Origin of the sequence: Nocardia sp. NPDC056611 (assembly GCF_042792755.1) — a bacterium.
In the GTDB taxonomy this organism is placed as follows: Bacteria; Actinomycetota; Actinomycetes; order Mycobacteriales; family Mycobacteriaceae; genus Nocardia.
In genome coordinates, this window is sequence record NZ_JBHTVV010000003.1 from 55829 (window position 1) to 113499 (window position 57671).

36 protein-coding genes and 1 pseudogene (2 of these 37 running past the window's edge) are annotated in these 57671 nt (G+C 68.9%); 18 read left to right on the forward strand and 19 right to left on the reverse strand.

Annotated elements, in window-relative coordinates; translation table 11 throughout:
• Positions 1-602: the 3' portion of an LLM class F420-dependent oxidoreductase gene (locus tag ACFRAQ_RS16955; protein WP_379100423.1), read on the forward strand. 268 nt of this gene lie to the left of the window's left edge; the window shows 602 of its 870 coding nt (coding positions 269-870); its start codon lies beyond the left edge, outside the window; it ends in the stop codon at positions 600-602.
• A 66-nt stretch (positions 603-668) separates the two neighbouring features.
• Positions 669-1475 (forward strand): nuclear transport factor 2 family protein, encoded by an 807-nt coding sequence (locus ACFRAQ_RS16960; RefSeq protein WP_379100425.1) that lies wholly within the window; start codon positions 669-671, stop codon positions 1473-1475.
• A gap of 21 nt (positions 1476-1496) precedes the next feature.
• Here ACFRAQ_RS16960 and ACFRAQ_RS16965 read toward each other — a convergent pair whose 3' ends face one another.
• Together ACFRAQ_RS16965 and ACFRAQ_RS16970 are read right to left on the reverse strand one after the other, a co-directional pair.
• Complete coding sequence (locus tag ACFRAQ_RS16965) at positions 1497-1724, reverse strand: hypothetical protein (protein ID WP_379102110.1); 228 nt, start codon at positions 1722-1724, stop codon at positions 1497-1499.
• 133 nt (positions 1725-1857) lie between these two features.
• Positions 1858-2904, reverse strand: coding sequence for an AraC family transcriptional regulator (locus tag ACFRAQ_RS16970; RefSeq protein WP_379100427.1), 1047 nt, complete (start codon positions 2902-2904; stop codon positions 1858-1860).
• Between the two features lie 34 nt (positions 2905-2938).
• On the opposite strand from ACFRAQ_RS16970, the gene ACFRAQ_RS16975 reads away from it, so the two are divergent.
• The 6 genes from ACFRAQ_RS16975 (at position 2939) to ACFRAQ_RS17000 (ending at position 9518) form a co-directional block, all read left to right on the forward strand.
• Positions 2939-4429, forward strand: a complete 1491-nt coding sequence (locus ACFRAQ_RS16975; protein WP_379100429.1) for a flavin-containing monooxygenase — start codon at positions 2939-2941, stop codon at positions 4427-4429.
• A 275-nt stretch (positions 4430-4704) separates the two neighbouring features.
• Positions 4705-5070 (forward strand): Rv3235 family protein, encoded by a 366-nt coding sequence (locus ACFRAQ_RS16980; RefSeq protein WP_379102113.1) that lies wholly within the window; start codon positions 4705-4707, stop codon positions 5068-5070.
• A 134-nt stretch (positions 5071-5204) separates the two neighbouring features.
• Positions 5205-5546, forward strand: coding sequence for an Lsr2 family protein (locus tag ACFRAQ_RS16985; protein WP_213561466.1), 342 nt, complete (start codon positions 5205-5207; stop codon positions 5544-5546).
• 238 nt (positions 5547-5784) lie between these two features.
• Positions 5785-5982, forward strand: coding sequence for a hypothetical protein (locus ACFRAQ_RS16990; protein WP_357288663.1), 198 nt, complete (start codon positions 5785-5787; stop codon positions 5980-5982).
• Positions 5983-6377: 395 nt separating this feature from the next.
• Positions 6378-8969: an ATP-dependent Clp protease ATP-binding subunit gene (locus ACFRAQ_RS16995; RefSeq protein WP_379100432.1), complete on the forward strand. Its 2592-nt coding sequence runs from the start codon at positions 6378-6380 to the stop codon at positions 8967-8969.
• Positions 8970-9014: 45 nt separating this feature from the next.
• Positions 9015-9518 carry a PaaI family thioesterase gene (locus tag ACFRAQ_RS17000; protein WP_379100434.1) on the forward strand — a complete coding sequence of 168 codons (504 nt, stop codon included), beginning with the start codon at positions 9015-9017 and terminating at the stop codon, positions 9516-9518.
• Between the two features lie 14 nt (positions 9519-9532).
• Here ACFRAQ_RS17000 and ACFRAQ_RS17005 read toward each other — a convergent pair whose 3' ends face one another.
• From ACFRAQ_RS17005 to glpK (ACFRAQ_RS17015), 3 genes are all read right to left on the reverse strand, one after another.
• Entirely contained in the window at positions 9533-10957 is a 1425-nt protein-coding gene (locus ACFRAQ_RS17005; RefSeq protein ID WP_379100436.1) for a WGR domain-containing protein, read from the reverse strand.
• A gap of 159 nt (positions 10958-11116) precedes the next feature.
• Positions 11117-12793 carry a glycerol-3-phosphate dehydrogenase gene (glpD, locus tag ACFRAQ_RS17010; RefSeq protein WP_379100438.1) on the reverse strand — a complete coding sequence of 559 codons (1677 nt, stop codon included), beginning with the start codon at positions 12791-12793 and terminating at the stop codon, positions 11117-11119.
• A 44-nt stretch (positions 12794-12837) separates the two neighbouring features.
• Entirely contained in the window at positions 12838-14376 is a 1539-nt protein-coding gene (glpK, locus tag ACFRAQ_RS17015; RefSeq protein ID WP_379100440.1) for a glycerol kinase GlpK, read from the reverse strand.
• Between the two features lie 134 nt (positions 14377-14510).
• Here glpK (ACFRAQ_RS17015) and ACFRAQ_RS17020 point away from each other — a divergent pair, with 134 nt between their 5' ends.
• The 3 genes from ACFRAQ_RS17020 to ACFRAQ_RS17030 are packed head-to-tail and all read left to right on the forward strand — an operon-like array spanning position 14511 to position 17659.
• Positions 14511-15275 carry an IclR family transcriptional regulator gene (locus ACFRAQ_RS17020; RefSeq protein ID WP_379100442.1) on the forward strand — a complete coding sequence of 255 codons (765 nt, stop codon included), beginning with the start codon at positions 14511-14513 and terminating at the stop codon, positions 15273-15275.
• A gap of 25 nt (positions 15276-15300) precedes the next feature.
• Positions 15301-16815, forward strand: a complete 1515-nt coding sequence (gene glpK / locus ACFRAQ_RS17025) for a glycerol kinase GlpK (RefSeq protein WP_379100444.1) — start codon at positions 15301-15303, stop codon at positions 16813-16815.
• Positions 16816-16825: 10 nt separating this feature from the next.
• Complete coding sequence (locus tag ACFRAQ_RS17030; RefSeq protein WP_379100446.1) at positions 16826-17659, forward strand: DUF72 domain-containing protein; 834 nt, start codon at positions 16826-16828, stop codon at positions 17657-17659.
• Between the two features lie 54 nt (positions 17660-17713).
• Here the strand turns inward: ACFRAQ_RS17030 and ACFRAQ_RS17035 are convergent, their stop codons facing one another.
• Positions 17714-18712 carry an acyl-ACP desaturase gene (locus ACFRAQ_RS17035; protein ID WP_379100448.1) on the reverse strand — a complete coding sequence of 333 codons (999 nt, stop codon included), beginning with the start codon at positions 18710-18712 and terminating at the stop codon, positions 17714-17716.
• A 292-nt stretch (positions 18713-19004) separates the two neighbouring features.
• Between ACFRAQ_RS17035 and ACFRAQ_RS17040 the strand changes: the two genes are divergently transcribed.
• The gene (locus ACFRAQ_RS17040; protein WP_379100450.1) at positions 19005-20249 is read left to right on the forward strand and encodes a KasA/KasB family beta-ketoacyl-ACP synthase; all 1245 of its coding nucleotides are present in this window, start codon (positions 19005-19007) and stop codon (positions 20247-20249) included.
• Positions 20250-20358: 109 nt separating this feature from the next.
• Positions 20359-22239: a long-chain-fatty-acid--AMP ligase FadD32 gene (gene fadD32, locus ACFRAQ_RS17045; protein WP_379100452.1), complete on the forward strand. Its 1881-nt coding sequence runs from the start codon at positions 20359-20361 to the stop codon at positions 22237-22239.
• 63 nt (positions 22240-22302) lie between these two features.
• Here fadD32 and ACFRAQ_RS17050 read toward each other — a convergent pair whose 3' ends face one another.
• Positions 22303-22872 carry an NADPH-dependent FMN reductase gene (locus ACFRAQ_RS17050; RefSeq protein WP_379100454.1) on the reverse strand — a complete coding sequence of 190 codons (570 nt, stop codon included), beginning with the start codon at positions 22870-22872 and terminating at the stop codon, positions 22303-22305.
• 223 nt (positions 22873-23095) lie between these two features.
• Here ACFRAQ_RS17050 and ACFRAQ_RS17055 point away from each other — a divergent pair, with 223 nt between their 5' ends.
• Positions 23096-24238, forward strand: a complete 1143-nt coding sequence (locus tag ACFRAQ_RS17055) for a lipase family protein (RefSeq protein WP_379100456.1) — start codon at positions 23096-23098, stop codon at positions 24236-24238.
• Positions 24239-24298: 60 nt separating this feature from the next.
• On the opposite strand, the pseudogene ACFRAQ_RS17060 reads toward ACFRAQ_RS17055, so the two are convergent.
• Positions 24299-25360 (reverse strand): annotated as a pseudogene (locus tag ACFRAQ_RS17060) (YeiH family protein); the annotation flags it as partial.
• Positions 25361-25454: 94 nt separating this feature from the next.
• On the reverse strand, positions 25455-25607 hold the full coding sequence (locus tag ACFRAQ_RS17065; protein ID WP_379100458.1) for a hypothetical protein: 153 nt from the start codon (positions 25605-25607) through the stop codon (positions 25455-25457).
• 150 nt (positions 25608-25757) lie between these two features.
• Between ACFRAQ_RS17065 and ACFRAQ_RS17070 the strand changes: the two genes are divergently transcribed.
• Positions 25758-27482 (forward strand): GMC family oxidoreductase N-terminal domain-containing protein, encoded by a 1725-nt coding sequence (locus tag ACFRAQ_RS17070; protein ID WP_379100460.1) that lies wholly within the window; start codon positions 25758-25760, stop codon positions 27480-27482.
• Between the two features lie 71 nt (positions 27483-27553).
• On the opposite strand, the gene ACFRAQ_RS17075 is transcribed toward ACFRAQ_RS17070, so the two are convergent.
• Entirely contained in the window at positions 27554-28531 is a 978-nt protein-coding gene (locus ACFRAQ_RS17075) for an NAD(P)H-dependent flavin oxidoreductase (RefSeq protein WP_379100462.1), read from the reverse strand.
• 83 nt (positions 28532-28614) lie between these two features.
• Complete coding sequence (locus ACFRAQ_RS17080) at positions 28615-29865, reverse strand: oxygenase MpaB family protein (protein ID WP_379100464.1); 1251 nt, start codon at positions 29863-29865, stop codon at positions 28615-28617.
• 105 nt (positions 29866-29970) lie between these two features.
• Between ACFRAQ_RS17080 and ACFRAQ_RS17085 the strand changes: the two genes are divergently transcribed.
• Entirely contained in the window at positions 29971-30618 is a 648-nt protein-coding gene (locus ACFRAQ_RS17085) for a TetR/AcrR family transcriptional regulator (protein WP_379100466.1), read from the forward strand.
• A gap of 15 nt (positions 30619-30633) precedes the next feature.
• On the opposite strand, the gene ACFRAQ_RS17090 is transcribed toward ACFRAQ_RS17085, so the two are convergent.
• The 4 genes from ACFRAQ_RS17090 to ACFRAQ_RS17105 all read right to left on the reverse strand — a co-directional run bounded on the left by ACFRAQ_RS17090 (position 30634) and on the right by ACFRAQ_RS17105 (position 50997).
• The gene (locus tag ACFRAQ_RS17090; protein ID WP_379100468.1) at positions 30634-31308 is read right to left on the reverse strand and encodes a DUF6875 domain-containing protein; all 675 of its coding nucleotides are present in this window, start codon (positions 31306-31308) and stop codon (positions 30634-30636) included.
• Entirely contained in the window at positions 31305-48278 is a 16974-nt protein-coding gene (locus ACFRAQ_RS17095; RefSeq protein ID WP_379100470.1) for an amino acid adenylation domain-containing protein, read from the reverse strand. The genes ACFRAQ_RS17090 and ACFRAQ_RS17095 overlap by 4 nt, the downstream gene beginning before the upstream one ends.
• Positions 48279-48482: 204 nt before the next feature.
• A complete protein-coding gene (locus ACFRAQ_RS17100; RefSeq protein WP_379100472.1) occupies positions 48483-49352 on the reverse strand; it encodes an SDR family NAD(P)-dependent oxidoreductase in 870 nt (289 codons plus the stop codon).
• A gap of 22 nt (positions 49353-49374) precedes the next feature.
• Positions 49375-50997 (reverse strand): GMC oxidoreductase, encoded by a 1623-nt coding sequence (locus ACFRAQ_RS17105; RefSeq protein ID WP_379102115.1) that lies wholly within the window; start codon positions 50995-50997, stop codon positions 49375-49377.
• Positions 50998-51098: 101 nt separating this feature from the next.
• Here ACFRAQ_RS17105 and ACFRAQ_RS17110 point away from each other — a divergent pair, with 101 nt between their 5' ends.
• Positions 51099-52394: a cytochrome P450 gene (locus ACFRAQ_RS17110; protein ID WP_379100474.1), complete on the forward strand. Its 1296-nt coding sequence runs from the start codon at positions 51099-51101 to the stop codon at positions 52392-52394.
• On the opposite strand, the gene ACFRAQ_RS17115 is transcribed toward ACFRAQ_RS17110, so the two are convergent.
• Positions 52387-53250, reverse strand: coding sequence for an oxygenase MpaB family protein (locus ACFRAQ_RS17115; RefSeq protein ID WP_379100476.1), 864 nt, complete (start codon positions 53248-53250; stop codon positions 52387-52389). The genes ACFRAQ_RS17110 and ACFRAQ_RS17115 overlap by 8 nt on opposite strands.
• A gap of 131 nt (positions 53251-53381) precedes the next feature.
• Between ACFRAQ_RS17115 and ACFRAQ_RS17120 the strand changes: the two genes are divergently transcribed.
• Positions 53382-54005, forward strand: coding sequence for a TetR/AcrR family transcriptional regulator (locus ACFRAQ_RS17120; RefSeq protein ID WP_379100478.1), 624 nt, complete (start codon positions 53382-53384; stop codon positions 54003-54005).
• A gap of 7 nt (positions 54006-54012) precedes the next feature.
• Here the strand turns inward: ACFRAQ_RS17120 and ACFRAQ_RS17125 are convergent, their stop codons facing one another.
• From ACFRAQ_RS17125 to ACFRAQ_RS17135, 3 genes are all read right to left on the reverse strand, one after another.
• On the reverse strand, positions 54013-54687 hold the full coding sequence (locus ACFRAQ_RS17125; protein WP_379100481.1) for a hypothetical protein: 675 nt from the start codon (positions 54685-54687) through the stop codon (positions 54013-54015).
• Between the two features lie 95 nt (positions 54688-54782).
• Positions 54783-56582, reverse strand: a complete 1800-nt coding sequence (locus tag ACFRAQ_RS17130; RefSeq protein ID WP_379100483.1) for an alkyl/aryl-sulfatase — start codon at positions 56580-56582, stop codon at positions 54783-54785.
• A 12-nt stretch (positions 56583-56594) separates the two neighbouring features.
• Positions 56595-57671, reverse strand: the 3' portion of a protein-coding gene (locus ACFRAQ_RS17135; protein WP_379100485.1) for a SulP family inorganic anion transporter. 612 nt of this gene lie beyond the right edge of the window; 1077 of the gene's 1689 nt are visible here — the last part of the coding sequence; the start codon falls outside the window, past its right edge; the stop codon is at positions 56595-56597.

A 57671-nucleotide genomic window follows, 5' to 3' on the forward strand; every position in this document is an offset into this window, starting at 1 on the left:
TGCTGGCCAAGATCGTCACCACCCTGGACGTGCTCTCCGGCGGCCGGGCCGAACTCGGCATCGGCGCGTCCTGGTACGAGCGCGAGCAGCGCGCCCTCGGCGTGCCGGTGGTCCCGGTCGGCGAGCGATTCGAACGGCTCGAAGAGACGCTGCGCATCTGCCTGCAGATGTGGGGCCCCGACAACGGGCCGTTCAAGGGCGAGCACTACGAGCTGGCCGAGACCGTCTGCGTGCCAGCACCGCTGTCGCGGCCGCATCCGCCCATCCTCATCGGCGGCGGTGGCGAGAAGAAGACGCTGCTGCTGGTGGCCCGCTACGCCGACGCCTGCAACCTGTTCGCGAGTTCGGTCGAGGACGTCGCGCGCAAGCTGGAGGTGCTGCGCGGGCACTGCGCGGCCGAGGGGCGCGATTATGACGCGATCCGCAAGACCGCGCTCTACGTCGCCCCGATCGCGCTCACCGATCCCGACCAGGTGCTGCGCGACGCCGAACAGCTGGCCGGGCTGGGTATCAGCCAGCTGGATTTCATGCCCGACCGCGAGCCCGTCGCCTACGCCACCGAGTTCGCCGAGCGGCTGCTGCCGCGGCTGGCCGCCCTCTGAGTCCGGATTACCCGCCGGGGGTTCGGTATCATCGCGCGCGCTTGGCTTTACCACTTGGAGGACACCGTGCCCGCGAACCCCACCGCCGCCGAACTGCTGGCGACCGTCGAAGCCTCACCGCAGGCGGTCGGCGCGCACGACAAGGCCGCCTGGGTGGGCCTTTTCGCCGACGACGGCAGCGTCGAGGACCCGGTCGGCTCGCGCCCGCACGTGGGCCGCGCCGCCATCGAGCGCTTCTACGACACCTTCATCGGACCCAACGGCATCGCCTTCGACGTCACCAATGACGTGGTGTGCGGCATGACGGTCTTCCGCGATCTGAGCATCGCCACCACCATGTCGACCGGGGTCACCCTGCACGTGCCCATGCACCTGCGCTACGACCTGGCCGAGGTGGACGGCGCGCTGAAAATCCGTCGCCTGCGCGCACATTGGGAACTGGCGGGCATGATCGGCCAGCTCATGGGATCGGGCACGAAGGGTCTGCTGGCCGGGGCCAAACTGGGCCCGCAGCTGCTGGGGAACCAGGGTCTGGGCGGCGCGGTGGGCTTCATGTCCGGGCTGCGCGGGGTGGGCGCGCCGGGCAAGCAGGCGGCCGAGCGGCTGCTGGACGCGGTCTCACGTGGCGATTCGTCCAGTGCCCGTGCGGTTCTGGCGCCGGTGCCGCGCCTGGAGTGGGGTGTCGACGGCGCGATGTCGCTGGAGGACTTCGCCACCCGGGTCAAGGGCGTGCGCTGGGACAAAGCCCTCGCCGCCGGTCATTCGGTGACGGTGTCGGTGGACACCCGCGAGGGCCGCGGCATCGCCGAATTCGACTTCGCCGAGCGCGGCCTGCGGATCGAGTCCGCGCGAATCTTCGTGTCGGCGGCCTGATTCCGGACCCTCCGGGACGGGTCAGTCCCGGAGGCCGGCGATCTCGGCCAGGGGATTCTCCCCGCTGAACGTGGTGCCCCCGGCCGCGCCGACCACCTTCCCGTGGACGCTGATCAACCACTGTCCGCACACGCAACGGTGGTACTGCACACCGCGGTGGGAGGAGACGGAGGCGGGCGAGGGCCAAGCGCAGGACGGGCATTCGGCGATCATCTGCACATCCTGCGCGTGCGAGCGGCACATGACCATGATCGACACGCGCCAATCCGGCAAATCGATGGCGTTTCTTGCACGACTCGCCGTGCATGATTTGCCAATGGGCGCCCTGATTTGCCAATGGATGCAGCGGAACTCGAGCCGCGCTTTCTGACAAGCCCTGTGGTCAGACCGTTTTGCCCTTGCGCACGGCGGTCGGCGTTGCCCCCCACCAGCGCTGACAGCAGCGGGTGAACACCGACTGCTCGGCCAGCCCCAGCAGCGAGGCCACCTGGCTCATCGGCATGTCGGTGGTGGTCAGGTAGCGCCGGGCCTCCGCGCGCCGCACATCGTCCAGAATCGCCGCGAAGCTGGTGCCCTCCGCGGTGAGCCGGCGCTGCAGCGTGCGCGGGTGGATGGTGAGCAGCCGTGCCACGGTGTCGATTTCGGGAGCGGCGGTGCCCAGCAGCTTCTGGAGCGTGGTGCGCACCCGCGGGGCGAGGGCCGCGGCCGCGTCGCCGGACTGTCCGGCCAGGAAGGCCAGGGCCAGCCGGTGCAGGTTCTCGTCACCGCCCGCGAGCTGCCGGTCGCCGAGGGCGGCCGGGCCCCGCAGCAGCGCGGCCGGGCGTTCGATGCGCACGGGCGCGCCGAAGAACTCCTCGTACGCCCGGATGGGCGCGGCGGGCCGGTAGGGCAGTTCCACCGAGCGCAGTCCGTAGCGGTCCTCGACGAGCCGCTGAATCGTCCTGTGCACGAAGGCCAATCCGAGATCGGTGCCCTGCACGGGGGTGGGCGCGCCGGGCGTGCTGACGCCGTAGCGCAGGGCGATGACGCCGCGGTCGCCGTACGGGTCGGGTTCCATGGTCAGGCTCAGCGAGCGCGCGTGCACGAACAGGTAGCGCGACGTGCACTCCAGTACCGCGGCCAGGCTGGTGGCGTTGCGGATGGCCAGGGCCAGCGGGCCCAGCATGTCGAGATCCTGCCGCCGCGCCATGCGCAGGCCCAGATCGGGACAGTCGAGCTGATGGGCGGCCAGCTCGAGCACCGCCGCCACGGCCTGGTCGGGGACCAGCAGATCGTCGGTGTCGAGGGCGGCGACCGGCAGGCCGCAGGCGAGCGCCAGCTCCTCGGCGTTCCCGCCCAGCTCGGCCACGGTGGCGCGGAATCCGCGCAGGCCCGCGGATCTGATCACCGACATGTCGTCCAGGATCAAATAGTTGTCGCGTAGTGTCAAGAAACCGAATCCCGAGCCCAACAGACTGGAAGTCATGAACGCCGCGCAGACCCCCGCTGAACACCTCGACGTCGTCATCGTCGGAGCCGGGCTTTCCGGCATCGGCGCGGCGTACAGGCTCCAGACCGAGCAGCCCGGCCGCAGCTACGCCGTCCTCGAGGCGCGCGACGCGCTCGGCGGCACCTGGGACCTGTTCCGCTACCCGGGCATCCGCTCCGACAGCGACATGTTCACCCTCGGCTACCCGTTCAAGCCCTGGCGTGACGCCAAGTCCATCGCCGACGGGCCGTCCATCCTGCGCTACATCACCGAGACCGCGGCGGAGAACGGCATCGACCGGCACATCCGGTTCGGCACCAAAGTCATTGCCGCCGAATGGAACAGCGGCGAGTCCCGCTGGACCCTGACGCTGGAGCAACGCACCGGCGACCGGATGGAGCGCCGCACCCTCACCTGTGGCTTCCTGTACTCCTGCTCCGGCTACTACAACTACGACCAGGGCCACAATCCGGTGTTCCCCGGCATCGACGACTTCACCGGCACCGTGGTGCACCCCCAGTTCTGGCCCGAGGACCTGGACTACGCGGGCAAGCGCGTGGTGGTCATCGGCAGCGGCGCGACCGCGGTCACCCTGGTCCCGGCCATGGCCGAGCAGGCCGAACTGGTGACCATGCTGCAGCGCAGCCCCACCTGGATCTCCGCGGTCCCCGGCCGCGACAAGGTAGCGGACCGGATGCGCGAACTGCTGCCCGCCGATCTGGCGCACCGGCTCATCCGTACCAAGAACATCCTGTTCAACATCGGCTTCTACCAGTACTGCCGCCGCCGGCCAGAGGCCGCGAAGAAGCTGCTCACCGGGCTCACCACCCGGATCCTGAAGGACGAGGCCCTGGTCGCCGAGCACTTCACCCCCGACTACGACCCGTGGGACCAGCGCCTGTGCGCGGTGCCCAACGCCGACTTCTTCAAGGCCATGCGCAAGGGCAAGGCCGAGGTGGTCACCGATCACATCGAAACCTTTGTGCCCGAGGGCATCCGGCTGAAGTCCGGTACGGTGATCGAGGCCGACGTGGTGGTCACCGCCACCGGTCTGCAGCTGCTCGCGTTCGGCGGTATCGACCTGGTGGTCGACGGGACCCCGGTCGCATTGTCGGAGCAGTTCGTCTGGCAGGGCACCATGCTCACCGGCGTGCCCAACTTCGCGGTCTGCATCGGCTACACCAACGCCTCGTGGACGCTGCGCGCCGACCTCACCTCGCGCCTGGTCTGCAAGGTGCTCGGCTACATGGAACGCAACGGCTACACCGCGGTGGCCCCGGAGCCGGAGCGCGCGCTGCGCGAACGGCCGCTGCTGGATCTCGCGTCCGGGTACGTCCAGCGATCGATCGGCGATTTCCCGCGCCAGGGCGACCGCAATCCGTGGACGGTTCGTCAGAACTATCTGCTCGACACCGCGACGGTCATGCGCACCGATCTGAGCAAAACCCTGCGTCCGGTGGCCGCTCAGGAGTTGCAGCGGGTGTGACGCTGGTCTCACCGCCGCCGCCGGGTGCGAAGTTTGCGTCCGGCCGGTGGGCTCCGCGTACCCCGTGCGATTCTGTGTGGCATCCGAACACGGAGTAGGGAATTCGAGGGGGAGTGGTGGTGGGGACGGAGAGCGGATTTCTGCTGCCCGCAACGGGATTCGAGCCGCCATTGCCGTCGTCGCGGCGGCCGGACGGTGGAGCGCCGGTATGCCGGGCGCGGGTGGGCTCCGAATCGGCGGCCCGGGCTTCGCATCCGGCCGGTCTGCACCGGGTTGTGCGGTCTTCGCACCCTGCGAATTCCGGGCGGAGTGACGAACGCAACACCGGCGCAGGGCAATTCGCCCGAACCGCCCTGCGATCGGCGCTCGAGGTGTTGGATGGTCGGCGGCCGCCGGGGCAGTTGGCCCTGCTCGCGGAGCCCGCGGTCGTGGCCGCGGTGCGCACCCTCGCGGGCGGGCGCGGACTACCCGGGCGCGAGCTCGGGACCGCCACCCTCACCAGGGTCGATGTGATCATGACCGGGACCGCCGGGGGCGAGGTTTGCGCGGCCTACGATCGGGGCGGGCGGCATTTCGCGCTCGCGGCACGCATTGTCCGCGGTCGTTCCGGGTGGCGCTTGGCCGCATTCCGGGTGTGCTGAAGACCGGAGGGTCTCAGCGGTAATAGCTGAATTGTCTGGTGGCGCCGAATTCGATTCGCGCCTGGTTTGAATCCTGCATCCCGCGGGATTAGCATTTCGGCGAATAGCGGCACCTACACGTGGAAGGGCAGTCCATGGCGAAGAAAGTCACCGTAACTCTGGTTGACGACTACGACGGCGAATCGAAGGCCGACGAGACCGTCTTTTTCTCGATCGACGGCAACGACTTCGAGATCGATCTGTCGAACAAGAACGCCGGTAAGCTGCGGGAAGCCCTGGAACCGTGGTCGGAGAAGGCCCGTAAGGTGGGTCGTTCCAAGCGCAAGGTGGCCGCCGGCGGCCGTACCCGTCCGGCCGTGGACCGCGAGGAGAGCACCGCGATCCGGGAATGGGCGCGGGCGCAGGGTCATCAGGTTTCCTCGCGCGGTCGTATCCCGGCCGAGATCGTCGAGGCTTACCAGCGCGCCAAGAATTAGCCAGCGCAAATCCGAGCGCGGGAAATTCGGCGGGGTGCCGGGGCCGGCGGCAGCGGCCACTGACATATCGGGCCAAAACTGACAAATCAGGCCATTAGCTCTCCTGGATTTCTCGCGACAATCGGCGCGGTCGCTATGCGCGGCGACCGCACGGCCACCACCCCGGTCGAAAGTGAACAACAGGTGTCAGGGAGAATGCTTCCGAACAGAAGCAACCTGAGTTCTAGGGGTGATCGTTGTGGGCGAGACAGGTATCGAGCCCGAAAGCACCGGCCTGTACGTCGATCGGGACGGCGACATGTGGGAAAAGCGCGATGACGGCTGGCATCTGATGCTGCAGCGCGGGGTCGCGGTGGACCCGGCCTCGTTCTGGGACTGGACCGAGGGCCACGTCCGCGATTACGCCCCGTTCCTCCAGGTTCTCGCTGCCCGTTGAGGGCCCTCCTCGCATGCTGGCCCGGCGCCACGGCGCCGCTGAGATGGTGTTAGCCACCTGCACGTGCAATCGCATCCCGGTGACGAGTGTGCCGTCGTCGGCGTAGAAGTGCGGATGGCCGGCATCTGCGCGCCGGATCGTCGAGCGCGCCCGCGTCGAGCATCGCTCGCGCGCAGCCCTTTTCGCCGACCGGCGGTCCCTCCTCGGCGGGCTGGAACACGAGAAGCACCGCGGCCGCGCGTATCGAGATCTCCGTAGAGGTCGCTCATCGGGGCTGGGGCTATTACTGTGGTCACCGAGTTCGCCATCCGTTAGCTGACGCGTCGGCAGGCTCGTTGCCACACCGAGTCCTACCGGGTCTGCCGGGGCGTCACCCGAAGCCGCGAGGTGACCGCATGACGCAGGGCTGGCCCAGTTCGATGGATTCCTTCGACGATATCTTCGACCGCTTCTTCGGATCCGGAATGTCGCGCCGGCCACCGGTGCAGCGCATCGACCTGACCCGATTGCTGAGCGAGAGCGCCAAGCAGGTCGTCGACGCCGCGCGCCAGGCCGCCCACGACTGGGGCAGTGCCGAGATCACCCCCGAGCATCTGCTCTACGCGGCCGCGGCCATCGAGCCGGCACGCAGCATCATCGCCGAGATCGGCCGCGACCCCGAACAGTTGCGCGAGCACATGCGCACCGCGGCGGGCAGCGGCGTCGGCGCGCACGGAGACGACCACGCGCTGGCCCTGAGCCCGGCCGCCAAGCTGGCCCTGCGCAATTCACAGCGCAGCGCCGCCGAGGCGGGCAGCAGTTACATCGGGCCCGAGCACATCCTGCTGGGCATCGCGGGCCTGCCCGACAGCGCGGCCGCCCAGGCGCTGGCGGGCGCGAAGATGCCCGCGGCCACCGGGGGTCCGACGGCCAAGGAGCCCTCCGACACCCCGACGCTGGACGAGTACGGCCGCGACCTCACCGCGGAGGCCCGCGCGGGCCAGATCGACCCGGTGGTCGGCCGGGCCGAGGAGATCGAGCAGACCGTCGAGATCCTGTCCCGGCGGCGTAAGAACAATCCGGTGCTGATCGGTGATCCGGGTGTCGGCAAGACCGCCATCGTGGAGGGCCTGGCCCAGCGCATCGTCAACGGCGACGTGCCCGCCACGCTGGCCGACCGCCGCGTGGTCGCCCTCGACGTGAGTTCCATGGTGGCGGGCAGCAAATACCGCGGCGAATTCGAGGAACGGCTCACCAAGGTGCTCGATGAGGTGCGCGCGCACTCCGACGAATTGGTGGTGTTCATCGACGAACTGCACACCATCGTGGGGGCGGGCGGCGGTGGCGAGGGTTCCATGGACGCTGGCAATATGCTCAAGCCCGCCCTGGCCCGCGGCGAATTGCACGCCATCGGCGCGACCACCATCGACGAGTACCGCAAATACATCGAGAAGGACGCGGCGCTGGAACGCCGTTTCCAGCCGGTCATGGTGTCCGAGCCGTCGGTGGCCGACACCATCGAGATCCTGCGCGGTCTGGCCGACGTGTACGAGGAGCACCACCAGGTCCGCTATCTGGACGAGGCGCTGATCGCGGCCGCCGAACTGTCCGACCGCTACCTGACCGACCGGTTCATGCCGGACAAGGCGATCGACCTGATCGACCAGGCGGGAGCCCGCGTCCGATTGCGCACGCGCACACGTGATCCCAAGGTGCGAGAGCTGGAAGAGCAACTGGCGCACCTGAATCGGGAGAAGGACGCGGCGGTCAAGGGCGAGGACTACGAGAAGGCGAACAAGATCAAGGGCGAGATCGCGAAGCTGGAGCAGAAGACCGCCGACGAGGTGGACCGCACCGAGATCCCGACGGTCACCATCACCGATATCGCCGAGGTGATCTCGCGCCGCACCGGTATCCCGGTCGCCGACCTCACCACCGAGGAACGCGCGAAACTGCTGAAGCTGGAACAGGATCTGCACCAGCGGGTGATCGGCCAGGAGGAGGCCATCGTCGCGGTGGCCGAGGCGGTGCGCCGCGCCCGCGCCGGGCTCAAGGACCCCAACCGGCCGATCGGCTCGTTCCTGTTCCTGGGCCCCACCGGCGTCGGCAAGACCGAACTCGCGAAAGCCCTGGCGGCCGCGGTGTTCGGCGACGAGGACCGGCTCATCCGCTTCGACATGAGCGAGTTCCAGGAGAAGCACACGGTGGCCCGGCTGGTCGGCGCCCCGCCCGGATACATCGGCTACGACGACGCTGCCCAGCTCACCGACAAGGTCCGGCGCCAGCCCTATTCGGTGATCCTGTTCGACGAGGTCGAGAAGGCGCACCCGGATGTGTTCAATGTGCTGCTGCAGCTGCTCGACGACGGCCGGGTCACCGACTCCAAGGGCCGCACCGTCGATTTCAAGAACACGATCGTCATCCTGACCAGCAATATCGGGTCCGATCTCATCCTGTCCGCCAAGGACGGGGACCTCGATTCGATCAAGCCGCAGCTGGAGGAGCGACTACGCAAGCAGTTCCGCCCGGAGTTCCTCAACCGGCTCGACGAGCAGATCATCTTCCACCGCCTCGACAAGGACCAGCTGCGCACCATCGTCGGCCTGGTGCTGGACGGCACCCGCCGCCGGCTGCGTGCCCAGGACATCGCCCTGGACGTGTCCGACAAGGCCATGGATTGGCTGGCGGACACCGGGTATCAGCCCGAGTTCGGCGCCCGCCCGCTGCGCCGCACGGTGCAGAAGGAGCTGGACAACGCCCTGGCCAAGAAGTTGTTGGAAGGCTCGCTGGCGCCCGGCGACACCGTGCGCATCGACGCCGACGACAACGGATTGCTGATCGAGGCGCTGCACCACAGCGGCGGTAAGAAGACCGATGCCAAGGTCGCCGAGGAATCGATCCTGACCGTCGGCAAGGGTGGCAAGAAGAGCGCCGACGGCAAGTCCGACGGTCACGGCAAGAACGGCGTGAAGGCGCCGCGCGGGAAGCGGGGAGCGGCCGAGAGCTGACCCCGGGGCTTGCGCGCCCAACGTGAACCTGCGTTAACTTTCAGTATGGAGAACGATCGCAACGCCGCGCCGTTGCCCCTCGGCGACCTGTTCGCCGAGGGGCCCTTCCCGCCGCATCACCCCGGCTGCTTCGGCTGCGGCCCGGCCAATCCGGCCTCCCCGGCCATGGCCTTCGAGCGCCACGGTGACCTGGTCCGCAGCACTTTCGTGCTGGACGAGCGGCATCAGGGCGCGCCCGGTGTGGCGCACGGCGGCATCGTCTCCGCCGCCCTGGACGAGGCGTCCGGTTCGGTGCTCATGCCGCTGCAACGGCCCGCCGTGACCGTGAAACTCGAGGTCGACTTCACGGTGCCGGTCCAGCTGCACCGAGAATTGACGGTCACCTCGAAGCTGGTCGGCAGGGAGGGCCGCAAGCTGTTCATCCACACCGAGCTGACCGACGGCGACACCGTGGTCGCCACCGGCCGCGCGATCTTCGTCGAGGTGACCGCCGCCCACTTCCACCGTTTCGGTGCGACGCCGGGCGAATTGTCCAGCGTCGGAGCCTGATTTGGGCTCGGGACTCAGCGCAGCCGGCGGATGTCGCCGCGCACCCGGTAGAACCCGCCGCGCGCCGACTCGGTGACCGCGTCGACCACGTACCGCGCCCCCGCCTCGCGAATCTCCCTGGGGAACTGCACATTCCAGCCGCGCTGGTACCCAGCCGAGAGCACGTGCACGCGCAGGTTGCCGTTCTCCTGGACGCATTCGACCACGATGCCGTCCCCGGCGTCCGCGATCACCTCCACCGTGGCGCTGGGCGTCACCGCCGAGATCTCCGGGGCCTTGATCGACAGCGTCTGCGGCAGCACGCCCTGCTCGGCGTCGCGGATGGCGGCTTCGCTGACATCCAGGCAGGCCAGGGTGCCGTTGGTGGTGACCAGGTAGAGCTTCTCGTCGTGGTACTGCATGGAGTACGCCGAGCCGCAGCCGGTGGCCAGCTTCCACAGCCGGTTGCCCGCGGCGTCGAAGCAGTACACCGACGAGTAGTTGTCGCCCGCGAACACGAAGCGCCCGTCCGGTGAAGTGGCGCAGGAGAAGACGGCCGCGTCGCACTGGTAGGTGCGTTCGGCCTGTCCGTCCTTGGCCACCATGCGCACCTGCCGGGTGCCGGTGCCCGCGTACACGGCGTCGTTCTCCTGCCAGCCGAACAGCACCGCCCCGCCGGTGCCGACCTGCCGGCGGGTATTACCGGTGGCCAGGTCGTAGGTGGTGACGCCATTCGAATGCCCGTGGTACACACCGGATTCGTCGATGCGCACCATCCAGCCGGAGTCGCCGGCACTGCGCCGCGTCCACAGCGATTCCTCCTCGTGGTCGATGACGGTGAGCCCGCCCTGCCGGTCGGAGACGCCGAGAATGCCGTCGTGGATGTCGAGCCAGTAGATGTCGACATTGGCGGCGATGTCGTAGGCCGCGCGCGGCACCTTGCCGGTCAGGTCGTAGACGCGGCCGTCGTCGCAGCCCGCGTAGATCCAGAAGTCGTCGGCGACAATGCACTTCACCGCGTCGGGCAGCCGGAACCGGCCGGTCACCGTGCCGTCGGGGGTGAGGGTGAAGACGTCGCCGTGCTCGTTGCCGACCCAGCAGCGCTCGTCGTCGACGAAGATGCCGAACGCCGCGGCGCCGGAGTCGAAGCTCCACAGCACCGGGGCCTTCTTGGCGGTGGAGCGCTGACTGACGATGGCGCGCCGAGTGACCGGCCGCGCCGCGCGGGCGCCCATCACCGCGGGCGCGTAGCCCTTGCGCATCTTCTCGCCGACCTTCTTGGCCGCCGCCGCGCGCGCCTTCTCCGCTGTCGGGAACGAACTCACCTGTCGTTGCCCGGTGTCGCCGATGCGCCCGTACCGGATCGTCACCTGCGTCCCGGTCACGACGACCTCGTAGAACTTGTGTGCCGTACCGCTGTCCTGGGACAGTTCCAGGTACGTGGTCTCCCCGCCGCTCATGCCTTGCTCCAAGATTCACGTCAACTCAATGTGCGGCGAAAACTAACAAGGCCCACCGACATTCGGCGTCTGCCGAGGTCGAGGGCCTGTGGGAGAAGGGGAATGCGCTCCGTCGCCGCGAGGGATTCCCCGCGCGGCGTCGGAACACTCGGCTCGTCGTCAGCCGACCGCGATCATGCGGGCCGCGTTGGCCGCCTCGTCGTCCTTCTCCTCGTTGGCGGCCAGCTCGGCGTGCACGCGGTCGAAGTAGCGGTTGATCTCGGCATTGGTGCGCTCGTCGTCCCAGCCCAGGTGCGGGGCGATGAGCCGGGCGATCTCGCGGGCCGCCTTCAGTCCGCGGTCGGGCACCTCGATCGAGATGCGGGTGCGGCGGGTGAGCAGGTCGTCGAGGTGCAGCGCGCCCTCGTGGGTGGCGGCGTAGACGGCTTCCGCGCCCAGGTAGTCCTCCGCGCCCGGAATCGGTTCGGCCAGTGCGGGAACCGCCGCGATCAGGTCGAAGAGCTCGTCGGTCAGCGAACCGTAGCGGCCCAGCAGGTGGGTGACGGTCTGCTCCGGCAGCCCGGCGGCCGCGGCCACCTCGGGTACCCGGTCGAGCAGTTCCTGGTAGCCGACCGCGCCCAGGATGGGCAGGTTCGCGGTCACCGACGGCGCGACATCGCTGCCCAGGCGTCCGGCGGCGGCGTCGACCACGTCGGCGGCCATCACCCGGTAGGTGGTGTACTTGCCGCCCGCGATGACGAACAGGCCCGGGGCGGGCTCGGCCACCGCGTGTTCGCGCGAGAGCTTCGAGGTCTCCTTGGACGCGCCGGTCATGAGCGGCCGCAGGCCCGCGTAGGTGCCGACGATGTCGGCGCGGGTGAGCGGTTCGCGCAGCAGCGAATTGACGTGGTCGAGGATGTACTGGACGTCCCCGGCGGTGGCGGTCGGGTGGTTCTTGTCCAGCTGCCAGTCGGTGTCGGTGGTGCCGATGATCCAGTGCTCGGCCCACGGGATGACGAACAGCACCGACTTCTCGGTCTTCATGGCGATGCCGGTGCCCAGGTCCAGCTTCTCGCGCGGCACCATGATGTGCACGCCCTTGGACATGCGCACGTGGAACGGGAATTCCACGCCGGTCATCTTGATCATGTCGTCGGTCCACACGCCGGTCGCCGAGATCACGGTGCGGGCCCGGATGCTGTGCTCCAGACCGGTTTCCAGGTCCAGCACCTGCGCGCCGCCGATCCGCTCGCCGTCGCGCAGCAGGCCGGTGACCTTGGTGCGGGTCAGCACGGTCGCGCCGTGCTGGGCCGCGGTGCGCGCGATCATCATGGTGTGGCGGGCGTCGTCGACCTGCGCGTCGTAGTAGCGGATGGCGCCGGTCATGGCGTCTTCCCTGAGCGCGGGCGCCAATTCCAGTGCGCGGGAACGGCTCAGGTGCTTGTGCATCGGCACCGAGCGCGCGCCGCCCATGGTGTCGTAGAGGGCGATGCCCGCGCCGATGTAGAAGCGCTCGTAGTGCTTCTGCAGCGGGAACAGGAACGACACCGGGTGGACCAGGTGCGGGGCCAGCTTGTTGAGCAGCAGGCCGCGCTCCTTCAAAGCCTCACGGACCAGGGCGAAGTCGTACTGCTCGAGGTAGCGCAGGCCGCCGTGGATGAGCTTGGACGACCGGCTCGAGGTGCCGGCGGCGAAGTCGCGCGCCTCGACCAGGGTGACGGACAGCCCGCGTGAGGCGGCGTCGAGGGCGGCGCCCGCTCCGGTCACTCCACCACCGATCACGAGCACGTCGATTTCGGTGTCGCCGAGCGAATCAATCGCCCGGGCGCGGTAGGCGGGATCCAGTTGTGCGGACACGAAATTACTCCTTGTCATCGGTGTTCGAAGTGGGTGTGGGCCGGTCAGCGCCGCTGGTCGTCGTCATCGTCGAGATCGACCCAGTCGAGGGTGCGCGACACGGCTTTGAGCCAGCGGGCGTAACCACGCTGCCGCTGCTCCTCGGTCATGGTGGGTTGCCAGTTCTTGTCCTCGTGCCAGTTGGCGACGAGTTCGTCGGTGCTGCTCCAGAATCCGACCGCGAGCCCGGCGGCGTAGGCGGCACCCAGCGCGGTGGTCTCCGAGACGACCGGCCGTGAGACCGGGACGCCGAGGAAGTCGGCTTGGATCTGCATGGCGAGTTCGTTGGCGGTGATGCCGCCGTCCACGCGCAGCGTGTCGAGGGTGACGCCGGAGTCCTGCTGCATGGCCTCGACCACGTCGCGGGTCTGGTAGCAGATGGATTCCAGTGTGGCCCTGGCGATGTGGGCATTGTTGCTGTAGCGCGACAGGCCCACGATGATGCCGCGGGCGTCGGCCCGCCAGTAGGGTGCGAACAGACCGGAGAAGGCGGGCACGAAGTACACGCCGCCGTTGTCGGAGACCTGCCGGGCCAGGGCCTCGACCCGCTCCGCGCCGGAGATGATGCCGAGTTGATCGCGCAGCCACTGCACGGCCGACCCGGTGACGGCGATCGAGCCCTCCAGCGCGTACACCGGCTTGTCGTCGCCGAACTGGTAGGCGACGGTGGTGAGCAGCCCGTGCTTGGAGCGCACGATCTCGGTGCCGGTGTTCAGCATGAGGAAATTGCCGGTGCCGTAGGTGTTCTTGGCCTCGCCGGGCCGGAAGCAGACCTGGCCGACGGTGGCGGCCTGTTGATCGCCGAGCACGCCCGCGATCCGCACCGCGCCCTTGAACGGGCCGCCGGGGTTGGTCGTGCCGAAACCCTCGGGATCGGACGACGGCGCGATCCGCGGCAGCATGCTCCGCGGCACGTCGAACACCGCGAGCAATTCCTCGTCCCAGTCCAGGGTTTCGAGATCCATGAGCATGGTGCGCGACGCGTTGGTGGGGTCGGTGATGTGCACGCCGCCGTGGACGCCGCCGGTGAGGTTCCAGATGATCCAGGTGTCGGGCGTCCCGAAGAGGGCGTCACCGGCTTCCGCGTCCTCGCGTACGCCGGGGACATTGTCGAGGATCCACTTCAGCTTGCCGCCGGAGAAGTACGGCGCGGGCGGCAGTCCGGCGCGGTCGCGGATCAGATCGCCCTTGCCCGCCTTCTCGACCTCGGCCACGATGCGGTCGGTGCGGGTGTCCTGCCAGACGATGGCGTTGTAGTACGGGCGTCCGGTGCGGCGGTTCCACACGATGGTGGTCTCGCGCTGATTGGTGACGCCGACGGCGGCCAGGTCGCTCGCGGTCAGACCGGCGCCGGCCAGGGCGCTCTTGATGACGGTGCGGGCGCGCTCCCAGATCTCGTCGGGATTGTGTTCCACCCAACCGGCCTGCGGGAGAATCTGCTCATGCTCGAGCTGATGGCGGGCAACCACATTGCCGCCGTGGTCGAACACCATGAAGCGCGTGGAGGTCGTGCCTTGATCGATGGCTCCGACGTACTGCGTCATCGCGGTCCTTTCGGGGAACCGGTGCCGTACCGGGCCCGATGCTCACGCTACGAAGTGGAACGTCGTCCGCCCAGAGGATGCGTTCGACAATGCCGAACGATTAGCCGGCGGGTTACGGCTGATAGGTTGCAAGCGTGCCGGGTCCGATTCAGTCGATCGAGCGCGCCGCGGCCATGCTGCGGCTGCTGGCCCGCGGTTCCGGGCGGATGGCGGTCGGTGAGATCGCGGCGGCGCTCGGCCTGGCCAAGCCCACCGCGCACGGCATTCTCCGGACCCTGCAGGGCGTCGGATTCGTCGATCAGGACCCGGTCAGCGGCAAGTACCTGCTGAGCCCGGCCTTGCAGGATCTCGGGGCCGGGCATCTGGACGCCAATGAACTCCGCTCCCGCGCCATCAACCGGGCCGACGCCCTGGCCGCGCGCAGCGGTGAATCGGTGCGCATCGCCGCGCCCGTGGAGGGCGGCGTGGTGGTCGTCCACCATGTCTTCCGGCCCGACAACACCGAACAGGAACTCGCGGTCGGCGAGGAACTGCCGCCGCACGCGACCGCGCTGGGCAAAGTGCTGCTGGCCTACGACGGGGACCTCGCCGACGGGATGCGCGACGGCACGCTGCCCGCCCTCACCCATCGCACCATCACCGATGCGGCGGCGGTGCGGCGGGCGATCGCCGAGGTCCGGCGCGCCGGATGGGCGGGCGATATCGGCGAATACCGTTCCGGCGAGGCGAGTGTCGCCGCGCCGATTCGCTCCCGGGGTGGTTTGGTGGTCGGAGCCATCGGCATCACCGGGCCGATCGACCGGCTCTGCGACGGACAGCTGCGCATCCGGTCCGCACCGGTCACCCAGGTCACCGACGCGGCGGCCGCCGTCTCCCGGGATCTCGGTGGCGCGCAATGACTTTCCCGGACAGGAGCGGTCACGCATGACGCAGCGGTTCGTGCTCGCCATCGACCAGGGCACCACCTCGACCCGGGCCATCCTCTTCGATCAGCGCGCCCGCCTGAGCGGCGTGGCGCAGCGCGAGCACCGCCAGTACTACCCGCGGCCGGGCTGGATGGAGCAGGACGCCGTGCAGATCTGGCGCAATGTGGAGCGCATCGTGCCCGCGGCCCTGCGGGATTCGGGCATCACCGCCGATCAGGTGGCGGCGGTCGGTATCGCGAATCAGCGCGAGACCACCGTGGTGTGGGACCGCGCCACCGGCGTGCCGGTCGCCCGCGCCATCGTGTGGCAGGACGTGCGCACCGAGGATCTGGTCGAACGCATGCGGGAAACCGCTGGGGCGGAACGTATCCGGGAGCTCTGCGGTTTGCCGCTGGCCACCTACTTCGCCGCGCCCCGGCTGCGCTGGCTGCTCGATCGCACACCGGGCCTGCGGGATCGGGCCGAACGCGGCGAGGTGCTGTTCGGGACCATGGAAACCTGGCTGATCTGGAACCTCACCGGTGGACCGGACGGGGGAGCGCACGTCACCGACGTCACCAATGCCGGACGTACCCTGCTGATGAATCTGGCCACGCTGCAATGGGATCCGGAACTTCTGCGGTTCTTCGACATTCCGCGGGCCATGCTGCCGGCCATCCAGCCGTCCACCGGTGACTTCGGGACCGCTGCGAAGGTGCTGCCCGGCGTGCGCATCGCGGCGGCGCTCGGGGATCAGCACGCGGCGCTGTTCGGTCAGACGTGTTTCGCGCCGGGCGAGACCGAATGTACGTACGGCACTGGTGGATTCCTCTTGATGAACACCGGCAAGGAGCTGGTGCGGTCCGAGCACGGGCTGCTCACCACCATCGGCTACCAGGTGGGCCCGGAGCCGGTGTACGCCCTGGAGGGCCCGATCGCGGTGACCGGCTCGCTGGTGCAGTGGCTGCGCGACAACATCGGCCTGATCGCGAGCGCTCCCGAGATCGAAACCCTCGCGGGCACCGTGGAAGACAATGGCGGCTGCTACCTGGTCCCCGCCTTCTCCGGCCTGTACGCGCCGCACTGGCGCAGCGACGCGCGCGGGCTGCTCATCGGGCTCACCTCGTACATCACCAAGGGCCACATAGCGCGGGCCGTGCTGGAGGCGACGGCGTGGCAGACCCGCGACGTGCTCGAGGCCATGAACGCGGACTCCGGGCTGCGGGCCGGATCGCTGCGGGTGGCCGGCGGCATGACCTCGGACAATCTGCTCATGCAGATCGTCGCCGACGTCCTCGACATCCCGGTGCTGCGCCCGATCGTGGCCGAGACGGTGTCGCTGGGTGCGGCCTACGCGGCGGGCCTGGCGGTCGGTTTCTGGCCGGATCTCGAGGGTCTGCGCCACAATTGGCGCGTCGCGGCCCAATGGCTGCCGCGCATGGACCCCGCGCTGCGCGCCGACGAGTACGACAACTGGCGGCGGGCGGTGGAGCTTACCTTCGGTTGGCTGCGCCCCAAGAAGCCCTTGACCTAACGTGGCAGGTATGCGGCTCTACGTCGGTTGCGCAATGTGGACACACCCGGACTGGCAGGAGAAGCCGATACCCCCGGTCGAACGCCTGCGCAACTACTCCTCCTGGTGCAACGCGGTGGAGGGCAACACCACCTTCTACGCCGTCCCGCAGCGCCGCACCGTCGAGTCCTGGGCCCGGCAGACCGATCCCGCCTTCCGGTTCGTCATGAAGCTGCCCCGCACCATCACCCACGACCGTCGCCTCACCGGCGTGGACGACGAGATGTCGGGCTTCCTCGACGCCATCGAACCACTGGGCCGCCGCCTGCACGCGCTGTGGATCCAGCTGCCGGGCTCGTTCACCAACCTGACCGCACTGGCCGACCTGCTCCAGGCCATCCCGTCCCACCACCGCTGCGCCGTGGAGGTGCGCCACCCGGCCTTCTTCGAGAACCCGCGCGCCACAGCGCAACTCGAAGCGGTGCTGAACGCGGCCGGGGCCGAGTGGATACCCTTCGACACCACCGTGCTGTTCGCCGCCCCGCCCACCAGCGCCGCCGAGTACGAGGCGTCGTCGAAGAAGCCGGCCAACCCCCGCCGCACCCGCGCGCTCACCGAGTTCCCGATCGTCCGCTATCACGGCCGCGACGACATCGCCGCCACCGTGGCGGGCTGGCAGCCGTGGATCGACACCACCGTCGACTGGCTGCGGGAAGGTCGTTCCCCCACGGTGTTCATCCACACGCCGGACAACGCGGCCTCCCGCACCCTGGCCCGCCGCTTCCACGCCGAGGTGGCCGCGCGCGTGCCCGACCTGGAGCCCCTGCCCACCCCCGAACCCACCGATCCGATGACCCTGTTCTGACGCGCCGGCGGCGCGCGGTGGATGTCGTCCAGCCACCGCGCGCCGCCGGGGGATTCAGCCGATCAGCAGGGGCGGGGTGCCGGTGCGCCGGGCCTCGCGGGCCAGAGCCTTGTCCCGCTGTTCCTCGAACCGGACCACGTCCTTCTGGAGCTTGTCCAGGTACATCCCGACCTCGTTGCGGCGGCGGTCGCCCTCGGGCCCGAAGTCGTTGCGCTCGAAGATGTTCCACTTCTTGAGGTTGGGCAGCAGCACCTCCTCCAGGTGCTGGCGCAGATCGTAGATGCCGTGCTTGGCCATCAGCACTCCGTTGCGGCGGAAGTTGGGCATCCCCAGGCCGGGCATCTGGAAGCGGAGCACAACATTGGCGATGGCGTCCATGGCCTGGTCCGGCGAGAGGTCCAGGGCCGCGGCGCACATGTTGCGGTAGAAGATCATGTGCAGGTTCTCGTCGGCGGCGATGCGCTGCAGCATGCGGTCCGCGATGGGGTCGTCGCACGCTTTGCCGGTATTGCGGTGCGACACGCGCGTCGCCAATTCCTGGAATGTCACATAGGCGACCGAATGCATGAATCCGGCGTCGGCGGGCACGTAGTCGGTCCCGGCGTGTTTCTTGATCAGCTGGGCGGCGTTGTAGCCGCTCGTCATGTGCGTCATCCGCGCCTGCTCCAGCGCCACCGGATCCACGCCCCGGGTGACCACCAGGTAGTCCCGGATCACGATGCCGTGCCGGTTCTCCTCGGCGGTCCAGCGGCCCACCCAGGTGCCCCAGGGACCGTCCTGAGAGAAGTTCTCGGCGATTTCCCGGTGATAGCTGGGCAGATTGTCCTCGGTGAGAAGATTGGTGATCATCGCGGCCTTGGCGACTTCGCTGAGAGTCGACTGATCCGGCTGCCAGTCCGTGCCATCCATAGCTGCGAAGTTGCGGCCCCGGTCCCACGGGACGTAGTCGTGGGGGTGCCAGTCCTTGGCCATCGATAGATGGCGGTTCACGTTCTGCTCGGCAATCGGTTCCAGCTCGAGGAGCAGCTCCAACTGCGTGAGACTCCTGGCCACGATCGTATGCCCTCCCTTGAAATGGCTCGGCACTGCGGGAATGATGCTCGGGAGATCCGGCGATCGGCCGCCGCGTCGAGAGGGACCCTGGGATTGAGAAGGGATGCCCGCGTGTCGCTTATTGGGACTGGTCGGCTTCGCCTCGGATAATCTAGCCCAGTTCGCCAAAGATTGTCCTCATCACCCGCCGGAGTCTCTACAGCCGGGCCCGCTCGTCAGTTTCCACCTGCCCTTGACAGCCCACGCGGATCGACACTCGGTTCGCCGAAGCATTGCTACGGAGAGTGTGAACATGCAGACGCCCAACCGCCGGAAATACCCCAGTGTCGTCGTCACTTCGCTGGCAGCGACCACCTCGATCGCGGGAGACGTCGACTCGACGTGGAAGGGGCTACTCAACGGCGAGAGCGGGATCGACGTCCTCGAGGACAGCTTCCTCGACGACTTCGGCCTCCCCGTCCGAATCGGCGGGCACCTCAAGGTGTCGCCCACCGACCAGTTGTCCAAGGCGGAGGCCCGGCGCCTGTCCTACGTCGAGCAGATGGCGATGGTGCTGGCTCGCGAGGTCTGGGCCAACGCCGGATCCCCGCAGGTCGACCAGGATCGCCTCGCGGTGTCCATCGGCACCGGACTGGGCGGCGCGGAGATGCTCATCACCACCCGGGACAAGCTGGTCAACGGCGGTTACCGGAAGGTGTTGCCGCACACCGTGCAAGCCGTCATGCCGAACGGCGCGGCCGCCTGCGTGGGTGTCGAACTGGGTGCGAGGGCCGGTGTGTCAACGCCTGTTTCGGCTTGTTCGTCCGGTTCGGAGGCGATCGCGAATGCCTGGCGCACGGTCGTCATGGGTGATGCCGACATGGTGGTCACCGGCGGCGTCGAAGGTTCCATCCAGGCGCTGCCCATCGCGGGGTTCTCCATGATGCGCGCCATGAGCACCCGCAACCACGACCCCAAGGGCGCCTCCCGCCCCTTCGACATGGAGCGCGACGGTTTCGTCTTCGGCGAGGCCGGGGCGCTCATGGTGATCGAGACCGAGGAGCACGCCAAGGCGCGCGGGGCCACCATCCACGCCCGCATCATGGGCGCGGGCATCACCTCGGACGGCTTCCACCTGGTCGCTCCCGATCCGGAGGGCACCGGCGCCGCCCGCGCCATGAGCCGCGCCATGGAGTTCGCGGGCCTGGCCAAATCCGATGTCACGCACATCAATGCGCATGCCACCGCCACACCGATCGGGGATACCGCGGAGGCCAACGCGATTCGGCAAGCAGTCGGCAATCATGCCGCGGTGTACGCGCCCAAGTCCGCGCTCGGACATTCGATCGGCGCGGTCGGTGCGCTGGAGTCGGTCATCACCGTGCTCAGCGTGCGGGACGGAATCATCCCTCCCACACTGAATCTGGAGAACCAGGACCCGGAGATCGACCTCGACGTGGTGAAGGGCCAGGCCCGGCCGGGGCGCTACGACTACGCGCTCAACAACTCCTTCGGCTTCGGCGGGCACAACGTCGCCATCGCTTTCGGCAGGTACTGACCCTCTGCTAGAGTCCCGAAGCCCCCAGCTACATTCGGGCTTTCGTGTCGATCTTTGTTCGGTGTCACTGCGCGGTTCTGACGGACCGCGAGCTGAAAAAGGATAGGGAATGATCGGCGAGACCTTCGATGACTATCTGGACGAGCACGGCCACATCAAGATCCCTGACAACCAGACCATGGTCGACCTGGTCGACAAACATGCCGCGGCCAACGGGGACGAGCTCGCCTACCGCTATATCGACTATTCGCGTGAACGCGACGGCGAGTACCACGACATCACGTGGAACCGCTTCGGCGTCCGGCTGCGCGCGGTAGCCGCCCGGCTGCAACAGGTCACGCAGCCGGGGGACCGCGTCGCCATCCTCGCGCCGCAGGGTCTGGACTACATCGTGGCCATGTACGCCTCGGTGTACGCCGGCAATATCGCGGTGCCGCTCTTCGATCCGGACGAGCAGGGCCACACCGACCGGCTCTACGCCGTGCTCGAGGACTGCAAGCCCGCGGCCATCCTGACCATCGGCTCGGCCGCGGCCGGAGTGCGCGAGATCTTCAAACACCTGCCGGCACCGCAACGTCCGCGCATCATCGCGGTCGAGGCCATCCCGGACGGGGTGGGGGAGAGCTGGGTCCGTCCGGACCTGCAGATGGACGATGTCGCCTACCTGCAGTACACCTCGGGCTCGACCCGGATCCCGGCCGGTGTCGAGATCACCCACCGGGCGGTCGGCACCAACCTGCTGCAGATGATCGACGCCATCGGCATCACCGAGAAGGCGCGCGGCGTCACCTGGCTGCCGCTGTTCCACGACATGGGGCTGCTGACCGTCATCCTACCCACCCTGGGCGGCAAGTACATCACCATCATGTCGCCCAGCGCCTTCGTGCGCCGGCCGCACCGCTGGATCAAGGAGCTGGCCGCCCAGGAGGACGGCGCCGAGATCTTCGCCGCCGCACCCAATTTCGCCTTCGAACACGCGGCGGCGCGCGGATTGCCCAAGCCCGGTGAGGAATTGGACCTGTCCAATGTCATCGGCCTGATCAACGGCAGCGAGCCGGTGTCGGTGACCTCCATGCGGAAGTTCAACGAGGCCTTCGCCCCCTACGGCCTGCCCAAGACCGCCATCAAGCCCTGCTACGGGATGGCCGAGGCCACCCTGTTCGTCTCCGCCACCAAGCGCGAGGACGAGGCCCGCACGGTCTGGGTGGACCGCACCAAGCTCAATGCCGGATGCATGGTCGAGGTCGACGAGCACGCGGAAAACGCGGTGGCCCAGGTGTCCTGCGGGTATGTGGCGCTCTCGCAGTGGGCGGCCATCGTGGATCCGGAGACGGGCGCGGAGAAGCCCGACGGCGAGGTCGGCGAGATCTGGCTGCACGGCGCCAATATCGGCCGCGGCTACTGGGGGCGTCCCCAGGAGAGCGAGGCCACCTTCCACAACCGGATCGTCGCCCGGCAGCCCGAGAGCCACGCCGAAGGCGCCGAGCCGGAGGCGAACTGGATGCGCACCGGCGATTTCGGCGCCTACTACGACGGCGAGCTCTTCATCACCGGCCGCGTCAAGGACCTGGTCATCGTGGACGGGCGCAATCACTACCCGCAGGATCTGGAGTACTCCGCCCAGGAATCCACCACCGCGCTGCGGCCCGGCTTCGTGGCCGCCTTCTCGGTCGCCGGCGACCAGCTGCCCGACCAGGTGGTCACGGTCAACGGCTCGGAACCGGCCACCGGCGCCGAGCAACTGGTCATCGTGGCCGAACGCGGAACCGGCGCGGCCAAACTCGATCCGGAGCCGATCACCGAGACCGTCCGGGCGGCCATCGCCAAGCGGCACGGCGTGACCGTCCGAGACCTGCTGCTGGTGCCCGCGGGGTCCATTCCTCGCACCTCCAGCGGCAAGATCGCGCGCCGCGCGTGCAAGGCGGCCTATCTGGAAGGCACCCTCCGGGGCGGCCATCGCCAGCAGGCCTTCCCCGACCACGTCGACTGAGCCCGGCGCGCATCGCCGAGGGGCACACCGGTGGTGGTGTGCCCCTGGGCGTTTCCGGGACGTTCAGGTGTCGAGCCGGACCGCGGTCGCGGGCTCGGCGGGGCGGGCCGCGTGTTCGGCCAGGGCGCGGGCGGCGGTGTTGAGGCGGGCGCGGGCCTCGGCGTCGGCGACGAATCCGTCCGGTCCGACGGCGCTCTGCAGAACCGTGATCCGGCCGCACGCCGCTTCGACCAATTCGGCCCCGACATACCCGAGCACCGTGCGCAGCGTCGCCACCGCCGCGTCGCCGCGGCCCTCGTAGGCGACGTTCACGTAGGCGACCGGCTTGTCGCTGAGATCGGCATTGCCGACCGTCCACTCCAGCAGGTTCTTCAGGCTGCCGGGGATCATGCCCGCGTATTCGGGGGTGCAGAACAGCACCGCGTCGGCCTCGGCGAGCCGGCGGTGCAGGGCCTCGACCACGGGCGGCTCGGGATCGGCGCCGGGCACGAAGGCGGGCAGGTCGAGCAGGCCCTCGTATCGGACGGCCACGAAATCGGACCCGGCGTCGGCGGCGATGGTGCGCAGCGCGGCGGTATTGGTCGAGGCCTCACGGGTGCTGCCGGAGACCAGCAGGATGCGCGGAATGGTCACAGCTTCGGCAACCCGCGGCGGGGCTGGAGTATTTCGGGTGATCTGGACGCTTGTCTCGTATGCGCCGTCCCACCGACTGGGAGTTGTTGTGACAAGAGGTGTCGCCATCTCCCATAGTGGGTATGGTTTCGATCAGCCGGACTGTCCGGGACAGCTGATGCCCCTCGGATCCGGTTGTGCGACAACTGCATAACGCGAGTTAGTGCAAGAAGGGCAGGCAACGATGACTGCGAACACCAACCGCCTCGATGAGGCGGCGGTCGGTGCGTTCGGACCCGGCAGACTGCTGGGCGCCGAACCGATGACGGCGAGAATGCTGCCCGGACTGAAACTGCCCGCGCGCGCCTGGCGCGTCAGCTACACCTCGACCACCGCCACCGGAGCTCCGACGCAGGTCAGCGGCACCGTCCTGGTTCCCAACACGCCGTGGCGCGGTCCCGGCCCCCGTCCGCTCGTCGGCTACGCGGTCGGCACCCAGGGGCTGGCGAGCACGGTCGCCGCCGCCTCCTGGCAGTTGCGTTTCGGCGTCGAATACGAGTCGGTCTTCCTGCGTGTCGCCCTGAATCGCGGCTGGGCGCTGGCCGTCACCGACTATCCCGGGCTCGGCAATCCCGGTCTGCATCCGTATGTCATGGGCCGTGCCCTCGGCCCCGCCGTGCTGGACAGCATTCGCGCCGCGCGGCACGTGGCCGGAGCGGACCTGGATCCTGACGGTCCGGTCGGTATCTACGGCTACTCCGAGGGCGGCAACGCCGCCGGCTGGGCCCTGCAGCTGGCGCCCACCTACGCCCCCGAGCTGCGGATCGCGGGCGGGGCGGTCGGCTCGGCCCCCGCCGACATGCTCGACATGGTGAAGTTCCTCGACGGCACGCCCGCCGCGTTCCTCCTCTTCTACGGCGTCCTCGGCATCGAGGCCGCCTACCCGGAACTGAACGTCCTGCGGCACCTCAACACCCAGGGCCGCGCCCTGGCCGCGCTGTTCCGCCGCACCCACATCGCCGCCGCCGGCCTGCTCGGCGTCGGCGCGGGCCTGCTGGTCCCGACCCGCGTCTCCACCTACTGCCACCGCCTGCCCTTCGAGGTGCCCGAGGTGAAGGCCCGGCTGCTGGAGAACCGGCTCGGCGGGATCGCGCCCACCGCACCGGTTCTGGTCGCGGGCGGCACCGCCGAGCAGGTCATCCCGTATCCGCAGGCCGTGCGACTGGCGGAGGACTGGACGGCGCTCGGCGCGGACGTCACCATGCGAACCCTGAAGGGCCGTGAGCACATCGGCGGCGCGATGGCCTTCGCCGGACCGGCCATGCGCTTCCTGTCCGAGCGGCTCGCCGAAGACGCCGCTGCCCCCGCTCTGCAACGCGGCGCGTAATCCACGACAGACGAAGGGCCGGGATCCGAATCGGATCCCGGCCCTTCGTCATCTCCGATCTCAGCCGGCGACACCCCAGTGCAGGACGCGCGAGGTGAACAGCACCAGCCCCAGCGACACCACCGCGACCGTCACCAGCCCGACCACCGCGACCACGAGCGGCCGCCAGCCGGTCCGGGCCAGTTCACGAATATTGGTGTTCAACCCGACGCCCGCGAACGTCAGCAGGAACGCCCACCGAGACACATTGGCCAGGTTGGTCGTCTGCTGCTTGGACAGCCAGTGGAAGGTGGCCACCGCCGACACCGCCAGGAAGCCCAGCACGAACTTCGGGAACTTGGACCACACGAATTCCGCCTTTGCCCGCAGTCCCGGCGCGATCGCGTCGGCCTCACCCCGCGCGGCCCAGTACGCCGCGAACCCCAGCACCACGAACCCGATCAGCGCGTTCCGTGTCGACTTCACCAGCACCGCGACCTTGCCCGCCTCATCGGAGAACAGGTACCCGGTGGCCGTGGTCTCGGCCGTATTGTCCACCGCCAGACCGGCCCACAACCCGAACTCGTGATCGCTGAGCCCGATCGCGTGCCCGAGCGGCGGCAGCGCGAACAGCGCCACCGCGCCGAGCGCCAGAATCGCCGCAATGGCATAACCGACCTCGGAGTTCCGCGCCCGAATGGCGCCCTTCCCCGCGATGATCGCCGACACCCCGCAAATCGAGGTGCCGATGGCCAACAGCGACCCGAGCTTCCCGGACAGCCCCAGCCACCGCGCCACCGCGAGAATGATCGCCCCCGACACCGTCATATCGATCAGGATCTGCAGAAAACTGGTCCCACCCAGCTTCGCCACATCCCCGAGCACGAACCGCGACCCCAACGCCACGATCCCGATCTTGAGCCAGAACTCGTACGTCCCCACCCCGGGCCGGAAGATCGGATGCAGCCCAACGGTATTGGTGATGACCAGCCCGATCAGAATGGCCCACAGCACGTACTCGATATCGGGAACAGTCCAATGCTGGTGCTTGGCGGCGCTGTTCCACCAGATCTGCGCATACTTCCCGAGCACGCCGACCGCGACGAGCAGCAGCACGCCCGGGACGTAACCGAGCAGCCGCGCGAGCGTGAGCGGCCCCGAAGGCTGATCGAATTCGTCCGCGACAGAACCGGATCGGACCTTGTCACCGGTGTCGACAGTGGTGTCACTCATCCCGTCACCACGGAATCTTCGGCAGCACGCCGAGTACGGCGAGCGCGACCACCACGCCCGACACGATCACGGACCACCAGTCGGCCCCGAGCCGCCCGAGGGCATCGAGCCTCGACGGCGGGGGAGTGGGACTGTTCACCAGGAACCTCCAGGTCATAACGCGGTACAGCGTCGTGAACTATGAGCCCACCGGAGGTTTTCGGACACCATTGCACTCGCCTTGATTCCAGCCCTTGTGGCCGAAAGTGTTGATTTTGTGGCCGTCGGTCTGTCATGTCGTCATATCCGCTGGTCGTAGCGTCGGGGTATGCGATTCGACTACGACGTCATCGTGATCGGCTCCGGATTCGGAGGCAGCGTGAGTGCGCTGCGGCTGACCGAGAAGGGCTACCGCGTCGGCGTGATGGAGGCTGGGCGGCGGTTCGCCGACGACGAGTTCGCGCGGACCTCGTGGCGGGTGCGGCGCTATCTGTGGGCTCCGGCTCTGGGCTGCTTCGGCATTCAACGGCTGACGCTGCTGAAGGACACCTTCATCATGGCGGGCGCGGGTGTCGGCGGCGGTTCGCTGGTCTACGCCAACACCCTCTACGAGCCGCCGGACAAGTTCTACGCCGACCGCCAGTGGGGCCACATCACCGATTGGAAGGCCGAGCTGGCCCCGCACTACGACCAGGCCAAACGGATGCTGGGCGTCACCGAGAACCCCGCGACCACCCCGGCCGATCGCGTACTGCGCGACGTGGCCGAGGAAATGGGTATCGAGGACACCTATCAGCGGACGCCGGTCGGCGTCTTCTTCGGTGGTCCGGGCCGCCGTCCCGGTGAGGATGTGCCCGACCCGTTCTTCGGCGGCGCGGGACCCGATCGCCGCACCTGCACCCATTGCGGCGAGTGCATGACCGGCTGCCGCCACAACGCCAAGAACACCCTGGTCAAGAACTACCTGTACCTGGCCGAAAAGGCCGGCGCCACGGTGCATCCGCTGACCACGGTCACCGACGTGCGGCCGCTGTCCGGCGCGGGTTACGCCGTGACGACCACCCGGACCGGCCGCTGGGTGCGCACGCGGCGGCACGAGTTCACCGCCGAGCAGGTCGTTTTCGCGGCCGCGTCGCTCGGCACCCAGAAGCTGCTGCACCGCCTGCGTGACCGCGGTTCGCTGCCGGGCGTCTCGGACCGGCTGGGCGAGCTGTCGCGCACGAATTCCGAAGAGCTGCTGGCGGTTCGCAGTCGCGACCGCGCCAGTGACTTCACCAAGGGGGTGGCCATCACGTCATCCATCCACCCCGACCCCGACACCCACGTCGAGCCGGTCCGCTACGGCAAGGGCAGCAATGCCATGTCGCCGATGACCACCGCCATGGTCAGCGGCGACGGCCCCCGCTGGCGTGGCTGGCTGCGCGCCCTCGCCCGCAACCGACGCGATCTGATCCGCATCCACAACCCCCGCCACTGGTCCGAACAGACCCTGGGCCTGCTGGTCATGCAGTCGGTGGACAACTCCATCACCACCTACACCAAGCGCGGCGTGTTCGGTCGCACCATGACCACCAGACAGGGTGCGGGCCAACCCAATCCGGACTGGATTCCCTCCGGCCACGAGGTGGCCCGCTGCATCGCGGACAAGATCGACGGCGTTCCCACGGCGGCCACCAGCAGCAGCATCTTCAACATCCCCATGACGGGCCACTTCATCGGCGGTTGCGTCATCGGCGACTCCCCGTCCACCGGTGTCGTGGACGCCTACCACCGCCTCTACGGCCACCCGGGTCTGCACGTGGTCGACGGCTCCACCATCTCGGCGAACCTCGGCGTCAACCCGTCGCTCACCATCACCGCCCAGGCCGAACGCGCGATCTCCTTGTGGCCCAACAAGGGTGAGCCCGATCCCCGCCCGGAGCCGGGTGCGGCCTATCGGCGGATCGCCCCGACCGCGCCCCGTAGTCCCGTGGTTCCGCCCACGGCCCCCGCCGCGTTGCGTCTGCCGATCGTGGAGATCAAGATTCCCCGGGTCGACGTGCCGGGGGTGTAGCTTCCGGGAAGCGAGAGTTCCGGAAAACACGAAGGGCGGGCGCGAAACATGCGCCCGCCCTTCGTATTCGATCAGAGCGCCAGCAGACGCGCCTTGGCTTCGTCGTACTCCCGGATCAGCCGCTCGACCAGGTCGGCGGCCGGGAGGACCGCGTCGACCGCGCCGATACCCTGGCCCGAGCCCCAGATGTCCTTCCACGGCTTGGCGCCGGGCGCGGTCGAATCCGATTCGCCGGTGCCGAAATCCATGGCAGACGGGTCGGACTGGCCCAGGTTGTCGGGGTCCATGCCCGCCGCGGTGATGCTGCCGCGCAGGTAGTTGCCGTGGACGCCGGTGAACAGGTTGGAGTAGACGATGTCGCCCGCGGCGGAGTCGACGATCATCTGCTTGTAGCCGGGGACGGCATTGGCCTCGTCGGTGGCGATGAAGGCCGACCCGATGTAGGCCAGGTCCGCGCCCGCGGCCTGCGCGGCCAGGATGGACCGGCCGTGCGCGATGGAACCCGACAGCAGCAGCGGCCCGTCGAACCAGTCCCGGATCTCCTGGACCAGCGCGAACGGCGATTGCGGCCCGGCGTGCCCGCCCGCGCCCGCCGCCACCGCGATCAGGCCGTCCGCACCGCGCTCGACGGCCTTGTGCGCGAACACATTGTTGATGATGTCGTGCAGCACGATGCCGCCGTAGGAGTGCACGGCCTCGTTCACGTCGGGCCGCGCGCCCAGCGAGGTGATGACGATCGGCACCCGGTGCTCGACCACCGTGGCCAGGTCCTCTTCCAGCCGGTCATTGCTCTTGTGCACGATCAGGTTCACCGCGTAGGGCGCGGACGGCCGGTCCGGATTGTCGGCGTCGTGCTTGGCGAGTTCCTCGTTGATCCGCACCAGCCACTCCTTGAAGAGCGACTGCGGGCGCGCGTTCAGCGACGGGAACGAACCCACGATGCCGGCCTTGGACTGGGCGATCACCAGTTCGGGCCCGGACACGATGAACATGGGGGAGGCGACCGCGGGCAGGCGCAGGCGCTCGGACAGGATGGGCGGCAGACTCATGGATGAACAACTCTCGTAGCTCTCAGGGGCTTCCCCTGAAACCCCTTGTCGACCCCGCGTATGTTACTAGTCGGTAAGAAGGATCAGGCGGCGCGGGTTTCGGCCAGGCGGTCGTGGCGGGCGTAGCTGTGGTCGGGACGGTTCGCCCGCACGATCCGGGCATGCATGCGCTCGGTGATCCGGCGGCCCACGGTCTCGCTGAGCCGGGTCGCGCCCGGAATGATCCGGCGCGAAACCTCCAGCGCCCCATTGATCCCCGCGGTGGCGAAGACGGCCGCCATGAAGAAACGGCTGCGCGGCATCTCCAGGAAGTCGGCATTGGTGCGGCCCACCATGATCCGGCCGTAGGACGCGGCGTAGAGGGTGTAGGCCCGGCTGAACAGCCGCGAGCGCAGGTCATGGCCGTCGAACCCGTAGATGCTGCCGAGCGCCGAGATGAGCGCCTTGGACAGTGCGCGCGAATCCTCGTCGGGCAGGAATTCGTAGTCGGCCTGCAGCCACAGCAGCCGCCAGGTGTCGGTCTCGTCGGCGGGCACGACCTCCGGGTCGAGTCCGATGAGGTGGCCGACGTAGCGCCACAGGTGGTAGACGGCCGCTTTCTCCTTGCGGGAGAACGTGAGTCCGACGGTATTGCAGCCCGCGATGGTGGCCAGCGAGAACAGCATGAGGGTGCCCGCGGTCAGCGACTGGTTCACCGGCTCGTCCCACTGTTCGTAGTCCCAGTCGGGTCGCTGCTTCATTCCGGCGCGGACCTGCGCGTGCATGATGCGCACCCGCACCGTGTTCTTGAACCCGGGCGCGAACCGCTCGAGCCCGCCGCGCGCGGTGGCGTCCATCCACCAGCCCACGGTCTCGGCCACCCGGCGCGGGGCCATGTTCCGCGCGGACAGGCCGCCGGTGCCGATCAGCACCTTGCCGGCCCGTGAGGCCAGGTAGCCGCCATTGAGCGCGAACATGGACAGGGCCAGATTGGTCGCCCACGGCCCGACCCGGCCGCTGACCCGGGCGGCGCGGTCGAGCTTGTCCTGGTCGAGCCAGAACGGCAGCGAATCGAGTTGCGCGAAAAGGGCTTTCAGTTCGGCGGGTGCCTCGGGCACCTGGTCGATACCGCGTTCCAGGGCCGTCTCGAACATGGCCCGGCCCTGTCCGGTGGGCAGTCGTTTGAACATGGCGACCACGTCGTCGGCCAGCGGATCGCCCATGGCGGTGAATTTCCGGTACGCCGCCTGCTGTTCGGGGGTGGGCCGGATATCGCCGGGGCCGAGAACCTTGACCCCGAAGTTGAAGGGGAACTCCCGGAAGATCACCGGATCGGGCAACTCGGAACGCGTCATTGCGTGCCTCCTGGGGGCGCTCAGTTTCTGGTGAAGGATGTCACCAGAACTTTGGTGATAGTCTTCACCAAACCGTGGGGGCATGGCAAGAGACAGGGCGAAACCGTGGAAACACCTCGTGGGCGCTACGCCGGGCTCAGCGCGGACGAACGCCGGAACCAGCGCCGCGAACGCCTGCGCGAGGCCGCCCTCGACGCCATCGCCGCGGAGGGCATCGCCGGTCTGAAAGTGCGCGCCCTGTGCGCCCGCGCCGGTCTGAACGACCGCTACTTCTACGAGACCTACAGCCATATCGACCGGTTGCTGTACGAACTGGCCGACGAGCAATTGGCCGAGGTCGTCGGCGCGGTCATGACCGCCATCACCACCGCGCCGGCCGACACCCGCATCCGCCTGCGCGCGGTCGTCGAGGCCGGGATCACCGCCATCGCCGACCATCCGGCCCGCCGGCGGCTCACCATCGACATGCAGCTCACCGACGAATTGCGGCATCGCAGAACCGAACTCGTGGGCGTCGTCGCGAACGTCATGCTGGACCAGGGGCGGGAACTGCTCGGCGAGGAGGCCGTCACGGGCCTGCACGCCGAACTCTCCGCCCGCACGGTCGCCCACGGCGGCCTGGAGATCCTCACCGAATGGCTGCGCGGCGAACTGGATATCGACCGCGCCCAGCTCGTCGACTTCCTGGTGGCCATGATCCTCACCGCCGCCCAGATCACCACCACCGTGCAACGCGAAATGGCCGCCGGCTGAAGACGTTCGGAGCGATCAGTTCGTACTCGTCCGATCGTCGGGTGTCTGGACGAGCTTGTCGGACATGGCGCTGGCGATGAACTTGGGGATGGCGGGGGCGAAGATCTGCAGGTAGAAGTCCATCCAATCGTGGCGCGAGTTGAGGAACGGGAAATCGGTGGGCGCCATGTAGCGGATGGCGAGCATGGGCAGCGGCGCGTCGAGGGCGGGGAACGACGGATTGTGCAGGCCCGGGACAGTGCAGCCCGGGTAGAACTGCCCGAGCATCAGACCCTGCTGAACGAACTTCGTCTTCTGGTCGTGCTGAACGGATTCGATGTCGGTGTACTCGGTGAGGTTGGGGAACACCGCGAGGACCGCCTTGAGCCGGGAGTCGGGTTCCTTCAGGGGTGGCAGGGTGGGGAAGAGGTCGTACAGGTCGGCGATGATCTCGCTGATGCGCTCGCGGTTGATCTCACGACCGGTGATGAACGCGGCCCACAGGGAATTGATCGTGATGGCGTGGCTGGTGTAGGGACAGACCGCGCCGGGCCGGCCGAGGTCGGGGTGGGAGTGACACAGGTAGTCGACCATCCACCGGCGCAGTTCGCCCGCACGCGGGTACGCACCGTTACCCGCCGCGATATCGGGGTCGAACAAGTTGACTGGTTCGACGCCGGAACGTGTTCCGACGAATCGGTCGGTGTTCATGATCGGCTTGTCCTTGCTGGTGTTTGTGACTCTGTGGGGACAGTGCGAGTGGACCGGAAGTGCTCGGTGAGCACGGAACCGATGGCGCGCAGTGCGTCTCGATCGGTCATCCGTTCGTGCCGTACGGGGATCCGGTGCTCGGTGATCCGCCCGGTGACATGGTTGTTCCAGGCGCGAGCGGGAGCGGACCCGTCGACGGGGTCGTCGGCGGCGCTGAAGTAGAGCAGGTCGCCGTCGAACGATCCCGGCCGATGCTCCCAGGTGAGGTCGATCAGCCGGGTGTAGTCGCGTTGCAGGCGCACCACATGCTCGGTGGTCACCGCGGTGAAGAGTCCGCCCTGCTGGTGCAGCAACTCGGTCGCGGCTTCGACGGTCAACTCGGTGGAGCCGTCCGGAACCTCGATACCGCCGAACTCGGTGAGCATCGTCGCCACCGACGGCGTCGGGCCCCGCACACTGTCGGTCGTGACGACGCGGGTGTCCATCATGGCCAGGGTCGCCACGGGCTCGCCGTCGCGGCGGAGCTGGACGGCCATCGCGTGGGCGATGGTGCCGCCGAGTGAATAGCCGAGCAGATGATAGGGGCCGTGCGGTTGGACGGCCCGGATCTCCCGCACATAGCGGGCCGCCAGCTCGTCGAGGCTGTCGAACCGCGCGGTGGGGTCGGACAATGCCGGGGATTGCAGCCCCTGGACGGGACGGTTGGGATCGAGGTGCTGGACCAATCCGCTGAAGCCCCACGCCAATCCGATCGCCGGGTGGACGCAGAACAGTGGCGGTTCGATGCCGTCCGCTCGCAGGGGCAACAGGACCGCGAGTGCCTCGGCGAGATCCCCTTCGCCGCTCTCCGGCCCCTCGAGGCCGTCGCGACGGTGCTCGATGCGGCGGGCCAGCGCGTGCGGCGTCGGATCGGTGAACAGCCACTGGAGTGGCACGGTGACACCGGTGGACTGCGCGAGCAGCGCGACCAGTCGGGTCGCGGCCAGCGAGTTGCCGCCGAGCGCGAAGAAGCCGTCATCGAGTCCGACGCGTTCGATGTCGAGGGTTTCGGCGAAGGCCGCGCAGACGGCGACCTCGAGCGGGGTGGAGGGCGGCCGGAACGGGGAGCGGCGCAGGTCGGGTACGGGCAGGGCGTTGTAGTCGAGTTTGCCGGTGGCCGTGAGCGGTAACCGGTCGAGCGTGATGATGGTGGTCGGGATCATGTGGGTCGGCAATCGGGTGGCGAGGTGCCTGGTCAGCACCGCGGCATCCGGCGTGGCGTGCGGGGTGGGCACCACATAGCCGATGAGAGCGTCGCCGCCACCCGGCCGGGTGTGGACGGTGACCGCGGCACGGGAGACGTCGGGGTGACCGCACAACACGGTTTCGATGTCACCCCGCTCGATGCGATGGCCGTTCAGCTTGATCTGGAGATCGCTGCGGCCCAGGTACCGAAGTCGCTGGTCGCCATTCCACGCGACCAGATCGCCGGTCCGGTACATGCGCGTCCCGGGCGGCCCCCACGGGTCGGGGAGGAATCGCGCCGCCGTGAGGCCGGGTTGCCCGTGGTAGCCGCGGGCGATGCCGGGTCCGGACACGTACAGTTCGCCCGCCACTCCGGGCGGAACCGGACGCAGGCCGCGGTCGAGGACCACGGCGGAGAATCCGCGGGCCGGGCCGCCCAGCAGCAGTGGACTCTCCGTCATCGTGGTCAGCGCGACGTCGCCGAAACTCACGACGGTGGTCTCGGTGGCCCCGTACGAGCTGATCAGCATGCGGCCCGGCACCCATCGGTTCAGCAGATCCGGTGGGCAGATCTCACCGCCGATGATCAGGGTGCGCAGGGAGTCGAGTTCACCGGCGGGCAGGGATTCGAGCACCGTCGGGGTGAACGCCGCATGGGTGGCCTGTGCGGCGGTGATCCGCTCGGCCAGTTCGGCGCCCGCGACGACTCGTTCCGGAGCGACCACCAGGGTGGCCCCGGCGGCGAGGGCGCTGACCCATTCGAGGATCGACACGTCGAAGCTCGGTGAGGCCGCGGCCAGCATGCGGGATGTGGAGGTGAGGCCGTACCGTTCCCGTGCTTCGGCGGCCAGGTTCGCGAGCCCGGCATGAGTGACCACGACGCCCTTGGGGATTCCGGTGGAGCCCGAGGTGTAGATCAGATAGGCGGGATGCTCCGGCCGGAGCGTGGCCCCGCGCTCGCGGTCATCGATCGCGGTGGCGCGAGCGAAAGCCGCCTTCGTGGCGAATCCGGGACTGTCGAGGCTGAGCCACGCGGTGGTGTCCGGCAGTCGGTCCCGATAGGACTCCGCCGTCAGCCCGACGATCGGGTCGGCGTCGGCGAGGATGCCGCCGATCCGGTCGAGGGGTTGGCCGGGGTCGATCTGGATGAACGCCGCGCCGGTCTTGGCGACCGCCCAGATGGCGATCATCGCGTCGATGGAGCGCGGGAAGCCCACGGCCACCAGCGTTTCCGGTCCGGCCCCGGCATCGATCAGGATGCGCGCCCACCGGTTCGAGGTCTCGTCGAGTTCTCGGTAGGACAGCACGTCGCCGTCGCAGACCACCGCGTCCGAGCGCGAGTCCGCGGCGGCCGCCAACAGCTGGGGCAGCATCGAGGTCGGCGCGCCGGGCCGGCCGTGCACGGGGGCCGAGGCGGCCAGCTCCTCCGGCGACAGCAGCTGGACGCGCAGGAGCGGGAGATCGATGTCGTCGGTGATGGCGTCGAGCACCCGCCGGACCCGGTCGGCGAGGGCGTCGATCTGCTGCCGGGTGAACGAATCGGGCAGGTATTCGAAGCTCAGCTGCAGCCGCGCGCCGAGATGGACGATCAGGCCGAGGGGGTAGTGCGCGGCGTCTCGTCCGTGCACGTCGAGGACGTGCATCCCGGCGATGTCGGTGTCCTCGGACAGACCCGCCGTGTCGACCGGGTAGGACTCGAAGACGGTCACGGTGTCGAACATCGCGCCGGTCCCGGCCGCCTGCTGGATCCGCGCGAGGCCGAGGTGGTCGTGGTCGAGCAGCGCGGCCTGCTCGGTCTGGATGCGCCGGAGCAGCTGGGCGAGGGTTTCGCCGTAGTCGAGCCGGACCCGGACCGGCACGGTGTTGACGAACAGGCCGATCATCGATTCGATGCCGGGGAGCTGTGGGGGGCGTCCGGAGACGGTGGCGCCGAAGACGACGTCCTCGCGCGCGGTCGCGTTCGCGAGCACGATCGCCCAGGCCGCGCGAACGATGGTGTTGAGGGTGGTCTCCTGCCGGTGGGCCACCGCGACCAGGGCGGCGGTGCGGTCTTCGCTCAGCCGCACCCGGACTTCACGGGCGGCGTCGGCGCCCCGGCCGCCGTCCGGGTGCGCCAGCAGCGTCGGCTCGGTGACGCCCTCGAGCGCCCGGGTCCACGCCGCTTCCGCCGCTTCCTGATCCCGGGTGTGCAGCCACGCCAGGTAGTCGCGGTAGGGACGGGCCGGGGGCAGCGCGGCGGGGTCGCTGTCGGCGGCGTAGAGGATCAGCAGCTCCCGGATCAGCAGTGGGGTGGACCAGCCGTCGATCAGGATGTGGTGCAGGCTCAGCACCAGCGTGTACCGCTGCGGGGAGATGTCGACCAGGGTGAGTCGCAGCAGTGGCGCGGCGGTCGTGTCGACGTGCCGGTCGGCTTCCATGAGCTGTTCGAGTTCGGCCGCGGCGTCGGCGTGTTCCGTGAGATCGATCCTGTTGAACGGCACGTCGACTCGCCGGTGCACCAGCTGCACCGGTTCGCCCGCGCCGTCGCGCGCGAACGAGGCGCGCAGGTTCGGGTGCCGTCCGATGAGGGTCCGCAGGGCGCGGCGCAGCCGGTCCGCGTCGACCTGTCCGCCGAGTTCCATCCGCAGCTGCACGATGTAGTCGTCGCGGGCGCCGTCGGCGAGCTGGGCGTGGAACAACAGCCCCGCCTGCAGCGGCGTGAGCGACCAAATGTCTTCCAGCTCCGGGTATCTGGCCTCGATCCGGTCGATCGCGGTCTGGTCGAGGTCGACGAGGTCGAGGTCGGAGGGCGTCAGCCCGCCCGCGCCGGGCCGGGACGCGTGAGTCGCGAGGGCCGTCACCGCCTTGCTCCACAGTTCGGCGAGGTCGGTGACGTCGGCGGCGGTGATCAGCCCGGCCGGGTAGTCCCAGGCGGCGGTCAGGGCGGGTCCGTCCGGAGTGTCCATGGTGGCCGCGTTGATGCCCAGCACGGCCGCCGCGGACGCGTCGGGAGGCTGCGCGCCGCCCGCGGCCCCTGCGCCGGCGGGCATCCAGCCGAACTCGAGCGCCGCGTCGGGCATCGTGTCGAACCGGCCGAGATAGTTGAAGCTCACCTGGGGGTCGGGCAGCGCGCCCAGGACGCGGGCGGTCTCGGCGTTGAGGTAGCGCAGCAGCCCGTAGCCGGTCCCGTCGCGGGGGACCCGCCGGAGTTGTTCCTTCACCGACTTCATGACCGCCCCCGCGGCGGCTCCGGAGTCGAACGCGTCGTCGATGTCGATGTCGGACACATCGATTCGCACCGGGTACGTGGTGGTGAACCATCCGACCGTGCGGGTGAGGTCGGCGCCGGGGAGGGCGGTGTCGTCGCGCCCGTGGCTCTCGAGGGTGAGCAGTGCCTCGGCGACTGTCTCGCCGCGGCGGCGCCGCCACCGGGTCAGCGCCAGGGCGAGCGCGGCGATCAGGGCATCGTCCACCTTGCCGTTGAACGCGTGGGGCAGCGCGGTGAGCACGGCCCGGGTCACCGTGGTGGGCAGCGTGACCCGGACGGTGGCCACGGTGGCCTGCTTGTCCACGGCCGGGTCGAGCGGGCGCGTCCCGATCGGCGGATCGGCGGTGGCGAGCGTGGAACGCCACCGGTCGAGTTCGTCGAGATTCGCGGCGGCGGTGTCGAGGGCGTGGGCCCAGCGTCGCATGGACGTGCCGACCGGCGTGAGCTGCGGCGGCTGCCCGGCGGTCACCTGGCCCGCGGCGACAGCGATGTCGGGCACGAGGATCCGCCACGACACGCCATCCACCACCAGGTGGTGGGCGACGACCAGCAGCCGGCCGGGCCCGCCGGCGCGATCGAACCAGACCACCTGCAGTACAACGCCTTCGGCGGGGTCGAGACGCTCGGCGGCGGCACGCGCCTCCACATCGGCGATCGCGGCGAACGCGCCGCTGTCCGGCTCCGCCTCCACCGATACGCGCCGGATCAGTTCGGCGGCGGACACGCCGGTGGGCCGCACCTCCACCGCCCAGCCCGACGGATGCGCGGGATCGGGCACCAGCCGGGCTCGCAACATGTCGTGATGGTCGAGGACGGCCTGTACGGTCGCCTCGATGACGGTCCGGTCGACGCCGGTCGGCAGCGTGAGCATCACCCACTGGCAGAAGCTGTCGAATCCGCCGCGCTCGAACATCCAGCACATGATGGGCGTCGGCGGCATCGGCCCCACGCCACCGCCGGGCAGTTCCTCCGGAAGGACGGCGCTGTCGCGGACGGCGATCCGGGCAAGTCCGGCAACCGTCTTGTGCTCGAACACCTCTCGTACGGAGATCGCCAGACCAGCCGCCTTGGCCCGGGTGACCAACTGGATCGACATGATGCTGTCGCCGCCGAGCGCGAAGAACGAATCGTCGAGCCCGATCGTGTCGATCCCGAGGACTTCCGCGAACAGCCCCGCGAGTGTCGTCTCCGTCTCGGTGACCGGTGCCCGGAATTCGACTCGGCCCGTGCTGAAGTCGGGTTCGGGCAGCGCGCGGCGGTCGATCTTGCCCGTCTCCGTCGTCGGCAGCTCGTCGAGCACCATCACGGTGGCGGGCACCAGGTGCGGGGCCAGGCGCTGCCCGGCGACCGTGAGGATCGCGACGGGGTCCAGGTCGGCGTCGGGTTCGGGCACCACGTACCCGATCAACCGATCGCCGGTCGCGCCGTGATGCACCGCCGCCACCGCGCGGGCCACTCCCGGGCAGGCCAGCAGACCCGATTCGACCTCGCCGAGCTCGATCCGGAAGCCGCGAATCTTGACCTGGAAGTCCGTCCGCCCGACATAGTCCAGCGTCAGACCTCCCTCCGGCAGCCGCAGCCACCGCACCAGGTCCCCGGTCCGGTACATGCGCTGCCCGCGGTCCGCGAACGGATCGGCGACGAACCGGGACGCGGTCAGACTCGTCCGGTTGCGGTATCCGCGCGCCAATCCCGGTCCGGTGAGGTACAACTCGCCGACGACTCCGACCGGCACCGGACGCAGCCACGCGTCGAGCACGACCTCGCCGACGCCGCGGATCGGCCCGCCGATCGTCGCGGTCTCACCCGGCACCATCGGCGGGCCCGCATCGGTCTGGATCGTGGCCTCCGCCGGACCGTAGGTGTTGAACAGCTTCCGGCCCGGCGCCCACCGGGACACCAGCCGGGGCGGGGGCGCTTCGCCGCCGATCACGACCGTCCCGAGGTGTCGCAGCCCGGCCGGGTCGACCGTGCCCAGGGCGGTGGGAGTCAGCGCGGCATGGGTGACCGCGTGCTGCGAGATGATCTGCGCCAGTTCGATTCCGCCGAGGACCGTCGGCGGCGCGATGACGAGGCGTCCGCCGGACGCGAAGGCCCAGAGGAGTTCCAGGATCGCCGCGTCGAAAATGGGCGACGCGGCGTGCAGCACCCGTGCGCCCGGCCCGATGTCGAACCGCGAGCACTGCTCGGCGGCCAGGTTCGCCAACCCCCGGTGCGAGACCACCACGCCCTTCGGCACTCCCGTCGAGCCGGACGTGTAGATCACGTACATGGGATGGTCGAGTCGAATCGGCCGGATGCGCTCGGTATCGGTCACCGGCAGCGCGGGCGACCGCGCCACCTCCGCCGCGATGTCCGGGTCGTCGAGGACCAGCCACCGCACCGAGCCGGGCAGCCGATCCTTCCACTCGGACAGCGTGATTCCGATCGCCACTCCCGAGTCGGTGAGCATGTGCTCGACCCGTTCTCCGGGAGTGCGCGGATCCACCGGGACGAATGCCGCCCCCGACTTCGCCACCGCCCATACCGCGAGCACCGACTCGTAGCAGCGCGGCAGTCCGATCGCGACATTCGTCTCCGGTCCGGCACCGAGATCGATCAGCGTGCGCGCCAAACGATTCGACTCGGTATCGAGCTCGTCATATGTCCATTGCCGGTCCCCGCACACCACCGCCACCGCGCCCGGATCCCGGGCGTGCGTGGCCGCGAGCAGTTCCGGCAACACTCGCTCCGGTACCGCGGGATCACCCGAGACCGGCGCCAGCTCGCGGTATTCCTGCGGCGCGAGCAGATTCAGCCGGGCGAGCGGCACATCCGGGTCGGCGGCCAGATCGCCCAGTACGTCCAGGATCCGGTGCAGGGTCGCCGCGATCGTGCCCGGGTCGAAGAACTCGGGCAGGTATTTGATCTCGAGGTGCAGTCGCTCGTCGACGCGCGCGACCAGGCCCATCGGATAGTGGGCGGCGTCGGAACCGGTCACGTCGACCAGCCGCATACCGGCGATGTCGGTGTCCGCGGTCAGCCCGTACCGGTCGACCGGGAAGGACTCGAACACCGTCATCGTGTCGAAGACCGCCCCCGGCCCGGCCACTCGCTCGATCTCGGCCAGCCCGACGAACTGGTGATCGAGCAGCGCCGCCTGTTCGGCCTGGACGCGGTCGAGCAATTGCCCCACTGTCTCGCCGCCGTCGAGGCGAACGCGCACCGGCACCGTGTTGATCAGTAGTCCGATCATCGATTCGACGCCCGCGAGCTGCGGGGGCCGCCCGGAGACCACGGCGCCGAACGTCACGTCCTGCCGAGATGTCGACGCGCCCAGCACGATCGCCCACGCCACCTGGATCATGGTGTTGAGGGTGACGCCGCGGGACCGCGCGCGGCCGATCAGCGCCGCGGTCTGTTCCTCGCCGAGTTCGTCCGACAGCTCCCGTGATTCGGTGTAGTGGCGGCCGGGATCGGGTGCGGCCACCAGGGTCGGCTCGTCGGCGCCGTCGAACGCTCGAGCCCAGGCGTCGAGCGCCGCGGCCGGGTCCTGCCGGGCGACCCAGGTCAGGTAGTCCCGGTAGGGACGCACCTCCGGCAGCACGGTGGTGTCGCAGTCGGTGGCGTAGAGGACCAGCAGCTCCTTCAGGAGCAGCGGCGTCGACCAGCCGTCGAGCAGCAGGTGATGGTTGGTCAGCACCAGCCGGTACCGCTCGGGCCCGATGGTGGCGAGCATCCAGCGGAGCAGCGGGGGACGGGCCGGGTCGAACCGGGTGGTGCGGTCCGCGGTCAGGAGCCGCGTCCACTCGCGATCGCGGGCGTCGCCGTCCAGCCCGGACAGGTCCGGCTCCGACCAGGGCGCCTCGGCGTCGTCGTCGACCACCTGCACCGGTTCCGGGTCGGTGACGAACGCGGCGCGCAGGTTCGGGTGCCGGTCGAGCAGCAGTCGCGCGGCTCGGCGCAGCCGCCCCGCGTCGACCCGGCCGCGCAGCTCGAGCACCAGCTGTGTGATGTAGGCGTCCACCGACTGCTCGGACACCAGGGCGTGGAACAGCAGCCCCTGCTGGAGTGGGGCCAGGGGCCAGACGTCGCTCAACGCCGGATACCGGTGCTCGAGTCCCTCGATGGCGGATTGTCCGAGCTCGGCAGTCAGATCCGACGGCGTCCGGCCACCGCCCCCGGCGCGGCGGACATGTGTCGCCAACGCGGTCAGCGTCGAACGCCAGTCCTCCGCGATCTCGCGCACCACGTCGCCGGTCAACACTCCGGCGGGGTACGACCAGATCGCCTGTAGCCGCGACTCTTTCGCGTCGTCCAGGACGGTGACTTCGATGTCGAGCGCCGCGGTCACCGGCATGTCCGGGGGCCGGGTACCGGCGAGCTCCGCCTCGGCGGTCCCGGTGGCGACGCGGCCGCGGTAGGTGAACGCGATCTGCGGCGGCGCGGTCGCGAGAACCGGTCCGGCGTCCTCGTCGAGATACCGCAGCAGGCCGTAGCCGATCCCCTGGTCGGGGACGGCGAGCAGTTGTTCCTTGACGGACTTGACCGCTGCCCCCGACGCGGGCCCGCCGGTGCGGGCTTCGTCGAGGTCGATGCCCGACAGATCCAGGCGCATCGGATAGCTCGTCGCGAACCAGCCGACCGTCCGCGCCGGATCTGCGCCCGGCACAACGTCTTTCGCGCGGCCGTTCCCTTCGAGACGGATCGTGACGTCGGCGGCGGCCGCTGCCTCGTGCTCGCGCCGCCACTTCGTGATCGTGACCGCCAGAGCGGTCAGCAGCCCGTCGTTCACGCTGCCGTGGAAGGCCGCGGGCACGGTGGTCAGCAGGGCCTCGGTCACGTCGGGGTCCACGTCGATCCGGACGGTGCGGGTAGTCGCGACCACGTCGATCGCGGGGTCGAGGGGCCGTGTTCCGATCGGGGGATCGTCCCCGGCGGTCATCGCTCGCCACAGTTCGAGCTCGGTGGTGCGTTCCGGTCGCCGGGCCGCCTCGACCAGCCCGTGTGCCCAGCCGCGCATGGACGTCCCGGTCGGGGCGGGCGGCTCGCCGGAGTCGATCGGCGCCCACGCGGCGGCGAGATCCGCCGCCAGCACCTGCCAGGAGACGGGATCGATCGCCGAACGATGAACCACCAGCAGCACGGCGCCCGGTTCGGCGGTGCTCGCCGGGTCGAACCAGACCACCTGCGCGACGATCCCGGCTCCCGGATCGAGCCGGTCCGCGGCGGCCTCCAGCTCGGCCGCGGCCGGCGCACGGAATTCGAGGCGTCCCAGCCCCGCTTCCATCGGCACTCGCGCGAGGAGGTCGTCGGCCTGAATCGTTCCGGCGGGCAACACCTTCCACGTCCACTGCCCGTCGTCGCTCGGCCTCAGTCGCGTACGCAGTATGTCGTGCCGATCGAGGACCGTCTGCACGGCGTCGGTCAGCCGCTGCCGGTCGATCCCGGCCGGCAGCGGCAGCATCATCGCCTGGGCGAAGCGGGCGCACGCGGACCCCGTCCGTTCGAGCAACTCCCGCATGATCGGTGTCAGCGGTAGCGGGCCCGCGTCGGGAAGTTCCGCCGAGAGCTTTGTCGCGGTGTCACTCTCCCCGGTCGCGACCAGGGCGAGTCCGGCGACGGTCTTGCGCTCGAACACATCGCGTGGCGAGAACACCACGCCCGCGGTTCTGGCCCGGGTCACCAGCTGGATCGACATGATGCTGTCGCCGCCGAGGGCGAAGAAGGAATCGTCCGCGCCGACTCCGTCGGAGCCCAGGACGTCCGCGAAGCAGCGGGCGATGATCCGCTCGGTCGGCGTCTCGGGCGCTCGGAAGGGCTTGTCCGGAGCGAACACCGGTGTCGGCAACGCCCGCCGATCCAGCTTCCCCATCGGCGTCAACGGCACCCGATCCAGCACCATGATCGACGCCGGAACCATGGAGGACGGCAACCGGTCGCCCAGGTACTCGGTCAGTACCGACGGATCGATCGAACACCCCGGCGCGGCAACGACATACGACACCAGCGACTGCGCCCCCGACTCGGCACGGCTGCCGACCGTCACCGCGTAACTCACCGCGGCGTGCGCCGCCAGCGCCGCGTCGATCTCGCCCAGTTCGATGCGCAGACCACGGATCTTCACCTGGAAATCGGACCGGCCCACATGTTCGACCGTCCCCGCGGACGTCCACCGGGCCATATCCCCGGTCCGGTACATCCGCTCGCCCGGCGCCCAGGGGCACGCGATGAAACGCTCGGCCGTCGCGCCTGACCGGCCGTGATACCCGCGCGCCAGACCGCCACCCGAGACATACAATTCGCCCGCCACGCCGACCGGAACGGGCTCCAGCCGCTGGTCCAGAATCCATCCCGACACGCCACGAATCGGGCCGCCGATCGTCACCGTGTCACCCGCCGTCAGCGGGGCGCTCAGTGTCGCGGCGATGGTCGTCTCGGTGGGCCCGTAGGTGTTGAGCAGGGCGTGGCCGGCACCCCAGCGCTGGACCACGTCGGCGCCGTAGTCCTCGCCGCCCACCATGAGGTGGGTGAGATCCGGTAGCGGCCAGCGGGTGTGGTCGATGGTCGACAGCGTGGACGGTGTCACGAGGACATGGCTGACGTGTTCGCGGGCGATCAGGTCGGCGAGTTCGTCCCCGCCGTACACGTCGCCGGGCGCGATGACCATGGTGGCGCCGGAACCCAGCGACAGCAGCAGTTCCAAGACCGAGACGTCGAAGCTCGGCGAGGCCATGTGCAGGGTCCGAGAATCGGATTCGATGCCCAGGGCATCGCGGTGCTCGACGGCGCAGTCGTACAGACCTCGATGCGTGACCGCGACGCCCTTGGGCAGTCCGGTCGATCCCGAGGTGTAGATGAGGTAGGCGAGATCGTCGACCCGCAGTGGCCGGGTCCGTTCGCTGTCGGTGATGGGCCGGCCGTCGGCCACGTCGTCGGTGTGGTCGAGGTCGGCCGGTGTCAGCCAATCGATCCCGTCGGGCAGCCGGGCGCGGACGGACGGCACGGTCACACCGATGACCGCCCCCGACTCGGTCGTCAGGTGCGTGATCCGTTCCCTCGGATGACCCGGATCGATCGGCAGGAACGCCGCTCCCGATTTCGCGATCGCCAATTCGGTCAGCACCGAATCCAGGGACCGCGGCATCCCGATCGCGACGATGTCCTCGGGGCCGATGCCTCGCCGAATGAGCGCTCGCGCCAAGCGATTCGAACGCTCATCCAACTCGCGATAGCTCATGCGCTGCCCCGCGAACACGATCGCCGCGGCGTCGGGATCCGGTGCGGCCGCGGCCAGCAGATCCGGCAGCGTCATCGGGGCCGCGGCGAGAGCGCCGCGGTGGCTGAGCAGATCGGCGCGCTCGGCGGGCTCGAGGACCTCGATCGCCCCGACCGCAACGGTCGGATCGGCGACCACCGACTCCAGGATCCGGATCCACCGCTGGACCAGCGAATCGACCGTCGCGGCATCGAACAGGTCCGTGGCGTAGGTGACCGCCACCGTCATGCCGCCGCTCGCGTGGTGCGGCGAGAGGATGAACTGCAGGTCGAAGCGGGACGCCGTGCCGGGCAGGTCGATCACCGACAGTTCGAGGCCGGGCAGGGCCAGCGTCACCGGTTCCAGGTTCTGGAAGGCCAGCAGCACCTGGAACAACGGATGGCGAGCCTGGGACCGCTGCGTGACCAGCTGGTCCACCACCTGCTCGAACGGGATATCGGCGTGGTCGAACGCGTCCAGATCCACCTGCCGGACCAGGCCGAGCAGGGTGGCGAACGACTGCCCCGGATCGACGGCGGTCCGCAAGACCAAGGTGTTGACGAACATCCCGACCATATCGTCGAGCGCCGCGACGCCACGCCCCGCGATCGGTGTGCCGACCGGAATGTCGGTGCCGCCGCTCATCCGGGCCAGCAATACCGCCAACGCGCCGTGCACCACCATGAACAACGAGGAATCATGCCGTCGCGCGCAGTCCTCCAGCCCTCGGACCAGTCCCGCGCTCAACGAAAAGTTGGTGGTCGCACCACGATTCGACATGACCGCGGGGCGCGGCCGGTCGAACGGCAGCGGCAGCTCGTCGATCACGCCGTCCAAGGTCGTGGTCCAGTAGCGAAGCTGGCGGGCGCTCAGCGACTCCGGTTCGTCGGGCGAGCCGAGGACGTCCCGCTGCCACAGCGCGTAGTCCGCGTACTGAACGGGCAGCGGTGTCCACGAGGGGGTTTCACCGCGCATCCGGGCGGCGAAGGCCGTCGCCACATCGCGCGCCAGCGGAGCCATGGAGAAGCCGTCCGCGGCGATGTGATGCACCACGACGGCCAGCAGGTGTTCGGGTTCCGGGGCATCGGCCACCCGGAACAACCGGGCGCGCACCGGTACCCGGGTGCTCACGTCGAAGCCTTCGGTGACGAATTCGGTGACCGCCGGGACCAGTTCGCCGGACGGCACCGTCGTCAGCGCGGGATCCGAGTCCACGTGGTCGACGGATTCGACCACCTGGATCAGCACGCCGTCATGGTCCGGGTACCGGGTGCGCAGCGATTCGTGTCTGGCCAGCACGTCGATCAGGGCCAGCCGCAGGGCCTCGACGTCCAGTTCGCCCCGTAGCCGCAGGGCGATCGGCATGTTGTACGCCCCGGAGCCGGTGTCGTACTGGTTGAAGAACCACATGCGTTGTTGCGCGGGGGCCAGCGGCACCAGATCCGGGCGCGGTCCGGCGATCAGCGGTGGCCGGGATCGCCGGTCCGGTCCGGCTATCTGCTCGACCCTGGTGGCCAGTTCGGCGGTCGTGGCCGCGTCGAACAGCAGCCGCACCGGAATCTCGGTGTCCAGCACGGCGCCCAGGCGTGCCGCGACCCGGGTGGCGACCAGACTGTCCGCGCCGAGGGCGAAGAAGGAGTCGTCGATGCCGATGGTGTCGATGTGCAGGACCTCGGCGAAGGTCTCGGCGATGAGACGCTCGGTCGGGGTCCGGGGCGCCCGGTACGGCTTGTCGTCGGTGAACACCGGTTCGGGCAATGCTTTTCGATCGAGCTTGCCGTTCGGTGTCAACGGGATCCGGTCCAGCACGACGATCGCGGCCGGCACCATGTAGGGCGGCAGGCGATCGGCGAGACGCCCGGCCACGAGTGCGGTATCGATCGTCTGGCCCGGCGCGGCAACGACATACGAAACGAGCTGCTGGGCTCCCGATTCGGTGCGATAGCCGATCGTGGCGGCGTAACCGACACTCGGGTGACCGGTGAGCACGGCGTCGATCTCGCCGAGCTCGATACGCAGACCGCGGATCTTGACCTGGAAATCGGACCGGCCCAGATGCTGGACCGCACCGTCGGCCGACCAGCGGACCACATCACCGGTCCGGTACATGCGCTCACCCGGCGACCACGGACACGCCACGAACCGCTCCGCGGTCAACCCCGCCCGGCGGTGATATCCACGAGCCAACAGGCCACCGGCGACGTACAACTCACCTGCCACACCGATCGGCACGGGCTGCAATCGCTGGTCGAGGATCCAGGCCGAGACGCCGCGGATCGGGCGGCCGATCGTGACGAGCTCACCCGCCGTCAACACGGTCAGCGTGGCCGCGATCGTGGTCTCGGTGGGCCCGTACTCGTTGAACAGTCGACGGATTCCGCCCCACCGCTCGACCAGCTCCACGCCGTAGTCCTCGCCGCCGACGACCAGATGTCCCAGATCCGGTAAGGGCCACCGGGTGTGGTCGATGGTCGAGAGGGTCGAGGGCGGCATACACGCGTGGCTGACGTGCTCGCGGTCGAGGAGTTCGGCGAGTTCGTCGCCACCGAAGCTGTCGCCGGGTGCCACGACCATGGTCGCGCCCGCGCACAGCGCCAGCAGCAGTTCCAGGACCGAGACGTCGAAGCTCGGCGAAGCCAGATGCAGTGTGCGGGAAGCCGATCCGATGCTCAGGGTTTCCCGGTGTTCGACGGCGCAGGTGTGCAGTCCGCGATGGGTGACGGCCACGCCCTTGGGCAGCCCGGTCGATCCGGAGGTGTAGAGGACGTACGCGACATCGTCGACCCGCAGCGGCCGCACCCGATCACCGTCGGTGATCGGCCGATCGTCGCCCTCGTCGAGATAATCCGTTGTCAGCCAGTCGATGTCGTCGGGCGACCGGGCGCGGGCGACCGCGGCGGTCAGGCCGACCGCCGCCCTGGAGTCGGTCAGCATGTGGGTGACGCGTTCGACCGGATGGCCCGGATCGATCGGCAGGAAGGCAGCCCCCGACTTGGCCACCGCCCAGACCGCCAGCACCGAATCGATGGACCGCGGCAGGGCGATCGCGACGATGTCCTCCGGACCGATGCCCCGCTCGATCAGCTTCCGAGCCCACCGATTCGAGCGTTCGTCCATCTCCCGGTAGCTCGCGGTGCGCCCGCCGGCGACGATCGCCGTCGCCTCGGGATCCACCGCGACCGCGGCGGCCAGCAGTTCGGGCAGGGTGGCCGGTGTGGTCGCGGATGCGCCGCGGCGGGTCAGCAGATCGGCGCGCTCCTCGGGTTCGAGCACATCGATCGACCCGACCGGAACCGTCGGATCGGCGACCACGGACTCCAGAATCCGGATCCACCGACGGACAAGGGAATCGATCGTCGCGGCATCGAACACATCCGTGGCGAAGGTGACCGTGCCGGTCGTGTCGTCCTCACCGTCGGGTGCCGACAGGTTGAATCGCAGGTCGAAGCAGGATGTTTCGCCGACCTGGCCGACCGCCAGCAACACTTGGCACACGGGGTCTCGCGATAGTTCCTCCGCCACTTGTTCGAACGCGATATCGGCATGGTCGAATGCGCTCAGAACTACCTGGCGGACCCGGCCGAGTAATTCGGCGAAAGGCTCCCGTGGATCGACTTCGGTACGCAACATCACGGTATTGACGGATTTCCCGACAGCATCGTCGACCGGTGTGCCGATCGGAATATCGGTGCCGCCGCTCATTCGCGCCAGTAACACCGCCAACGCCGAGTGCGCCACCATGAAGAATGAAGAATCATGCTGCCGTGCGCAATGATTCAATCCGCGAACGAGTCCCGCGCGCACGGAGAAATCCGCGGTGGCACGCCGGTCCGGCAGCACCGCGGGCCGCGGCCTGTCGTAGGGCAGCGGAAGCTCTTCGGGAAGGTCCGCGAGGGTCTTCCGCCAGAACGCCAGATTCTCACGGCGGCGGCGGATCCCGGCGCCTTCGGCGGCGCTGCGTGGATGGACCTGTCCGAGCCCGGCATCCGAGGCGGCGGCGAACTCGTCGAGGAACTCGGCGAATCCGGTGCAGTGCGCCGACAGTTCGCGGTCGGTGTAGAGGTGGGGATTGGCCAGGAACTGGAGGATCGTCCGCGGCGGATCCCCGGTCCGATACACGTCGATCAGCAGATCCTCGACCGGGCCGGAGCTGAGGATGTGGAACTGTCCGGTCACCGAACCGAACTCGAGTTTGTGGTCGAAGAGCATGACGTTCACGACCGGGCCCGCGAACCTTCGCTGCGCGCCGGGGATCCCCAGGGCGGCGCGAATGTCGGTGAGCCCGCACCGCTGATGCCGCAGAACGCCCACCAGATCGGACTGCACCCGCAGTGCCAGCGTCGCGACGGTGTCGTCCGGCTCGAGGGTGATCGGCAGCGGCGCGACATTGACGAAAACCCCTGCGGATCGCCGCAGCACGGCGGTCGTGCGACCTGACACCGGAATATTGACCAGCACGTCGTCGCGGCCGGTCTTACGGGCCAGATAACAGCCGAACGCGGCGATCACCAGCGCGGCCGGGCTCGCCCCCACCGCATTCGCCGAACGATCGATCCGTTCCATCGTCGCCGCCGACAGGTCGGTGATCGCGACGGCACTGTCCGCGCACGCGGGCGCCTGCCGGTCGGCCAGGCTGGTCTCCTCGCCGACGCCCGCGAGCCGGGTCACCCAATAGGCCCGGTCGTCGGCGAATCGCTTCGACTCCCGGTAACTGCGATCGGCCTCGTACAGGGCGCTGATGTCCGCGGGCCGACTGGGCTCGGCCGTGACGCCTTGCGCCGCCGCCGTATACAGCGCCGCGATCCGGTTCACGATCATCATCGCGCCGTAGCCGTCGAGCGCGACGTGATGACACCGGCTGTACAGCAGATAGCGCCGATCTCCCACCTGCACTATCGCCGTCGCGACCAACAGGTCCCGGGTCATATCCAAGGGCGCCGTGTACTCCCGGCGCATCCATTCCACGCCCGCCGCGATCGGATCCGGTGCGTGCCGGACATCGATCAGCGTTGCCTCCTGGCCGAGTGCCGGGTCGTACACCTGATACGGGACACCGTCGGTCTCGACCAGTCTCAGATACCCCGATTGGAACTCGTGACCCGCTTGTATCGCTGCCACGCACAGCGTTTCGATGTCGAGGTCGCCGTCGAACTCGATATATTGCGCCTCGGATATCGGCACATCGGGACTCAATTTCTGGGCCAGCCACAATCCCTGCTGACCGGCGGACAGCGGTATCGGCTGCGGTCGCGGTGCAGTCATGGTTTCCCTTTGGTTCTGACCGCGCATTATTCGCGCATTATCTACTGCAAAACCCCGACCGCCGCCAGTATATGCCCAGCGGTCATAGCTGTATACGAACCAGCGCCGCGATCGGTTCTGGTTCGAAGGGCGTAGATTCGGTCGATAGCAACGATTCGGCGACATTTGGTCTTCGATCGGACCACCGAATCCATCTCTATTCGTTCAGCGTTGGAGTCGATGCTCCATGAAGCGCCGGACCTGGTAGCGGTGGACGGCGGACCAGGCCTGGACCCGGACCGCCCACCAGGGCGCCACCTCACCGGGTCGGGCGGTGACGGCGTGCGCGATGAGGTCGGAGGCCTCGTCGACGGTCAGGGCGGGGATCCGGTGGAAGTCGGTGGGGGCGCTCATCCTGGTGTGGACCAGTGGCATGTAGATCGAGGTGGTGGTGATGCCATCGCCCGCGATCTCCGCGGCCACACTGCGCAGCCAGACGTCGAAGGCCGCTTTCGAGGCGCCGTAGGCCGACCAGCGCGGACTCGGCGGCATGAGCACACCCCAGGTGGAGACGTTCACGATGTGTCCCTGCCCGCGGGCGCGCATGGCCGGCAGCAGGGTCAGCAGCAGCCGCACCGGGCCGAGGTAGTTGATGTCGATGGTGCGGGTGAAATCGTGGAAACGGTTGTAGGACTCGGCGATCGGGCGCCGAATCGACTTGCCCGCGTTGCTGATCACCACATCGATGTGCCCGTGCTCGGCCAGCAGTTGCTCACCGAGCAGGCCCACGGCCCGCATGTCGGCCAGGTCGGTCGGGTAGACGTGGGCGATGCCGCCCGCGGCCGTGATCTCGGCGGCCAGCTGTTCCAGTTCGGGCTGTGAACGCGCCACCAGCAGCACTTCCGCCCCCGCCGCGGCCAGCTTGCGCGCACTGGCCTTGCCGATGCCGTGCGAGGCCCCTGTCACCAGGACGACCTTGCCGGTGACAGCCGTCCTCAACGACTCCTCGGCGGGCCGGAAGGTCGGGTACAGCAGCCGGATCGCCACCCGCTCGGTGCGTGAGCGCCGACGGTGTGGGACCGGAGTCTCGTCCACCCGACGACTGTATCCCTCGGCGCTATCCCCCGGAACCGATGATCCGCTCGATATTGCGCTCCGCCAGCGCGGCGATCGTCAGTGAAGGGTTGACCGTTCCGGTGCTGCCCGGCACCGCCGCCCCATCCATGACATAGAGGTTCCGGTAGCCACGCACCCGGCCGTATTCGTCTGTCGCGCGTCCGATTACCGCGCCGCCCAACGGGTGCGCGGTGATCGAGGCGTTCGCTTCCAGGTCGGATCGGACGATCTGCTCGCAGTGGCAGGTCATGGTGTCGTTGACCTCGCGGGCTCGGGCGAGGTAACCGGCGGCGCCGTCAGCCGGCCACAGCAGGTCCACGCGCCCGTCGTCCGCGGAGACGAACCGGCCGCGGGTGTCGTCGAGCACCATGCCCAGCGATCCGAGCAGTCCGATGTCGAAGGGCGTGGAGCCCGGGATGAACCAGCTCTCCAGTGATACGGGCGCACCCGCTTCGTCCAGAATCCGGCTCGCGGAAGGCGTGCCCTGCGTTCCCACTTCGAGTGTGGTGAGCGGCCGAGCCAGGGCGACATCGCCATTGCCGCCCCAGCCCTCGCCGATGTGCTCGTTCAGGTTCGGCAGCGCGCCGCTCGCCCGCGCCCGCACCAGCAGTTCGGAGGTGCCGACGGAGCCGGCGGCCAGGAACAACATGTCGCAGGTCAGCGTCCGGGTGCGGAGGACTTCACCGGTAGGGGCCAGTTTGGTCACGGTGACGGCATGGCGGCCGGGCTCCGCGGCGATGGCGTCCACGCGATGACCCGGGTAGATCCGGGCGCGACCGGTGTCCTCGGCCCAGCGCAGATAGTTCTGGTTCAGATCGAATTTCGCTCCGTTGGAGTTGCCGAGGTCGGAACAGCCCACCGTCGCCGACCGCAGCGATCGCCCGGCCAGCTCGTCGCGAATCACGTCCCACCGCCAGGTGCCGTCGATGGGCTGCGGGGCGTAGCCGGCCGCGCGGGCCTGTTCGTCCCACGCGCGGGAGTGCGCGAACGCGGGGGAGCGGTAGATGTCATCCGGTATCGGGCTGGGCCGCAACATCTCTCGAACCCTGGGGTAGTAGACGTCGTGCATCTCGCGGTAGTCGACCACGCCCCGGAACACCTGTTCGAAGAACCGCTCTTCCGGCTCGATCGTCACCCCGGTGAACACCACCGAGCCGCCGCCGACACACGCCGCGCGCCACACGTCGATGCCCGGGTAGACGCTCACGTCGAGGACTCCGCCGAACGAGTCGACCGCCACCGGGATCCGGTTCGCCCCGGTGAAGGTGGTCCGATGCCAGAAGCCGCGGCCGTCGGGGATCGTGTCGACGGCGAAGATGGAGCGCCACACATCGTTCGGCCAGCGCGATCCGCGCTCGAGCACCGCGACGTCGATCCCTGCCTGCGCCAGGCGCAGTGCGGTGACCGCCGCCCCGAATCCGGAACCGACGACGATCGCGGGTACGTGATCGGCCGGATCCGGCAGCGGCGCGAAGATCTCCGGCACCAGCGTGCGGTAGATCGGCGTCTTCGGGCTCTGGCCGGGAATGTCCGCCCGTGCGACGGACGTGGCCGCACCCGTTCCCGCGAGGCCCAGCAACGCTGCGGCCGACCCGACGCCCGCGAGGAAACAGCGCCTGTCCATGGTGGTTCGCTCGCCCGATCCGTCTGTCATTCCAGCACCCCTGGCAATCCCATAGCGAATCACTATCATAAAGGGCAGGCCAGGGGGCGGTGAGGTGACAGATGGCGACTCGCACATGGACTCGGTGGCTGCTGATGCACGGTCTTTTGCGGACCTTCGCTCGGTGGTCGGCGCGTCGAGGTGAGCCCTTGGGAAAGCTCTCCCTCGGACCGGACGGCCTGCTCGGCTCGTCGCCGTACATCGAGGAGATCCGGCAGCGGGGCACGATTCCCCGGATGTCGGGTGTGCACATCACCGCCGATTACGAAGTGTGCCGGCTCATCCTGCGCGACCGCAGCTTCGGCGTGGTCTCGCCCAATCATCCTGGTCTGCCCAAGCCGATCCGCTGGCTGCTGGCCAGAACGGATCCGGGACTTCCGAACCTGGGGGAACCGCCCTCGATGCTGGTCACCGATCCGCCGGACCACACCCGGTATCGGCGCACCATCGGGCAGGCCTTCGGCCCGAAGGCGATCGCGGCGCTCGAGCAGCGAGTCGCCGAAGTGGCGGAGGAGCTGATCGACCGCCTGGAATCGACGCCTCGACCCGATCTGATCGGCGATTTCTCCGCGCGGATTCCCGTCACCATCATCGCCGAAATGCTCGGGCTGCCCCCCGATATGCATTCGACCCTGCTGAAGTGGGGTGACTCCGGCGCGCCGCTGCTCGAACGCGGGCTGGCCTGGAGCACCTACCGCGACGCCGTCGAGGACCTGGTGGAGGTCAAGCACTACTTCGAGCGGCAGTTCGATGAACTCGAGAACGAACCGCGCGACGACGTGCTCGGCATGCTGGCGGCCGATGACGCCCTCACTCGCCGCGAGCAGGTGGCCAACGCGGCCCTGCTGCTGGACGCCGGATTCCTGACCACCGTGAATATGCTCGGCAATGGGATCGCCCTGCTCGCCGGCCATCCCGATCAGCTGGAACTGCTGGCCGCCGAACCGTGGCGGTGGCGCAACGCGATCGAGGAGATCCTGCGCTACGACGGACCGGTGCGGATGACCGGCCGGGTCGCGAACCATGACGTGGACATCGATCATCAGCGGATCCCGGCGGGTTCCCTCGTCCTGCTGTCGTTGGCCGGAGCCAACCACGACCCCGCGGTCTTCCCCGACCCGCATCGATTCGACGTGACCAGGGAAAATGCCGCCGAACATCTCGCGTTCGGCAGCGGGATCCACGGGTGCCTGGGATCCCGGCTCGCCCGGCTGGAAGGCGGCATCGCGCTGCCCGCGCTCTTCGATCGGTACCCGGACCTGCGTCTGGACGGGCCGCCGATCCCGCACCCCCTGCGCAACCTGCACGCCTACCGCTCCATGCCCGTCGAGCTGGGGGCGCGAGCGACCCCTAGATGAGGCCCTGCTCGGCGGCCCGGATCTTGCGGTAGACGCGCCGGTCGTAGCGCAGTGGCCGGGGGAGCAGCGGCCACGCCGTCCGGACCGTGCCCGCGAAGACCCGGAAACCGAACTCGTCGAGCCGATTCCAGTCGATGCCCAGGATCTCCCGGCCGCGCTCGGGCATCATCGCGGCGAGCAGCCAGACATTGAATGCCATGAAGGGCCGACGGATCACCGCCCACGCCCAGCTCGGCACCCCCGGCACCGGGGGAATCGGGATGCCGGCCGCCCGCAGCGCGAAGTCGGTGGTCTCGTTGGCCTCCAGCTCGTCGGCGAGCATGTGCTCCCAATACGCCTGGAACTCTTCGTAAGTCCCGAACACCGGCTGCGCCGAGAGCCCATAGCGCTCCCACCAGGTGACGCCCTCGGCCCAGAGCTGCTGCTTCTGATCGTCGGTCAGGGGGGTGCCGAAGTGCTCGTTCATGGCCATGACGGCCTCGACGAACGTGACGTGCGTCCACCAGAAGATGTCGGGATTCAGCGCGTGATACCGCTGTCCGTGGTGGTCGACGCCCTTGATGTCGCGGTGGTAGTCGCGGACTCGCACGGCCGCGGCGGACTCGGGCGGGTCGTAGACGGAGTCCTCGATGCGCGGCACCGACCGCAGCAGCCGGTCCCACGGGTCGTCGAAGAAGTTCGAATGCTGTTGCAGCGCCGCGGAAACGGCGGGGTGCATGTTCTGCAAGGTGCCGGAGCGCCCGAAGAACAGCTTGAGGCGATGGTCGCCGAAGTACTCCCACAGCAGTGAGCCGGGGCCCAGCGGTGCGCGCGGGGGCGAGGTCGTCGGCTGTTCGTTCGCTGCTGCGCTGCTCATGGCATGGCCTCCACATCATTGGGAACTCCTGCCGAAGAGTGCAACATATTCACTCTCTTTGTCGCAAGACTATGCGACGAAATTTGTCGTACTGTCGCATCCGGCTAGAATCCGGTCAGGAGGTGCGCCCGGTGGAATCACCCTTTTCGTTGCAGGCCCTGCTCACGGCCGTCGAACCCGACGATGCCGTGGACACGCGCATCAAAGAGGCTGCCCTGGAGCAGTTCTCGCTGGTCGGCATCCGCCGGACCAGCGCCGACGACATCGCCAAGCGAGCCGGGGTGAACCGGGCCACGCTCTATCGGCGGATGGGCGGCCGGGAGGAGATCACCCGGGCCGCGCTCGCCCACGAGGTGCGCCGCACCCTGGCCGAGATCGAACAAGCCATCGGAGATATCGCCGATCCGCTGGAACGGCACACGCGCGGGTTCATCATCACCGTCACCACCCTGCGCGATCATCCGCTGCTGCGGCGGCTGTTCGCCGTGGACCGCGACGAGGTACTGGGCTGGCTCACCCTCGAGGCGGGTGAGATCCTGCGCATCGCGACGGCGTTCGTGACCGCGCAGGTGAGCGCGGGCCGGGCCGAGCTGGGGCTGACCGGGGACGAGCAGGCGGAGTTCTACGCCACCACCATCGTGCGGCTGATCCACTCGCTGGTGCTGACGCCGGACGCCCCGCCGCTGCTGGACTCCGAGGAGCGGCTGCGCGCCTACGCCGTCCGCTACCTCCAGCCGTTGCTGACCGCCCCCTGATCCGCTCTCACTCCGCGGCCAAGTGCTTGCGCCGCGAGACGATATAGATGCCGACGATCAGCGCCCACGCGGGCAGGACCCATGCGATGCGGATCTCGGTGGTCACCGCGATCAGCATGAAAAGCGCTGCCGCCGTGGACATCAGGGTCAGCCAGCGCGGGAGCGCGCGGGTGATGCGGCCGAGATTGGCCAGGGAGAGCATGAAGACCGCGGACAGGCGGGGCGCGATGACGGTGATCAGGATCATCCCCAGGCCGTGACTGGCCGGGTAGGCGTCCGCGGCGGTCGCGGGGTTAACGTGCTGGGCGAGGGTGGCCGGCACCGCGAAGGCGGCCACGGAAGTCAGCAGCAGGCCGATGAGAAGCACTCCGCTGCCCAGGAATACGGTGGCGAACAGCTGGTCCTCGCCGGCGCCGAGGCGGCGGCGGAGGGTGCCGATGAACCACAGCAGCGCGATCGAGGCCACCACCATGATCAGCACGACGGCGGTGAGCCGGGTGCGATTGCCGGACTGGGAGAGCCACTGTTCCACGGTCGCGTGATCGGCGCTCCAGCCGGGCATGCCGCGCAGCATCTCCACCCCGATCAGGGTGAGCACCGCGAAAACGATTCCGGTGAAGCCCATGGCCTCGATCGAGGCCATGCGGCCGGGCCCCCGCGTGGTCGGTACCGTCGAGCTCATGTCCTCGTTCCTCGTCAGTCGGTTGAATCCGGTTGGGGGAGAGCGCCGTCCGGACCGCGTCGGCACTGGGTGACGCGATCCGGACAGGTGCGGCGTCAGGGCGTGACGATCGCGAAATCAGGGTTGGATTTGTCGAGCAGTCCGGTGAGCCGCTTCCACACCGTCGTATCGCCCTCGGCCTGGACGTTGTCGAACGAGCCGGTGCCGATCAGCTGCAACAGGCCGAGCTTGGTGAGCGTGACATCCAGATCCGAGGTGTGGTTCCGGGTCGTCGGGTAGTGGATCAACGCCCCGTGGCTCAGCTCCATGCGGTAGTTCTCGCCGCTGTCGGTGAAATGCCAGCTGATGCTGAATTTTTCGGACCAGGCCCGCTCGCCCACGACATTGAGCGACAGGGTGTCGAACAGCTGGGTGATACTCATCGCCTTCGCCATTTCGGGGCTGGGCGCGAGCAGGGTGTGGGGGATGGGGTTGCGCAATTCGAACGCGCCGGTGAGGAAACAGTTACGCCAGGTGGCGTTTTCGGCACCGTAGGCCAGGCGTTCCAGGATCGAGGCGAGCGCCTTCTTCGCCTCGGCGTGGGACGGGTCGGCGAAGACCGCGTGACTGCCCAGTTCCGCCGCGAACCGCAGGTCGCCGGAGCTCGCGAACTCCTTCACCTTGGCCACGGTCGCGTCGACACCGCCGAGCAGCTGCACGTACCGGTTGGCCTGCTCCTGTGGCGGATGCATCCACAGGTGTGCCGGGTTGGCGTCGTACCAGCCGAGATAGCGCTGGTAGATGGCCTTCACGTCATGGCTGATCGAGCCGTAGTAGCCCCGGTTGTTCCACTGCGCCGCCAGATCCGGCGCGAGCGGGAAGTCCTCGGCGATCTCGCTGCCGGTCTCGCCCTGGTTCATCCGGCGCACGGTCTGGTCGTGCAGGTAGGCGTAGGTGTCGCGCTGCTGGGTCAGGAACTCGACGAGGTTCTCCCGGCCCCAGGTCGGCCAGTGATGCGAGGCGAAGACGACGTCGGCGCGGTCGGCGAACAATTCGATGGCCTCGGCGATGTAGCGCGACCACATGCGCGAGTCCCGAACCTGAGCGCCGCGCAGGGTCAGGATGTTGTGCAGGGTGTGGCAGGCGTTCTCGGCCATGCACAGCGCGTTGCGGTCCGGGAGTAGGAAGTTCATCTCGGCGGGGGCCTCGGTGCCCGGTGTCATCTGGAAGATGAACCGCACGCCGTCGATCTCCTCCTCCTGCCCGGTCGCGGTGATGTCGAGGGTCGGTGGCAGCAAACCGAATTCACCCGCCGACGCGATCGGTCCCAAGCCCATGCCGACCACGCCCTCGGGGTTACGCTGCAGGTTCGCGCCGGAGTAATACATGCCGCGGCGCAACATGGCCGTGCCGGCGTACACGTTCTCGGAGATAGCGTGTTCCATGAAATGCTCGGGCGCGATGATCGGCACCGTGGTGCCCGGGGCGACCACGCCGAGCACGCCGCCGAAGTGGTCCGCGTGCGGGTGGGTGTAGATCACCGCCCGCACCTCGCGGTCGCCGCGATTCGCGCGGTAGAGCCCCAGCGCGGCGGCCGCGGTCTCCGTGCTGACCAGCGGGTCGACGACGATCACGCCGTTGTCGGACTCGATCAGGGTCATGTTCGAGATGTCCAGGCCGCGAACCTGATACACGCCCTCGCACACCTCGTACAGGCCGTGGATGGCGGTGAGCTGGGACTGCCGCCACAGGCTGGGCGGGACGGTGTCCGAGCCCTCGCCCTTCAGGAAGTCGAAGGAGTCGGCGTCGTACGCCGTGCCGCCGTTCTTCGCCGGAATCACACCCGGTATCAGACGGGCGATGAACCCGCGCTCGGCGTTCTCGAAATCGGTGCGGTCGACGGGTGCTGCTGTCATCGTGCTGCCACCTCACTGTTGGGTTTTCCGACTGTCGATCCAGTTCGTTCCGAGGTCGACGGCCTTGGCGACCGGCCCGAAGATCTCGGGCTCGGATCCGACGATGCCGTCGACGCCGAGCTCATCGGTGAGCCCGGTGTGTTTCAGGACCCGCGCCAGCTCCGGTTGCACGCCCGCGAGCACGAGTCGCCCACCGGCGCTGTGCAATTCGCGGTTGTAGCGTTCGAGCAAGCGCAGGATGGCGGAGGAGGGGATGTCGGGCATGGCGCGCAGCACCAGCACCAGCACCGCGTTGCGGGCTCCGGAGACGTCGGGCAGGGCGGCTTCCAGGCGGGGTAGTTCGGCGAAGAAGCTACTGCCGCGGTAGTCGAGGACGGTGACCTCGCCGGGCGGAAGGGCTTTCGGCACGGGTGCGGTGAACCATTTGCCCGCCTCGTCGCGGGTCAGTCCGACCAGTTGGATCTGGCCCGCCGCCTGCACGCAGTACAGCAGCAGCGACAGCATCGCGCCGATCACGATGGCCTGCTGCAACGGCAGCTGGGTGGTGGCCGCGAAGGTGGCGATCATGGCGGCGGTGGACAGCATCGACGTGCGGGCCACCAGCGTGATGTCCTTGACCTTGCCCCAGATCAGCTCGCCGCCGACGACCAGGATGAGTCCGCCGATCACCGGCATCGGGATGCGCTCGGCCAGGCTGCCGCAGATGACCACCACCAGCGCCAGGAAGACGCCGGAAATGATGCCGGCCCAGCGGGTTCGGGCCCCGACCCCGGCCGCGACGCCGGTCCGGGACAGCGAGCCGCCCGACGGCAGCGAGGAGAACAGGCCGCCGCCCAGATTGGCGATGCCCTGGGCGGTGAAGTCGGCGTTGACGCTCGATCGGCTGCCGTCCGGGTTGGGCATGGACGGCGCGACACTGGCGGCCTGGGCCAGCGCGACCAGCGCCACCGACAGCGCGCCGGCGGCCAAGTGCGGCATGGCATCCCAGTTCGGCAGGGACAGCCCGGGCAGCGCGCCGGGGATGCTCGCGATATCGGAGACGAGTTCGACGTCGGTGCCCAGGATCGCGACCGCCACGCTGACCACCAC

What these genes read in the sequence shown, in the direction of transcription:
- ACFRAQ_RS16965 (WP_379102110.1), bottom strand. Translation starts at nt 1,724, where the DNA reads ATGGTCATGTGCCGCTCGCACGCGCAGGATGTGCAGATGATCGCCGAA.
- ACFRAQ_RS16975 (WP_379100429.1), top strand. Translation starts at nt 2,939, where the DNA reads ATGAACGCCGCGCAGACCCCCGCTGAACACCTCGACGTCGTCATCGTC.
- ACFRAQ_RS16985 (WP_213561466.1), top strand. Translation starts at nt 5,205, where the DNA reads ATGGCGAAGAAAGTCACCGTAACTCTGGTTGACGACTACGACGGCGAA.
- ACFRAQ_RS16995 (WP_379100432.1), top strand. Translation starts at nt 6,378, where the DNA reads ATGACGCAGGGCTGGCCCAGTTCGATGGATTCCTTCGACGATATCTTC.
- ACFRAQ_RS17000 (WP_379100434.1), top strand. Translation starts at nt 9,015, where the DNA reads ATGGAGAACGATCGCAACGCCGCGCCGTTGCCCCTCGGCGACCTGTTC.
- ACFRAQ_RS17005 (WP_379100436.1), bottom strand. Translation starts at nt 10,957, where the DNA reads ATGAGCGGCGGGGAGACCACGTACCTGGAACTGTCCCAGGACAGCGGT.
- glpK (WP_379100440.1), bottom strand. Translation starts at nt 14,376, where the DNA reads ATGACGCAGTACGTCGGAGCCATCGATCAAGGCACGACCTCCACGCGC.
- glpK (WP_379100444.1), top strand. Translation starts at nt 15,301, where the DNA reads ATGACGCAGCGGTTCGTGCTCGCCATCGACCAGGGCACCACCTCGACC.
- ACFRAQ_RS17030 (WP_379100446.1), top strand. Translation starts at nt 16,826, where the DNA reads ATGCGGCTCTACGTCGGTTGCGCAATGTGGACACACCCGGACTGGCAG.
- ACFRAQ_RS17040 (WP_379100450.1), top strand. Translation starts at nt 19,005, where the DNA reads ATGCAGACGCCCAACCGCCGGAAATACCCCAGTGTCGTCGTCACTTCG.
- fadD32 (WP_379100452.1), top strand. Translation starts at nt 20,359, where the DNA reads ATGATCGGCGAGACCTTCGATGACTATCTGGACGAGCACGGCCACATC.
- ACFRAQ_RS17055 (WP_379100456.1), top strand. Translation starts at nt 23,096, where the DNA reads ATGACTGCGAACACCAACCGCCTCGATGAGGCGGCGGTCGGTGCGTTC.
- ACFRAQ_RS17065 (WP_379100458.1), bottom strand. Translation starts at nt 25,607, where the DNA reads ATGACCTGGAGGTTCCTGGTGAACAGTCCCACTCCCCCGCCGTCGAGG.
- ACFRAQ_RS17070 (WP_379100460.1), top strand. Translation starts at nt 25,758, where the DNA reads ATGCGATTCGACTACGACGTCATCGTGATCGGCTCCGGATTCGGAGGC.
- ACFRAQ_RS17075 (WP_379100462.1), bottom strand. Translation starts at nt 28,531, where the DNA reads ATGAGTCTGCCGCCCATCCTGTCCGAGCGCCTGCGCCTGCCCGCGGTC.
- ACFRAQ_RS17080 (WP_379100464.1), bottom strand. Translation starts at nt 29,865, where the DNA reads ATGACGCGTTCCGAGTTGCCCGATCCGGTGATCTTCCGGGAGTTCCCC.
- ACFRAQ_RS17090 (WP_379100468.1), bottom strand. Translation starts at nt 31,308, where the DNA reads ATGAACACCGACCGATTCGTCGGAACACGTTCCGGCGTCGAACCAGTC.
- ACFRAQ_RS17095 (WP_379100470.1), bottom strand. Translation starts at nt 48,278, where the DNA reads ATGACTGCACCGCGACCGCAGCCGATACCGCTGTCCGCCGGTCAGCAG.
- ACFRAQ_RS17105 (WP_379102115.1), bottom strand. Translation starts at nt 50,997, where the DNA reads ATGGACAGGCGCTGTTTCCTCGCGGGCGTCGGGTCGGCCGCAGCGTTG.
- ACFRAQ_RS17110 (WP_379100474.1), top strand. Translation starts at nt 51,099, where the DNA reads ATGGCGACTCGCACATGGACTCGGTGGCTGCTGATGCACGGTCTTTTG.
- ACFRAQ_RS17115 (WP_379100476.1), bottom strand. Translation starts at nt 53,250, where the DNA reads ATGAGCAGCGCAGCAGCGAACGAACAGCCGACGACCTCGCCCCCGCGC.
- ACFRAQ_RS17125 (WP_379100481.1), bottom strand. Translation starts at nt 54,687, where the DNA reads ATGAGCTCGACGGTACCGACCACGCGGGGGCCCGGCCGCATGGCCTCG.
- ACFRAQ_RS17130 (WP_379100483.1), bottom strand. Translation starts at nt 56,582, where the DNA reads ATGACAGCAGCACCCGTCGACCGCACCGATTTCGAGAACGCCGAGCGC.